This window comes from Pseudomonas sp. F01002 (assembly GCF_004402115.1).
In the GTDB taxonomy this organism is placed as follows: Bacteria; Pseudomonadota; Gammaproteobacteria; order Pseudomonadales; family Pseudomonadaceae; genus Aquipseudomonas; species Aquipseudomonas frigoris.
Genome location: NZ_SOPU01000003.1, coordinates 314986 through 370454 on the forward strand (window position 1 = coordinate 314986; position 55469 = coordinate 370454).

The window sequence follows — 55469 nt, forward strand, 5'->3', positions numbered from 1 at the left end:
GCTCCTCTAAAAGACGGGAACATTCAATAAGGTGCTTGCAGCTTGGGTGCATCGGTCGGTTGCAAGCACCTTTACAAGGCACGCCGGGGCTGCTGGCGCGACGCTAAAAAGGCGCGGCAGTATAACGCGCCTCGGTTCCGGGCACACCCGCCGGTAGTCAATCGTTGGTCGCATACGCAAGTCGGTCGTGTGAACCCGATCCCTGTAGGAGCTGTCGAGTGAAACGAGGCTGCGATCTTTTGACTTTGATTTTTAAAAACAAGATCAAAAGATCGCAGCCTCGTTTCACTCGACAGCTCCTACACAGCGTTTACAAGGGGAAGTCAGTCAGCGTTCTGACGCCAGTTTTCCGCCCTTAAAATTGAATGGTCATTTATCAGGCACGCTACTAAAGTGGCATTCGGTCTGTAGAGTAGGACACTCAAGCAGCCTCCCTTCGCACGGTGAGTCAACGATTGACCCATAACGCCATCCAGCGCTTGTTGCTCAAACGCTTTGCCCTCGCAGCCGGCACCTACGCCCTGGCTTTGTTGCTGTTGTGGCTGGCGTTTTTCACCGGTCATTACGATGAATCCCTGTACAACGTGGCCATCGGCAGTGCGCTGGTGGTCATCAGCCAGGCCGCGTTGTTTGCGGTGTTTTACAGCGGCTGCAACCTGCGTTTTTCCGACCCCAGCCTGACTGAAGCGCAAGTGTTGCTGGGGCTGGGTTGGCAAACCTGGTTGATCGCCCATCTGGACGAGGCACGCGGCGCGTTCCTGGTGTTCTATGTGCTGATTCTGCTGTTCGGGTTGTTTCATCTTTCGCGCTTTGCCTTCTTGCGGTGCGCGCTGTTGGTGTTCGTCAGTTTCAGCGCGATCACGCTGTGGGAGGGCTACCACTTCCAGTTACCCGACCCGGCACTGGCCGCATTGCAGGTGTGCGTGTTGCTCATCGTGTTGGTCTGGCTGGAACTTTATGCCCGTCACGTCCAGGCCTCCCGTCAACGCATGCGTCAGCGCCGATTTGCCTTGCAGGCGCATCAGGACACCCTGCGCGGGATGATGCGCCAGCTCGAAGACCTGGTGGCCACGGACGAACTGACCGGGCTGTTTAATCGCCGGCATTTCCTGCGCCTGGCCTCCCGTGAGCTGAAGGCCATGGACGCCGGTGTCATGCATGGCCTGGCGCTGATCGACCTCGACCATTTCAAACGGATCAACGATGTGCACGGCCATGCCGCCGGTGATCAGGTGCTGCAAGCCTTTGCCGCCGTGGCCACCGCCTGCTTGCGCGATGGCGATGTGCTGGCCCGTTACGGTGGCGAAGAATTCGTCGTGCTGTTGCCCGATTGCAACGCCGAGCGCTTGACCTCCTGTTGCGAGCGGCTGCGCATTGCGTTCACCGATGTAGAACTGATCGGACTCAACGTCGCCCATCTCAGCTTGTCGGCGGGCATGACGTTGCTCGAACTGGGCGACGATCTTGATGAAGCCTTGCAGCGCGCCGACCAGGCGCTTTATCGCGCCAAGCGTGACGGCCGCAATCGTTGCGCGGCCGCGTGGGAGAACGTCGATGCCTGAGTTACGGGTCGGCGAACGCCAATGGTCGGTGGCGGCGGGCAGCAACCTGCTCGATGCGTTGAATCAGAACGGCGTGTCTGTGCCCTACAGCTGTCGCGCCGGCAGTTGCCATGCCTGTCTGGTGCAATGTGTCCAAGGGCTGCCGAGTGACAGCCGCCCCGACGCCCTGAGCGCAGACCAGCGTCAGCAAGGCTGGCGCCTGGCGTGTCAGTGTCAGGTGGTCGAGGACTTGCAGGTGCACACCTTCGATCCTCAGCAAGACGGCCGCCCGGCCGAGGTGGCGGCTGTCGATTGGTTAAGCGCCAGCGTGTTGCGTTTGCGCCTGACCCCTCAAAGCCCTTTGCGCTACAGCGCCGGGCAGCATCTGGTGTTGTGGGCGGGCAACGTGGCGCGCCCGTATTCATTGGCCAGCCTGCCGGAAGAAGACCGTTTTCTGGAGTTCCACCTCGATTGTCGCCAGTCGGGGGAATTCAGCGACGCGGCCCGTCAGTTGAAAATCGGTGATTCGATCCGCCTCGGCGAGTTGCGCGGTGGGGCCTTGCATTACGACCTGGACTGGAACACCCGACCGCTTTGGCTGATGGCCGCCGGCACGGGTTTGGGGCCGTTGTTCGGTATCTTGCGTGAAGCGCTACGGCAAGATCACCAAGGTGCCATTCGTGTCATTCACCTGGCCCATGATGCCGAGGAACATTACCTGGCCAAACCCCTGCAAGCCATGGCAGCCAGCCACCCGAACCTGGGCATTGAGCTGTGGACAGCGGCCGAGTTGCCAGAGGCTTTGGCGCAACTGCGGCTTGTCTCCCGGCAAACCCTGGCCTTACTCTGCGGGGCCCCTGACAGCGTCGACGCCTTTGCCCGGCGCTTGTACCTGGCGGGATTGCCGCGCAATCAACTGCTGGCGGATGTCTTTGTCCTCCGTGGTTGAGCGCTGATTTTCAGACGCGAGACCGACCATGAGCGATGCCATCCAATTTGAACGTGAGCGCGGCCTGCTGATCCTGCGCCTCAACCGCCCCGACAAGAAAAACGCCCTGACCCGCGCCATGTACAGCCACTTGGCCGAAGCATTGAAACTGGCCGATACCGACCCTGAAATTAACGCCGTGCTGATCACTGGCAGCGCCGAGTGCTTCACCGCTGGTAACGACATCGCCGACTTCATCCAGCAACCACCTAGCAACCTCGACAGCCCGGTGTTTCAGTTCATGCTCACCCTGCTCGAATGCCGCAAACCGGTGATCGCCGCCGTGGCCGGTGCGGCGGTTGGCATTGGCACGACGATGCTGCTGCATTGCGATCTGGTGTACGTCAGCCGCGATGCGCGCCTTCGCATGCCGTTCGTGAATCTCGGTCTCTGCCCGGAGTTCGGTTCCAGCCTGATCCTGCCGCGACTGCTCGGGCAGGCCAAAGCGGCGGAATTGTTATTGCTGGGTGAAGGTTTCAGTGGTGAACAAGCCGCGCGGTGGGGCATTGCAACCGAAGCCTTGGACAGTGGCGAAGCGGCGTTGGCCAAGGCACGGGAGATGGCGTTGCGTTTCGAGTCGCTGCCACCGGAAGCGGTGCGTATCAGCAAGCAATTGATGAAAGCCCCGGACCGCGAACAACTGCGCAAGGCAATAGAAGAAGAGAGCGCACAGTTCACCCAACGGTTGCGCTCGCCGGAAGCGATTGCGGCGTTGACCGGGTTCATCAAACGCCACTGAATTCGCGTTGACCGGGCGGGCCTCATCGTCGGAACGCCGCCCGGAGCAAGCTCGCTCCCACATTGGATCTCTAGTGTTCGAAAATCCCCTGTGGGAGCGAGCTTGCTCGCGATGGCGTCAGCCCAGGCAACACATCTTCCGGACCGGAAAGCAAAAAAAGCCCCGCCATTCACATGGCGGGGCTTTTGTTTTTCAGCAACCGGTCAATCAGACCATCTTGTCGCCAACGTGCAGGATTTTCATCCCGTTGGTGCCGCCGATGGTGTGGTAGCTGTCGCCCTTGGTCAGGATGACCCAGTCGCCTTTTTCCACTACGCCGCGCTTGAGCAACTCGTCGATCGCGGCCTGGCTGACTTGCTCAGGCGGCAGCGATGCCGGGTCGAACGGTACGGTGTAGACACCGCGGAACATGGCCGCACGGGCCTGGGTTTCGCGGTGCGGGGAGAACGCGTAGATCGGTATCGAGGAACGGATGCGCGACATGATCAACGGCGTGTAGCCACTTTCGGTCAACGCGATGATCGCCTTCACGCCCGGGAAGTGGTTGGCGGTGTACATGGCCGCCAGGGCGATGCTCTGGTCGCAGCTTTCGAAGACCTTGCCGATGCGGTGGCTGGAGGTCTTGCTGGTCGGGTGCTTTTCAGCGCCGATGCAGATGCGCGCCATGGCTTGCACCGCTTCCAGCGGGTACAGGCCGGCAGCACTTTCAGCCGAGAGCATCACGGCGTCGGTGTAGTCGAGCACGGCGTTGGCCACGTCGGACACTTCGGCGCGGGTTGGCATCGGGTTCTGGATCATCGACTCCATCATCTGGGTCGCGACGATCACAGCCTTGTTGTGGCGGCGCGCGTGCAGAATGATTTTCTTCTGAATGCCCACCAGCTCGGCGTCGCCGATTTCCACACCCAGGTCACCACGAGCCACCATGACGGCGTCGGATGCATTGATCAGCGCGTCGAGGGTTTCGTCGTCGGCCACGGCTTCGGCGCGTTCGATCTTCGCCACCAGCCAGGCCGTACCGCCGGCTTCGTCGCGCAGTTGACGGGCGTATTCCATGTCGGCGGCGTCACGCGGGAAGGACACGGCGAGGTAATCGACTTGCATCTCTGCAGCAAGCTTGATGTCGGCCTTGTCTTTTTCAGTCAGGGCCGGTGCGGTCAGGCCGCCACCGCGACGGTTGATGCCTTTGTGGTCGGACAGCGGACCGCCGATCAGTACGGTGCAATTCAGCTCGGTGGCATTGGCGGTATCAACGCGCATGACCACGCGGCCGTCGTCGAGCAGCAGCTCGTCGCCCACGCCGCAGTCCTTGACCAGATCCGGGTAGTCGATGCCGACGATGGTCTGGGTGCCTTCGGTCAGAGGATGGCTGGTGGAGAAGGTGAATTGATCACCGATCTTCAGCTCGATCTTCTTGTTGGCGAATTTGGCGATACGGATTTTCGGGCCTTGCAGGTCACCCAGCAGGGCAACGAAGCGGCCGTGCTTGGCAGCGAGGTCACGCACCAGCTTCGCGCGAGCCTTGTGCTCGTCGGGGGTGCCGTGGGAGAAGTTCAGGCGGGCGACGTCCAGGCCAGCCAGAATCAGCTGTTCGAGAACTTCCGGCGAGTTACTGGCCGGGCCAAGGGTAGCGACGATTTTGGTGCGACGGACGGACATGCATAGACTCCTGAGTTCAAGCGCTGAGTGAGGCTACTATGGTCCGAAGTTGTAGTCATTGTTCGTTTGCACTACTTATTCGTTTATATCTTTAAACGAACAATCTTGAAGATTTCCGCCAACGGGTCGATACAGAGCTCAAGACAGGAGAACCCCCATGCGATTCGTGCTCATTGCCGCCCTTGCCATCAGTGCCCTCAGCGTCACGGGCTGCACCCGTTGGTCGATGAACCATCATCTGAATAACGCCTACAGCGCCTATGACCGTGGCAATTGCGAGCAGGTGACGCTCGAACTGTCCAAAGTCGAACGCGCCAGCAGAGCGCGGCCGTATGTGTGGCCGGAGGTGTCGATGTTGCGCGGCTTGTGCCTGGAACGGCAGAAACTGTTTGTCGATGCGGCGCAAACCTACCAGTTCATCATGGCCTCGTACCCGCAAAGTGAATACGCCTACCGCGCCCGCGCCCGTCTGGAAACCTTGCAGTCGCTGGGCCACTATCCGCTGCGCAGTACTGCTGCGGTCGTGCGCCCGACGCAGTTCTGATTGTCGTAGTTGTTCAAAGGCTGGCTCACCGGCGGTGGTGAGCTATAGTCGAATAGATCGGTTTAGAGCCTTGCCTCTGATCGACGCAACACCTGTGATCGGCAGGAGTAAGCGGCAGCAGCTTTATGGACTGTCGCACCGGGATCGGGGAGAGCGCGCCCATGCCTCTGCATAAAAGAAGCAGGCCCGTTCCGAAGCATTAGTGCGGCTCTGCTTAAGGGCCTTGCTGGGCCATTTGCGCATGTTTACTGACCGCCGGATCGAGCGGCATCAACTGCCGTATTTTCTAAGAGTGTTCAACAGCGTCACTGACAAACCCATCGGCTTTCTGGGCAACGTGTCCGAAGACGGGCTGATGCTGATCAGCCAGTTGCCGATGATGATCGGCGCCGATTTCGATTTGCGCCTGAAAATCCCCGCCAGCGATGGCTGCATGCAGGTCATTGATCTTCAGGCGTTTTGCCTGTGGTGCCATGAAGACACGACCCCTCACCACTATGACGCCGGGTTCAGCCTGCAACGGGCCCCGCCGGAATATGGGCAACTGATCAGCGCCTTGAAGCAGTACTTCAGTTTTCAGCCGTTGCCTGCCTCTGCCTGAAATCTACGCAATCTTGGCGATAGCCATCGCGAGCAAGCTCGCTCCCACAGGGGCTCGGTGTTGATCCACAAGATTTGTGCCCAGCAACGATCTCCTGTGGGAGCGAGCTTGCTCGCGATGACGTCAGCGCAAACAACAAAGAACCAACGGCTGAAATGCTACGTCGTCTTGATCGCCATCTCGTTCGCCAGCGACCTCTCCACCAGCATCAACCCCAACTCACTCATCCGATAAATCGCCATCGCCAGGTGACGCGGTCTGTCGTCCAGGCTTTCAGCCAGGTCGAGCAGCAGAATGCTGACCGTCGAAAAGGTCTCGTAGGTCTCGATGGTCAAGGCTTCGGGGTTGGCATCGGACACAACGGTGAACATTTTCATGGCGCGGTCCTTGGAAGAGCGAAGGGAGGTGATGTCGGATTTGAGGTAGTGGTCCAGCGCCTTGTCGGCGGCGGCGTGGAGCTTTTTAGGGTCAAGGGTGGCGTAGGGGAATTCGCATTTCTCGGGTGGAGGTTTGAACATCGGGTTAACTCCTTTGGATCGCTAATGGGTAGAGACAGGAGAACCTTAAGGTTGAATGGCCATCTTCAATAGTCAGCCAGGGCCGCTGCTAGTTGTAGGCAGAGGCGCTTGGTTTTGTAGTCGTTGTCGTTTGCTCGAATATTCGAGTAGGAAAAGAGCTGTCCAATGATGAACATTTGTCATGCCACCAAGCTATTCCTTCATCACCGAGCGCCCTACAATTTTGAGGAACTGTTGAGTGATATTTCGAGAGTTGAAAGTTTTTATCCCTCATCAGAGTGTGGTTTTTTCGGGGGCTGTACTTCTTTAAAGTCGGTGGATACAGAGATAAGCGCCAGAGAGATAAATTTTTGGTTTCGATCTAGCGTTTGGAGCGCCCCTCGGATGTTATTTGCGACTTCAGTAGCCCCTTGCTTCTCCACCCAATTGGTTAGTTCTTCTATTGCCGCACCCATTGCCAGCTGGTTCTGAGAGATCTGGGTTAGCACTGCAGTGAATAGATTTTTCTCATCCATGATTTATTCCTCGATGTAGAGCTAAACGCTTGTTGGTTATGACCGATGCTCAAAACTGTTATGGGAAAGAATTGACCACTGCATCGCGTCCTTAAGTAGTTCCAATATCACTTCCTATCGAGGTCGTGAAGCACTATTTTCTACGCTGGGTACCGTTACATCATTCCGGCTTTTTTCCAACCCAGATACCGCGTCACCAGCTCGGCCCCCAACTCTGAGGGTCGAGCATCCACCACTGGTACTCCATGTGCACTCAACCGCTCATGGAGCTCCGCCCGTTCATTCAAATAATCCACCGTCCCGCAATAGGCCAGCGCTTCCGAAAAGGTTTGCACCGGCGTGTGCCGCAGCGTGTCGAGCAAGTCTTCGCGCAGGCTCGCCACCAGCACCCGATGTTGTTTGTTCAGGCGTTTGACGGCGGTCAGCAGTTCTTCATCGTCTTCATCCCGCAAGTTAGTCACCACCACCACCAGCGCCCGACGTTTTTGCCGGGCGAGTAGTTGATTGGCGGCGGCTTGGTAGTCGGCAGGGCGTTGGGTGCTATTGAGGTCGTAGACGGTGTTGAGCAGAACCTTGAGTTGTTCAGTGCCTTTGACCGGGGCGAGGTAATGCGGTCGGTCGCTGGCGAAGGTGCTCAGGCCTACCGCATCGCCTTGGCGCAGGGCAACGTAACTGAGCAGCAGGCAGGCATTCAGTGCGTGATCGAAATGGGCGAGTTCGCCATCCTGGCTGCGCATGCGGCGGCCGCAGTCGAGCATGAAGATGATTTGCTGATCGCGTTCGTCCTGATACTCGCGGGCAATCGGCGTGCGCTGGCGGGCCGTAGCTTTCCAGTCGATTTGGCGCAGGCTGTCGCCTTCGCGGAATTCACGCAGTTGATGAAACTCCAGACCCAGACCGCGTCGCTGGCGTTGGCGCACGCCGAGTTGGCTGAGCCAGTTGTCGACTGCCAGCAGTTGGCCGCCGTATAGGCGGGCGAAGTCCGGGTAGACGCGGGTGTTGTCGACCACGTTGAGCAAGCGTTTGTCGGACCACAGCCCCAATGGGCTCGGCAGGCTGATTTCGCAGTGTTCGAAGGTGAAATGACCGCGCTTGAGCGGGCGCAGGCGATAGCCGACCTGGCTGTGCTGGCCGGGTTGCAATTCGACTGACAGGGGCAGGTTTTCGAAGCTCAGACCTTCCGGCACATGGTCGAAAATCTGTACGGTCAGTGGTTGTTCAAAATCATGCTCGATCTCCAGTCGCACTTCACCCCATCGACCGAGTGCAAGGCTACCGGGCATTTGTCGCTGGAGGCGGGGTGAGGGCAGGCGCTTGAGACGGACACCGTCGAGTACTGCCAAGGCCAGCAGCGCCAGCAGCAATCCCCAGTTGATCGCTTGCAGGCTGGATGGAATCGGGATGTCCAGCGCCCGCATTGCGCCCAGCACGATGCCGATGGCCAGCAGCAAGGCGAGCCAGATCAGCAGAAACCGGGACGGTTTCATGGCGTGACACCGTGTGGTCTGTTGAAAAGATCGCAGCCTTCGGCAGCTCCTACGTCGAACGCTGGCCCCCGTAGGAGCTGCCGAAGGCTGCGATCTTTTCTGGTGTCGACGCGAATATCGAGCACGGCGTTCACACTCTTGGCGCCGGCACTTGATCGAGCAGTTGCTTGAGCACTTGATCGACGTCCAGCCCTTCGATGTCCAGCTCCGGCGCAATCCGCACACGGTGACGCAACACCGCGAGGGCGCAGCCTTTGATGTCATCCGGAATCACAAACTCGCCGCCACGCAACAACGCTCGCGCCCGAGCGCAACGCACCAGGGCAATGGAGGCCCGTGGCCCGGCACCGAGGATCAGGCCCGGCCAGTTGCGGGTGGTGCGGGCCAGTCGCACGGCGTAATCGAGGACCTGATCGTCCAGCGGCAGATCGCTGGCGATGCGTTGCAAGGCCAGTACATCCTTGGCTTGCAACACCGTGCGCAGCGGTTGCACGTCGAGCATGTCGGCGCGGGTCGAGCGGCTGACCTGGCGGACCATGTTCAATTCTTGCTCGGCGTCGGGGTAGTCCATGCGCACCTTGAGCATGAAGCGATCAAGCTCGGCTTCCGGCAGTGGGTAAGTGCCTTCCTGTTCGATTGGGTTTTGCGTGGCGAGCACCATGAACGGTTGCACGATGGGCAGAGCGCGGCCTTCGAGGGTGACTTGTCGTTCCTGCATGGCTTCGAGCAGTGCGGCCTGGGTTTTCGCCGGGGCGCGGTTGATCTCGTCGGCCAGCAAAAGGTTGGTGAAGAGCGGGCCCTTGCGCAGTTTGAATTGCTCGGTCTGCATGTCGTACACCGCGTGCCCGGTGACGTCGCTGGGCATCAGGTCCGGGGTGAACTGGATACGTGCGAACTCGCCGCCGAAGCAGCGGGCGAGGGCGCGCACCAACAGTGTCTTGCCCAGACCCGGCACGCCTTCGAGCAGTACGTGGCCACCGGCGATCAGCGCGGTGAGGACGTCCTCGATCACGGTGTTTTGGCCGATCACGGCTTTTTGCAGTTCAGTTCTTACTGCTTGGGCCAACTGGCTGGCGCGCTGGCGTTGCTGCGTGGCGTGGCTCAGTGCGCCGGGCTCGATCTGTTCACTCATATGGCGTTCCTCAAGGTTTGCAGGTGGGCGACTTGGCGACTGAATTCAGCGCTGGACAGCCGCTGCTTCGGTCGCGGGCTCATGGCCTGGCTGATAGCGCGTGTGGGTTGGCCGGTCAGGCGTGCGAGCACCAGCCATTGTTCGGCAACGCCGAGTTGTTCAAAACCGGGATGACGGCGCCGCACACGACGCAAGATGTCGTGCTGCAAGGCTTGCAGCAGGTACTGCTGACCGTTGCGGCGCAACATGAAATCGGCGCTGGCGCGCAGGTGTTCCTGAAGTTGGCGGCGGGCCCTTGGGGACGGTTCCAGCAGCGGACCCTGGCGCACGCCGACGTGCCAGAAGCCAAGACCGATCAGGGCGATGAGGGCGACCAACGCCTGAGGGAAATTACGCAGGAGCAAGGTCAGCAGACTGTCGTGATCGGTGTTGAACAGCAGGGTCACGTTCGTGTCCGCGGTCAGGTACCAGAGCAGCCAGGCGTTGTCGTACTGGTCGATGGCCGGGGTTTTCCACAGGTCGGCGTCGGTGACCACGGTGATCGAACCGAGCCCGTGATTGAGCTGCATCATGTGCGTGGCCTTGCCGCTGTTGGCCCAGGCCTGGGCGAGGTTTTTCGGGTCTTCGAGATGGAATGCGGTATCAAAACCTGCGTAGGCCGGCGCGTTTTCGTCTTCCAGATACAGCTTGGTCAGCTTGGGGTAAGGATCGTCGTCGATAGCGGGCGGCGGGTCCTTGAGGTCTTTGCTCAGCGACTGGTGCAGCTGCACCCGGTCGAGCAACAGGTCATTGCTTTGGCCAGTCTTTTCATCCCGCAGCGACTGGGCAACAAACAAAAGACGCCCGCCGGCCCGGGTCCAGTTCAACAGCTGATCGATCTGGCGCGGGGTCATGTTGTAACGGTCCCCGAGCAATAACAGACTGTGCTGGTGCGGCTCCAGGGTGGGCAGAATGTCGAGGCTGTTGGCGTGGCTCACCGACAGGCCCTGTTTGCGCAGGAAATGCTCGGCGGCGAGATAGGGATTGGCCTGGGCTTCGGGCGAGGGGCCGTGATCGATGTCTGCTTGATAGGGCGTCGCCTTGACGTATAGATAAACACTCAGCGCGATCACTAGCACGGCAATGAACACGCCGACCGCCAGCCAGCGTTGCCGGTTCAACGCAACGCTCCCGGGCCGAACAGGGCTCGCCAGCCGTCACAGAGTTCCTGTTGCAAATGCGCGGGAGGCAGGCGATGCCCGTAGGCCATGTTCTGCCAGTGCCCGGTCAGGTTTTTACTGAAGGCCAGCAAGGCAGGTTGTTGCAGGTATTCGATGCGCTCCAGGATCTGGCCTTCGGTGTCGGCGGGTTTCAGCGCCATGTTGAAGTCGTGCAGCAAGTGGCTGAGCAGCCCGCGATAGAGCAATCCGAGGGCCTCGCGAGGGTGGGTTTGCCAGAGGCGTTCGGCGCTGGCGGCGATGTCGGCGGGCAGGGTTTCGCGGTTGAGGTCCAGGCCGAAAGCCTGTTGCGGTAACGGCCGCGTGACCTTGCTGTTCAAGGCCGGTCGACGGCTGACGAAGGCTTGCAACCCGTCACGGTAATGCCAGATCAATAAACCAATGGCACCGATCACGACACCCCACAACACAACTTCAATCAGCGTGGCCGCTGCGCCGAAGCGTTGGTTGTCCAGAAGCTTGAGCAGCGCCTCCAGCCATTCGGGGGCGTTGTCGTCGTCCGCCGTGTCGGCGGCTGGTTTGTCCTCGCCAAACCGATAGCGCGTGACCGATTCCTTGTTCTTGAACGGAGGCTGATCGAGGATCGCCTTGATGCTGTCCCGGGACGCCCGACTGGTCAGCGGCTGGTCCAGCAGGCGTGGGCTGTCGGGTGAAATGACTGGCTCGGCGGCCCACACGGTTTGCGCTGTCGGCATCAACAGGAACGCCGCCAGCAGCAGGGGGACGGCGGCGCTGGTCAAGCGTTGGCGCATGCGGCGGAACACCAGCTCGATATCCCAGGCCTCCAGCACCGTGCGCCGATTCAGATAAAGGCTGAAGCCGCAGGCGACATAAACCGGTTCCCAGACAATGAGCACCAGTGCGTAAAAGGCATTGGTCAGGTGTTCCAGCCAACGCCAGTCCTGTGTGGCGGCGGTGATCAAGGTCTGCCAGCTCCAGTCGAGTTCGACCTGTTGCGGCAAGAACATATAGAACAGCACCATCAGGCCGATCCATAACGCGCTTTCCAGGTGTACGCCGATGATGGTCAGCCACCGCGCAGCACCGGCGTTGCGCTGTAATAGCACCTGCAAGCGCTGTTGTCGCGCTTGCCCACTCAGCCCTTCGAGTTGCACCACCGGCATCAGGAAACTGCGACTCAGGCTCAGGCGCCGCCAGGTCAGACTCACCAGCAGTTGCGGTTGGAGCAGCCGCGGAAATTGGCGCAGCGCTTGCTTCAGCGTGGGCGTTTCGCCGAACATGGCTTTGGACAGTATGTACAGCGGCAGGCGGTCGAACGCCGGTTTCAGCCACCAGAAAATGAACACGGCGAGGGAGGGCGAATCCCACAGCACCCAACTGAGCAGGGCGAAAATCGGCAAGGTCACGATGGCCCAACTGGTCATCAGCAGACGCCGGTGTCGCTGGCTCAGCAGGACGCCCAGGTCCATGGCTTCCCAGGTGGTGCGCGGGCGGATGACAACCGTGGCGTCACTCAGGCGCATGGCGGGTCCGTCCGGCAAACAGCAGATAAACCGCCACCAACAACCAGAGGGCTGCACCGACCAGGTATTTGGTCATTGGCGCGACGCCGATCGTGGACGACCAGTAAGCTTCGATAAACGCCGCAATCAGCAGAAACAGCATGACCCCGCAAATCAGCAGCACGCTCTTTCGCGCCGCCAATCGCAGGGCTTCGGAGCGGGGCAGGCGCCCCGGCGCGATCAATGCCCAACCCAGTTGCAGGCCGGCGGCACCGGCCAGGGCGATAGCACTCAGTTCGAAGGCGCCGTGGCCAACCACGAATGACCAGAAGGTTTGCCCGTAGCCGATGTGTGTCAGGTGCCCGGCCACCGCGCCGATCATCAAACCGTTGAAGAACAGGAAAAACGCGCTGCCCAGGCCAAACAGCAAACCGCTGGCGAAGGTCTGAAAGGCGATGCCGATGTTGTGCATGATGTAGTAACCGAACATCACCCAGTCTTCACTGGCTGCCCGTTCGGCAGAGCGGCCCAAATGACCGGCGACGGGGTCGTACATGCCTTGCATCTCGCTGACCTGCTCGGCCGGGATCAGGTTGTAGACCAGGTCGGGGAACAGATACACCAGCAGTGCGATGCCGATCAGGCTGCCAAAAAACATCAGGCCGGCGGCGAGCACGAAGCGCCACTGTTCGCGCACCAGTCGCGGGAAGTCAGCCAGGATGAAGCTCAGCACGTTGGCACCCAATCGACTGCGGTGGCGATAAAGCTGTTGATGTCCGCGCAGGACCTGTTGCTGCAATGAGTCGATCAGAAAACTGCTGTAACCACGTTCCTGGGCCAGCGCCAGGTGTTGGCAGAGACGACGATAATCGCTTGGAAAACGGGCGACTCGTTCGGCTTCCTTGCCTTGCTCCAGCTGTTCAAGCACGAGGGTAAATTGCTCCCATTCGGCCTTGTGGCGAGTTTCGAAAAGGCTTTGCTTCATGTCGGGCCCAACAAGCCGCGGGCGATGCCATTGAGTTCGTCCACGGCCCCTGGCGCCGACACCTGCAACGGTTGCGCGAGTATGGCCGCCAGCTCTTTGACCCGTGCTTCAGATAGTTCACCCTGACGCTCGGCAAACCCGAGGATGGCGCGTTGTTCGGTCAGCGTCAGCGCAAAGGCCGGGCGCCGGGGCTGGATGTCAGGCAGTTGCGGTCGGGCAAGCGGTTGTTCGCGGTAGATCACCAGCGTGCCGGCAGCCAGATCGCCGAGGCGCTTGAAGGTAGGATGTTGCAGGCAACTGATGGCCCCGAGGAAATAGCCGAACGGCAGCATGTCGACAAATCGCAGCAGGTTGCGCAGCAGCGAAGCAGACCAGCCGATCGGCGTGCCATCGTCCTGTACCACTCGCAGGCCCATCCACTGCTTGCCGGGCGAACGCCCCTGATTGAGCACTTCGAACAGCACCATGTACCACCAGCTCACCACGAACAACAGAATCGAGCCGAGCCCTGCGCCGAGTTTTCCGAGGAACGCCAGGACAATGAACAGCAGGCCGACGATCAACCCGCGCAGCCCGAGATCGATGGAGAACGCCAGCGCACGAACCATCAACCCGGCCGGGCGCAGTGGCAGGTCGATGCCTTCCGGCGTTTCGACTTGATACCGCGTATCCAGTGGCGCGGACAGCGTCGCTTTCCCTGGCAGTGCTGTGGTCTCGAGCATGGGCAACCTTGATGTGGCCTGTTCGGGATTCGATGTCCGTCCGATGCTAGCAGCCTCTCGGGGGAAAACGACATAACTATGTATTGCACGGCACGTGGCCAGAGGTGATTGAATGACGAGATTACTGGCCGGGGCGGGATGTGAACGCCTAGACTTCGCCGATCTTCAGCTCAGGAATAGCCCGTGACCTCTATCTTCTGGTACGACTATGAAACCACTGGCATCAACCCCCGTTGCGACCGCCCGCTGCAAATGGCGGGGATTCGCACTGACTTCGATCTCAATGAAATAGACGAGCCGGTCAACCTTTACTGCCAGCCCAGTGAAGACATCCTGCCCCATCCGGCGGCTTGCGCGATCACGGGGATTACGCCCGGCCGACTGGCCGAGCAAGGCCTGAGCGAAGCCGACTTCATGACGCGGGTGCATGCTCAACTCGCTGCGCCCGGCACGTGTGGGGCGGGGTACAACACGCTGCGTTTCGACGACGAGATGACCCGTTACAGTCTTTACCGAAACTTTTTCGACCCTTATGCGCGCGAGTGGCAGGGCGGTAATAGCCGCTGGGACCTGATCGATGTGGTGCGTGCAGCCTATGCCTTGCGCCCTGACGGCATCGTTTGGCCGACGGACGACGAGGGACGGATAACGCTCAAGCTCGAACGCCTGACCGCCGCCAATGGCATCGATCACGGAAACGCTCACGAAGCGCTATCGGACGTTCGCGCCACCATCGCCCTGGCGCGTCTGATCCGGGAAAAACAGCCGAAGTTGTATGACTGGTTGTTTCAGTTGCGCGGTAAACAAAAGGTGATGGATCAGATTCGGCTGTTGCAGCCAATGGTGCACATCTCCGGGCGCTTTTCAGCGGCGCGCAATTATGTCGGTGTGGTGCTGCCCCTGGCCTGGCACCCGCGCAACAAGAACGCCTTGATTGTCTGTGACCTGCACCTGGACCCTCAGGGCTTGCTCGATCTTGATGCCGACACCTTGCGCCAACGGCTGTATACCCGCCGCGATGACTTGGCCGAGGGCGAGTTGCCGGTGCCGCTCAAACTTATCCACATCAATAAATGTCCGGTGGTGGCGCCGTTGTCGGTACTTCGCTCTGAAGATCAGCAACGTTTGGGGCTGGATATGTCGCTCTACCAAGAGCGTGCGCTGCGGCTAAGTGACGCACAAACAGTTTGGCGAGATAAAGTTCAGGCGATTTACGCCAGCGAAGATTTCGCCTCGAGCCAAGACCCTGAGCAACAGTTATACGATGGTTTTATCGGTGATCGGGATCGGCGTCTTTGTGAGCAAGTCAGGTCTGCCGACCCGGCTCAATTAGCGCAACAACAATGGCCTTTCGATGATGAACGATTGCCTGAATTATTGTTTCGATATCGCGCACGCAACTTCCCCGATACGTTGAGTTTCGAAGAGCAAGAACGCTGGAGAATATTCTGTCAGCAACGTTTGTCAGCACCCGAGTGGGGGGCGCCAAATACGCTGAAAACTTTTGTAGAGGCCGCCGCCCAATGGAGTATTACGGCTACATCGTTTCAGCGAGAGGTGCTGAATGAATGGCAGAATTATGTCGAAGGATTACGCAAACGTTTGAATCTTTGAAATCGAAAATGTTCGGGTGCTGAATCCCGGGCATAAAAAAACGCCAGCAGATGCTGGCGTTCTTTTTTGTCGCGGATGAGTCTGCGACAAGCGCTACGGCTTAGCCCAGCAGGGTAGCCCAGCCTTCAACCACGTCACCGCCCCACTTGGCTTTCCACTCTTTCAGAGTTTTGTGGTTGCCACCTTTGGTTTCGATGACTTCGCCGTTGTGCGGGTTTTTGTATTGTTTAACTTTGCGAGCACGCTTGGTGCCAGTAGTTTTTACTGCGCCGCCGCGTGGTGCTTTGGTTTTGGACTCTGGATCCAATAGCGCAATGATGTCACGCAGAGACTTGGAGTACTCGCCCATCAGGGTGCGCAGTTTGCCTTCGAATTCCAGCTCGGTTTGCAGTTTGTCGTCTTGGGACAGGTTCTTCAAACGGGCTTGCAGCTCTTTGATAGCTTCTTCGGTGGCGCGATATTCGTTGATCAAGGACATGAGGACTACCTTATGTTGGGGCGCTGGATGGCAGGTGACAGTGCGGCAATAATAGTCAGGGTGTTTCACCAAGTAAACATATAACCGGAGTTTTATTTAAATTAGTTACGGTGAATAGGGCATAAATTGCCGGTGTAGTTAAATAGTGTGATGCAGTCATCACGAATATTCACAATTGGGCACTTGAAGATTGGCAACAGGAACACCATCGCGCGGGTTGCAGGTGCTGCCAGAACCTGTGCCGCTTACCTTTGTGTCGGGCAAAACGTCATCAATACTGCAGTTTTGCTGCGCAATCGCTAGAATGGCCGCCTTTGCGAAGTTCTGGAGTTTGACCCTCATGCGCACTTTTCGGCTGGTGATTGCTTGCCCGGACCGCGTCGGCATCGTTGCTAAAGTCAGTAACTTTCTGGCGTCACATAACGGCTGGATCACTGAAGCGAGCCATCACTCGGACAATCTCAGTGGCTGGTTCTTCATGCGTCACGAAATTCGTGCCGATTCGCTGCCCTTCGGTATCGATGCCTTTCGCGAAGCGTTTGCACCGATTGCCGAAGAGTTCTCGATGAACTGGCGCATCACCGATACCGAGCAGAAAAAGCGCGTGGTACTGATGGCCAGTCGCGAGTCTCATTGCCTCGCCGACTTGTTGCACCGCTGGCACAGTGATGAGCTGGATTGCGAAATTTCCTGCGTGATCTCCAACCATGACGACTTGCGCAGCATGGTCGAGTGGCACGGGATTCCGTATTACCACGTACCGGTCAATCCGCAGGATAAAGAGCCGGCATTCGCCGAAGTCTCGCGCCTGGTCAAACAGCACGATGCCGAAGTGGTCGTACTTGCCCGCTACATGCAAATCCTGCCGCCCGAGTTGTGCCGCGAATATGCTCACAAGGTCATCAACATTCACCACAGCTTCCTGCCGTCGTTCGTCGGTGCCAAGCCGTATCACCAGGCATCGATGCGTGGCGTGAAGTTGATTGGCGCTACTTGCCACTACGTGACTGAAGAGCTGGATGCCGGTCCGATCATCGAACAGGACGTCGTTCGCGTCAGCCACAGTGACAGCATCGACGACATGGTGCGTTTCGGTCGGGACGTCGAGAAGATGGTGCTGGCCCGTGGTCTGCGTTATCACCTGGAAGATCGGGTGCTGGTGCACGGCAACAAAACCGTCGTGTTCTGACAGCCATACAACACAGTTGAAGTTCGAAGGGCCTGGGCGTTCAATCGCTTCAGGCCCTTCGCCGTTTCTGCACTGAGGACATGACATGGCCGATCCACTCGACAAAGCTACATCCAAGGCTCCCGCCACGTTGGGCGAAGGGTGTTTGAGTCGTTACGACCCGGATGACATGAGTCCAGAAGACGGGACGGAGTTTCCCGGTGCGGCCGAGTTGTGGGAGCAGTTGAATCCGGAGTCCGACGAAGAAATCGGGGAGGCCTAAAAAGATCGCAGCCTGCGGCAGCTCCTACAGGGGTACGCGATCCATGTAGGAGCTGCCGCAGGCTGCGATCTTTTAGGCCTGTTTGAATTTCATCAACTTCTTCAGCAGCGGCCGCCCAAGCATCAGTAAAAATACCGGCCCGCCGACTACCAGATAAAAGTAATAAGTCACCGCCCGCCAGATCAGAATCGCCGCCGCCGCGGTGGATTTCCCCACCATCGGCGCCAGCAGCGCCGCCGACGTCAACTCCGCCGCCCCGGCACCGCCCGGCAACAGGCTGAATTGCCCCGCGCTCAGCGAAAGCATCTGGATCAGAAAGCTCCAGGCCCACTGCAAATCCGCCCCAAGCCCACGCAATGCCAGATACAGCACGCTATAGCGCAAGATCCAATGCAGGCAAGTCAGGGCAAACACTGTAATGAGCGTCTGAAAGGGCAGCTTCAATGTGTCCGTGAACGCCGCCAGAAAGTGCAGGAGTTTTCGCGCCCAGCGCAGGCGCGTGGTGGTTTTGACATTCAGGCGAGCGAGCAACCGACCGCTCAGACGAATCAGCATTCGATGGTAGCGGGCGACCACCACGCAACTCAACAACCCGCCGAACATCGAAATGGCGCTGACGGTCAGCAGCCATTCCATGCGTTGGCTGAGGTGCTGGAACAACGCATAAATCAGGATTCCGCTCAGCGCACAAAGAAAAAACAGCAAATCGCTCAGCTGATCCATGGCAAACACGGCGCTGCCCCTGGCCGGACGCACGCCATTGCGCGCCAGCAGCGCCATGATCGTCAGCGGACCGCCGCTGCCACCCGGTGTGGCGCAATAAGCGAACTCGGCGGCCATCACCACACCGAGACTTTTTAGCGGGCCCACCTTGTCGCGCTGATCCCCTAGCAACAGGCGCAAGCGCATCGTGTTCAGCACCCAGCACAGCAGGATCATGCCGAACATGATCAGTAACCATGTCAGCGGAAAGCTTCGCAGTCGATACCAGGTTTCGTTACCGCCCAACAGCGACGGAATCAGCACCGCAGCGAGCAGCGCGACGAGCAGCAGAATCCCGCGACTCATGCGGCGCGACCTATACGGTCGCTTTGCAGCGCCAGCCAGCGTGCCTTGGTCATCGGCACACGTCCCTCGTCGAGCAAGCGCTTGAGGGTTTGCAGCCAGTAATTGCGCGAGTACTCGTGGCGCATATCGACCGGGTGCAAGCCCAGACGAATCACCGGTGCTTGCCGCCAGCGTTGTTCGCGTTGATCGCTGACGAGCTTCGACAACCCCCGGCGCCAGGCACTGCGCGCACTCCAGACCAGGCCTGGCGCATCAATTGCTGTGAAGTCCGGCAGACGATACAGATGCTGAGGATCGCTGGTGTAACTCAGAGGTAGCTGGCGCAAGGCCTGGCGTGTCCCTTTGCTCATCAACCAGGCCGGGGCGACGAAGCCCTCCAGCGGCCAGTGATAACGGTGGAATATTTCGATGCCGGCGCGCAGGCGGGCGAGGGCGGCTTCTTGAGACAGGCTGTAAAACTCGCCTTCGTGGGTGTAGATCCTGCGCATGAACCAGTCTTGTGGCGTAGTGGGAGTGGACGCTTCATCGCAATGAAAGTAACCGTGCAATGCCAGTTCGTCACCTCGGGCGAGACGACGGGTGAGCAAGCGTCGAAATCCCGGATGCTCTTCCAGATCGTTGTGCTTGTGGAAATTGGGCACCACCAGCCAGGTCATCGGCACCTCGCCCAGGGCGTCGACAGCTTCGACAAAGGGTTGGTAATCGGCCCAGGTTTGCGGTGCGACGTCGTGCAGGACGAGTATCAGGCTGGGCGGATTCATGGGCTCAACCATTGGCGGTCAGCGGCAAGTGGCTGCCAAGTACGGCGCGATAATGCCCCAGCAGGCTGTTGACCACCATGTCCCAAGAGTAATGCCGCTCGACATGGCTGCGGGCCTGTTTGCCCAACACCACGCTGCCCGAGCTGAACAGTTCGCGAACGGCGTCGGCCATCGCCAATGGATTATTCGGCGGGCAGAGCAGGCCGCATTGATCGGTGATGATTTCTTGAAAGGCCCCGGCCGCCACGGCCACCACCGGAATGCCACTGGCCATGGCTTCAAGAACCACCAGGCCGAATGTTTCCTGATCGCCTGCGTGCAGCAGCGCATCGGCGCTGGCCATCAATCGCGCCACGTGTGCCGCCGGACAGAACTCACCGATCACGGTCACGTTGTCCGGCACCACGGCCGGCATCGACGAACCTACCAGCAGCAGGTGATAGCGTCGGCCCAGGCGTTTCATGCAATCGAGCAGCACCGGCAGATTTTTTTCCTTGGCGCCGCGCCCGGCGAAGATCAGCAAATGAGTGTTTTCATCGATACCCAATTCGGCCCGCAGGCCCGGGTCCCGGGCATTGGGATGGAAGGTGTGCAAGTCGACGCCCAGCGGTTGCACGAAAACGTTCTTCACCCCCAACCCGATCAGTTTGTCGGCCATGACCTGGCTTGGCGCCAGAACCCGATCGAAGTTGCCATAGAGCTTGCTGACATAGGCTTCGACGTTGGTGGTGACCCAGTTGCCCATGCGATTGCTGACCAGCAGCGGCAGGTCCGAGTGATAAAAGCCGACCACCGGGACATCGAGTTGCCGCCGAGCGTCGAGTGCCGCCCATGCGGTGAGGTAGGGGTCGCCGACCTCGATCAGGTCGGGCTGTAAATCGTGCAGAACATTGCGCCAGGGCGCGAGACGGAGGGGGAAACGATAACCCTTGCCGAAGGGCAGGGCGGGGGCCGGAACCGTGTAAACGCCATCCTGTTCACTCAAGTAAGCCCCAGGGATCAGCAGACTGTGGCGAATGCCCGGCTTGATGCTCAGGCGACGGTGTTTTGCATCCAGATAAGTGCGCACGCCACCGCTGGCAGGGGCGTAGAACATGGTTATGTCAGCGATATGCACGATGAACATCCCTCCGGTCCGTTGGGCTCCCTTGGTTGACCTTTATGAAGGATAGATGTTCGGTTGGGGTTTTGCGGGGCAGTGAGGTTTGCGGTGTTTGGAGGGTCGCCTTCGCGAGCAAGCCCGCTCCCACAAGGTCTGGCGTTGAACCTGTGGGAGCGGGCTTGCTCGCGAAGGGGCCCGTCCGGACGCTAAATACGGAAACTGCCCACCAATTGTTTAAGCCGCGCCGCCTGCTGCTCAAGATCCGAGCACGCCCGCAACGTCGACTGCAGGTTTTCCACCCCTTCCTGATTCAGTGTGTTGATCTCGGTAATGTCGACGTTGATCGACTCCACCACCGCCGTCTGCTCCTCGGTCGCTGTCGCCACCGATTGGTTCATCCCGTCAATCTCGCCGATACGCAACGTCACGCTGTTCAAACGCTCGCCGGCCAGGTTGGCGATTTCGACGCTGTCCTGGCTGTGGCGCTGGCTGTCGCTCATGGTACTGACGGATTCGCGGGCGCCGACTTGCAGCTCCTCGATCATGGTCTGCACCTGTTGCGCCGATTCCTGAGTGCGGTGCGCCAGGTTGCGCACTTCATCGGCCACCACGGCAAAACCACGTCCGGCTTCACCGGCACGTGCTGCTTCGATGGCCGCGTTCAGCGCCAGCAAGTTGGTTTGCTGGGAGATGCTGGTGATCACTTCGAGAATCTGCCCGATGTTCACGGTTTTGCTGTTCAGCGATTCGATGTTGGTGCTCGAGGCGCTGAGCATGCTCGACAGTTGATTCATCGCGACAATGCTGCGATCCACCACTTGCTGGCCATCTTCGGCCAGGCTGCGGGCATCGCTGGCCTGACTCGATGCTTGTGCTGCGTTGCGGGCGATTTCCTGAGCGGCGGCGCCGAGCTGGTTGATCGCCGCGGCCACGCTGCTGGTGCGCGAAGCCTGTTGGTCGGAGTTGAACATCGACGAGTTCGAGGCGGCCACTACACGCAGAGCCACTTCGTTGACTTGCCCGGTGGCCGACGACACTTCGCGGATCGAACCGTGAATGCGTTCCACGAAGCGGTTGAACGCGGTACCGAGGACACCGAATTCATCGTTGTTCACGATGGTCAGGCGTTTGGTCAGGTCGCCTTCGCCGTCGGCGATGTCTGCCATGGCGCGGGTCATGACGTGCAGCGGCTGGATCAGCACGCGGATCAACATGCCCAACAAGGCAATGATGACCGCCACGGCAATCACCGTTGCAATCACTGCCGAGGTGCGGAATTCGCTGAGCATCGCGAAGGCTTTTTCTTTATCGACCGACAGACCGATGTACCAATTGACCGAGGGCAGGCCTTTGATCGGGGTGAAATTGAAGATGCGGGTCTTGCCGTTGACCTCCACTTCGCTGAAGTCCCTGCTGATGTGCGGCGTGTTTTGCGGGTACGCCTCATTCAGGGACTTCATCACCAGCGTTTTGTCCGGGTGAACCAGGATCTTGCCGTCGGCGCTGACCAGAAACGCATAACCCATGCCGCCAAAGTCGCGGCCACTCAGGTTGTCGATCAGGGTTTGCAGGCTAAGATCACCGCCCACTACGCCAATGCTCTGCCCGGCCTTTTTCGAGGCGGTGGCGATAGAGATGATGGTCTGGCCAGTAGCCGCATCGATGTAAGGTTCAGTCAGGGTCGCTGTGCTGCTGCTTTCGGCGCCTTTGTACCAAGGGCGCACGCGCGGATCGAAGCCGGCGGGCATTTTTGCATCCGGGCGAATAGTAAAGCTGCCGGTGGCATCGCCCAGGTAGGACGCCATGAAGGTCGACGTCAGAGCTTTCTGCTCAAGCAGGCTGGCGACGGTGGCAGGTTCCGGATTGATCGCGATGTTCTGGGCGAGGTTATCGATCAGCAGGACACGGCCGGTCAGCCAGGTCTGGATGTCGTTGGCGGTGACATCGCCCATCTCGTTGAAATAGCTGTTCAGGTCGTCGCGGATGGCAGTTCGCTGCAAATAATCGTTGTACAGCGTGAACGAGGCGAAAGCGGCAATAACGATGAGGGCGGCGGCAAGCAAAATTTTATGGCTGAAGCTCAGGTTTTTGTTCATGGCTCGGGGGTCCGCTAAGGTCTTATTGTTCGGGGCGCGTTGCTGTTAATGCGCGCAAAATGAGTGCGCAATGGAGCGAGTCGGTAATTCCTGCTCTCCATAGGGGAATGTCGGACCTTGCTTTCAATTGGGTCTCTCGCTTATTCCTATCGGCCGTGAAGGATCAAAGATTAACCATGGGTGACAAAATGCCTGACTCATTACAACTCGTTATCGGTGCCGATCTCGCCGGGCAGCCCATTGCCCAGGCCATGCGCCTGGCGAACCGTCATGGTTTGGTCGCGGGCGCTACCGGGACGGGCAAAACCGTCACCTTGCAACGGATGGCCGAAGCATTCAGCGATGCCGGCGTGGCGGTGTTTGCCGCGGATATCAAGGGTGACCTGTGTGGGCTGGGCGCCGCCGGCAACCCTCAAGGCAAAATCGCCGAGCGGATTGCCGGGATGCCTTGGCTGAACCACACGCCTCAAGCGTATCCGGTGACCCTGTGGGACATTCACGGTCAGTCCGGTCATCCGTTGCGCACAACCTTGAGCGAAATGGGGCCGTTATTGATTGGCAGCCTGCTGGAGCTGACCGACAGTCAACAGTCGGCGCTGTACGCCGCGTTCAAGGTGGCGGACCGTGAAGGGCTGTTGCTGCTGGACCTCAAGGACCTGAAGGCACTGCTCAATCACCTGCGTGACAACCCCGAATTGCTCGGTGACGACGCCGCGCTGATGACCACCGGTTCCAGTCAGGCGCTGTTGCGGCGTCTGGCGACCCTGGAACAGCAGGGCGCCGAAGCGCTGTTCGGTGAGCCGGCGCTGCAACTCGAAGACATTCTGCGGCCGACCGCCGAGGGCCGCGGGCGCATTCACTTGCTTGATGCCAGCCGTCTGGTGCACGAAGCGCCGAAGGTCTATGCAACGTTCCTGTTGTGGCTGCTGGCCGAACTGTTCGAGCAACTGCCAGAGCGCGGCGATTCGGACAAACCGCTGCTGGCGTTGTTTTTCGACGAAGCGCATTTATTGTTCGCCGGTACGCCCAAGGCTTTGCAGGATCGTCTTGAGCAAGTGGTGCGGTTGATTCGCTCGAAAGGCGTTGGGGTGTATTTCGTCACCCAATCGCCGGGCGACTTGCCGGATGACGTGCTGGCTCAGCTCGGTTTGCGCATTCAGCATGGCTTGCGCGCGTTCACCGCCAAGGAGCAGAAATCCCTGCGAGCGGTGGCCGAAGGCTTCCGGCCGAACCCGGCGTTCGATGCCTTGTCGGTGCTGACCGAGCTTGGGATTGGCGAGGCGCTGGTCGGTACGTTGCAGGACAAGGGCACCCCGGAGATGGTTCAGCGGGTTTTGGTGGCACCGCCGCAATCGCGGATCGGGCCGTTGAGCGAGAGTGAACGCACAGTGCTGATCTCGGGGTCGCCATTCAAGGGGCGGTATGACAAACCCGTTGATCGCGAATCGGCTTATGAAGTGTTGATGGGGCGCAAAGGGTTGGCGCCAGAGCCTGACGCTGTTCCGGGCAAACCGGCAGCCGAAGAGCCAAGCTTCACCGACAAGGCCGGGGAATTCCTCGGCACCGCGGCGGGGCAGGCACTGAAATCGGCGATGCGCCAGGCGGCTAATCAATTGGGCCGACAGTTGGTACGCGGCTTGATGGGGTCGTTGCTCGGAGGCAGCAAACGCCGCTAAAAGCAAAAGATCGCAGCCTTCGGCAGCTCCTTGGGTGTACACCATCCCAATGTAGGAGCTGCCGAAGGCTGCGATCTTTTGATCTTGCTTTTAATCCTTGGGTTTAGCGTGCGCCGCAAGGCGTTCCAGCGCTGCCCGCAGATTCGGATCGCTGATCCCGTCGGCTGTGGCCTGAATGGTCGCGCCTGCATCGGTCGACAAGCTGATGGTATGGCCAGCCGCCCCTTGCTGAACCGTGGGCGGCTGAACCTTGAACAGAATCCGCGTCAGGCTGGCGAATTCGTCGAACATCTGTAGTTGCCGTTGCAGACGCTTTTGCTGATAACGCAGGCGGGTTGCCCAATGACCGTCGGTCACTATCAGCAACAAACTGCCTTCGCGCCACGACGCCACATGGCAATGCTCGCGGGCGGCGGGCTGCAATTGGCTTTCCAGCAGACGTTGTAAATGACCCAGGCGTTGAGCGTGGCCGAAGATGGCTTTCAGCGGTTTGGCTTCGCGAAGCAGGACGGCGGGTGCTCTGGCCGTAAGAGGGCGAAATGCCATGATCAGACACCTGAAGTAACAGAGCCGCCATGTTAGCAGAAAGCACCGGATGCACCCGAGCCATTGCTTTGCGAGCGCTTTACCCATTAAATCAACAAGTAACTTCTGCCCTGAATGGCTTGAAGTTGAGCAAAAAGCCCTTATTTTAAGTGAGCCCCGTCAAAGCGCTGTGCCAGTATCGTGGAATAACGCCACTTTCCTCACCATCGTTTCCGGGTAGAATGCTCGTTCGCATGCGGCCATGAGGGCTGCTCGGGCGACTCACGGGGCCGCCCTCCATCCCTTTAGTGTGGAAGATCCTGCCGATATGTTTGCGCCTTTGTTAAAGAAACTTTTTGGAAGCAAGAACGAGCGTGAAGTCAAACGCATGCTCAAGACGGTGCAACTCGTCAATGCCTTCGAAGAGCAAATGGTGGCCCTTTCGGACGATCAATTGCGTGCCAAGACAGATGAGTTCAAGGCCCGCATCGCCAAAGGGGAAACCCTCGACAAGCTGCTGCCCGAAGCCTTTGCGGTCGCCCGCGAAGCCGGCAAGCGCGTCATGGGTATGCGCCACTTCGACGTCCAGCTGATCGGCGGCATGACCTTGCATGAAGGCCAGATCGCGGAAATGCGTACCGGTGAAGGCAAGACCCTGGTGGCAACACTGGGCGTTTACCTCAACGCGCTGTCCGGCAAGGGCGTGCACGTTGTGACGGTGAACGACTACCTGGCCCGTCGTGACGCCAACTGGATGCGTCCGCTCTACGAATTCCTCGGAATGTCGGTCGGTGTTGTCACGCCGTTCCAGCCGCCGGAAGAGAAACGTCTGGCTTACGCTGCCGACATTACCTACGGCACCAACAACGAATTCGGTTTCGACTACCTGCGCGACAACATGGCGTTCAGCATGGAAGAAAAATTCCAGCGCGAACTCAATTTTGCCGTGATCGACGAAGTCGACTCCATCCTCATCGACGAAGCCCGTACCCCGCTGATCATTTCCGGTCAGGCCGAGGACAGCTCCAAGCTGTACATCGAGATCAACAAACTGATCCCGCAGCTTGAGTTGCACATCGAAGAAGTGGAAGGCGAAGTCACCAAGGCCGGCCACTACACCGTCGACGAGAAGACCCGTCAGGTTGAGCTCAACGAAGCCGGTCACCAGTTCATCGAAGACATGCTGACCCGTGTTGGCCTGCTGGCTGAAGGCGAGAGCCTGTACTCGGCGCACAACCTTGGTCTGCTGACCCACGTTTATGCCGGTCTGCGCGCTCATAAACTGTTCAATCGCAACATCGAATACATCGTGCAGGATGGCCAGGTCGTTCTGGTCGACGAACACACCGGTCGCACCATGCCGGGTCGCCGTCTGTCCGAAGGCCTGCACCAGGCCATCGAAGCCAAGGAAAACCTGAACATTCAGGCCGAAAGCCAGACCCTGGCCTCGACCACGTTCCAGAACTACTTCCGTCTGTACAACAAGCTGTCCGGCATGACCGGTACCGCTGACACCGAAGCGTTCGAATTCCACCAGATCTACGGTCTGTCGGTGATGGTTATCCCGCCGAACAAACCGCTGGCGCGTAAAGACTACAACGACCTGGTGTTCCTGACTGCCGAAGAGAAATACGCGGCGATCATCAATGACATCAAGGAATGCATGACCCAGGGCCGTCCGGTGCTGGTGGGTACTGCAACCATCGAAACTTCCGAGCACATGTCTGCGCTGCTGCAGAAGGAAGGCATCGAACACAAGGTTCTGAACGCCAAGTTCCACGAAAAAGAAGCCGAGATCATTGCCCAGGCCGGTCGCCCAGGCGCACTGACCATCGCCACCAACATGGCCGGTCGTGGTACCGACATCCTGTTGGGCGGTAACTGGGAAGTGGAAGTGGCAACCCTGGAAGACCCGACCCCTGAGCAGATTGCCCAGATCAAGGCCGACTGGCAGAAACGTCACCAGCAAGTGCTCGAGTCGGGCGGTTTGCAGGTGATTGCTTCCGAGCGTCACGAATCGCGCCGTATCGACAACCAGCTGCGTGGTCGTGCCGGTCGTCAGGGTGACGCTGGTTCCAGCCGTTTCTACCTGTCGCTGGAAGACAGCCTGATGCGCATCTTCGCCTCTGATCGGGTGAAGAACTTCATGAAGGCCCTGGGCATGCAGCCTGGCGAGGCGATCGAGCACCGCATGGTGACCAACGCCATCGAGAAGGCTCAGCGCAAGGTTGAAGGCCGCAACTTCGACATTCGTAAGCAACTGCTCGAGTTCGACGACGTCAACAACGAACAACGTAAAGTGATCTATCACATGCGTAACAGTTTGTTGGCCGCCGACAACATCGGTGAAACCATCGCCGACTTCCGTCAGGACGTGCTCAACGCAACGGTCAGCGCACACATTCCACCGCAATCGCTGCCTGAGCAGTGGGACGTGGCCGGTCTGGAAGCGGCGTTGCAGAGCGACTTCGGTGTGGCGCTGCCGATCCAGAAATGGCTCGACGAAGACGACCACCTGTACGAAGAAACCCTGCGCGAGAAGCTCATGACCGAGCTGCTGGCCGCGTACAACGAGAAAGAAGAGCAGGCGAGCGCCGAGGCGCTGCGCACCTTCGAGAAGCAAATCGTCCTGCGTGTGCTCGACGACCTGTGGAAAGATCACCTGTCGACCATGGATCACCTGCGTCACGGCATCCACTTGCGTGGTTATGCGCAGAAGAACCCGAAGCAAGAGTACAAGCGCGAGTCCTACACGCTGTTCTCCGAGCTGCTGGATTCGATCAAGCGCGACTCGATCCGTGTGCTGTCCCACGTTCAGGTTCGCCGCGAAGATCCGATCGAAGAAGAACAACGCCTGCGTCAGGAAGCCGAAGCACTGGCTGCGCGCATGCAGTTCCAGCACGACGAAGCACCGGGGCTTGAGCAACCGGAACTGCTGGGTGAAGAGGTCGATGTCGCCCTTGCCATCGCTCCGGTACGCAACGAACAGAAGCTGGGCCGCAACGAACTTTGCTACTGCGGTTCGGGCAAGAAGTTCAAGCATTGCCACGGGCAGATCCAGTAAAACCCGTTTCATACGCTGAAATACCCGCGCCGCGACCGGCTTATGCCGTCGCGGCGTTTTGCCATTTAAACCACCGTTCTTCCTGAAAGCGGTGCTGACATCATTTATTAAGGAGCGCATTCATGGCTGTTGGTCTTGGTCCTTTGCCAACGTTGCACCCGGTTGCCGGTTTTGAACTCGGTATCGCCTCGGCTGGCATCAAGCGCCCGGGGCGCAAGGATGTTGTGGTCATGCGCTGTGCCGAAGGTTCCACGGTCGCTGGCGTGTTCACCCTGAACGCTTTTTGCGCGGCTCCCGTGATCCTGGCCAAGCAGCGCGTGCAAGGTCCGGTGCGTTACCTGTTGACCAATACCGGCAATGCCAACGCCGGCACTGGCGAACCAGGCCTTGCCGCCGCCGAGCGCACGTGCGCCAAACTGGCTGAGCTGACCGGCGTCGACGCCAGCCTGGTGCTGCCGTACTCCACCGGTGTGATCGGCGAGCCGCTGCCGGTCGAGAAAATCGAAGGAGCCCTGCAAGCCGCCCTCGACGACCTGTCGGTCAACAACTGGGAAGCTGCCGCCACCGGCATCATGACCACCGACACCCTGCCAAAAGGTGCCAGCCGCCAGTTCCAGCATGACGGCGTGACCATCACCGTCACCGGTATCAGCAAAGGCGCGGGCATGATCCGCCCGAACATGGCGACCATGCTCGGCTACATCGCCACCGACGCCAAAGTCTCCCGCGACGTGCTGCAAAACCTGCTGCTGGACGGTGCCAACAAATCGTTCAACCGCATCACCATCGACGGCGACACTTCGACCAACGACTGCTGCATGCTGATCGCCACCGGTCAGGCAGCACTGCCGGAAATCACTGAGGCCAGCGGTGATTTGTTCGCCAAGCTGAAACAGGCCGTGTTCGAAGTGTGCATGGACGTGGCCCAGGCTATCGTTCGTGACGGCGAGGGCGCGACCAAGTTTGTGACCGTTGAAGTGAACGGCGGCGGCAATCACCAGGAATGCCTGGACGTCGGTTACACCGTGGCTCACTCGCCGCTGATCAAGACCGCACTGTTCGCCTCCGATCCGAACTGGGGCCGCATTCTGGCCGCCGTCGGCCGTGCCGGCGTACCGAACCTGGACGTGAGCAAGATCGACGTGTTCCTCGGTGATGTCTGTATCGCCAGCCGTGGCGCTCGTGCATCGACCTACACCGAAGCCCAGGGCGCGGCCGTGATGCAGCAGGAAGAAATCACGATCCGTATCGAGCTGGGTCGCGGTGATTGCAGCGAAACCATCTGGACCACCGACCTGTCCCACGAATACGTGAAAATCAACGCCGAATACCGCACGTAACCAAAGTCAGGACCGAGTCGCTCCCTTCGCGAGCAAGCCCGCTCCCACATTGGTTTGAGGTGTACACAAATCTAATGTGGGAGCGGGCTTGCTCGCGAAAGCGGTCTCTCAGTCACTAAATAGACTGGCCTGTTTCCTCCATCAAAAGGTCCCGAACATGAGCCTGCACCTGATCATCGGCGACAAACTGATCTCCTCCTGGTCCCTGCGCGGCGCGTTGGCCCTCGACCTGGCTGGCGCCCCTTACACCGAAGAACTGATCAAGCTGAACCAGCCGGATACGCGTGAGCGTCTGCTCAAGCACTCGCCGACCGCGAAAGTCCCGCTGCTGAAAACCGAACACGGCACCATCGCCGATTCCCTGGCGATTGCCGAGTATCTGGCAGAGCAGTTCCCCGACGCCGGCCTCTGGCCCAATGACACCGCCGCCCGCGCCCAGGCCCGTTCGGCCTGCGCGCAGATGCACAGCGGTTTCTTCGCCATGCGCGGCAACATGCCATTCGACCTGAGCCACGACGCTGCGCTGTCGCCGACACCGGCTGACGTCCAGGTCGACATTGAGCGTATGTTGGCGTTGTGGGCCGAGTGCCGCGCCGCCGCCACCGAAACCGGTCCGTTCCTGTTCGGCGGCGCGACCCTGGCGGATGCCTTCTTCGCACCGATCGCCGTGCGCCTGCGCACCTATCAGGTGAGGCTGCCCGCAGCGGACGCGGCCTACGTCGAAACCATCTACCAATGGCCCGCCTTCAAGGCGTGGCAGAAGGCGGGTCTGGAGGAGGTCGGGCAGTGAAGCGAGTACACGTAGCCGCCGCTGTCATCCGCGATGGCAGTGGCAAGATCCTCATTGCCCGCCGTGCCGACACTCAGCATCAGGGTGGCCTGTGGGAATTCCCCGGTGGCAAGGTCGAGGCCGACGAATCCGTCGAAACCGCCCTGGCTCGCGAACTCCATGAAGAGTTGGGCATTGTGGTCAACGCGGCTCGCCCGCTGATCAAGGTCCGGCACGATTACCCGGACAAGCAAGTGTTGCTGGACGTTTGGGAAGTGTCGGCCTTTACCGGCGAACCGCACGGCGCCGAAGGCCAGCCGTTGGAATGGGTCGCGCCCCGCGATCTGCTGAACTACGAGTTCCCGGCGGCCAACCAGCCGATTGTCGCGGCTGCACGGTTACCCGCGCAGTATTTGATTACCCCGGAAGATCTGGAAACCCCGGCCTTGCTGCGCGGTATTCAGAAAGCCATTGCCGGCGGCATCAAGCTGATCCAGTTGCGGGCACCCAACGGCTACGATCCGAAGTACCGCGATCTGGCGGTGGACGCGGCGGGGCTGTGTGCCGGCAAGGCGCAGTTGATGATCAAGGGGCCGTTCGAGTGGCTGGGAGATTTCCCGTCCGCCGGTTGGCACATCACCTCCGCGCAACTGCGCAAATACGCAGCGGCTGGCCGCCCGTTACCGGCGTCGCGCTGGCTGGCGGCGTCCTGCCATAACGCTGAAGAGCTGGCGTTGGCCGAGCAGATGGGGGTGGATTTTGTGACCCTGTCACCGGTGCAACCGACCCTGACTCATCCGGGGGCTCAGCCGCTGGGCTGGGAACAGGCTTGCGCGTTGATCGAAGGTTTCAGCAAGCCGGTGTTCTTGCTCGGTGGTGTTGGCCCGGCGGATCTTCAGAAAGCCTGGGAGGCGGGCGCGCAGGGTGCGGCGGGTATTCGGGCGTTTTGGCCTGATTCTTCGGTGTAGCAACTGGCCTCTTCGCGAGCAAGCCCGCTCCCACATTCGATCGCGTTCCTTCTGGAAGAACTCGGTAAGCTGTGGGAGCGGGCTTGCTCGCGAAGGCGGCCTGACAGGCGCCGACTAAACTTCGGGTTTCGCCGCCGGCTGCCACAAAATCTCGGCAATCCCCTGTCGCTTGGCAATCAACCGTGCCACCACAAACAACAAATCCGACAACCGATTGATATACGCCAACCCAACCCCAGCCAACGGTTCGACAACATTCAAATGCTGACACCGCCGCTCGGCACTGCGCGCCAGGCTTCTGCACACATGGGCCTGAGCAATCAACGCCGAACCACCCGGCAGAATGAAATTCTGCAGCGGCCCCAGCTCTTCATTCCACACATCGATTGCAGTTTCCAGACGTTCCACTTCTGCCATGTTCAGTGCCTGATACACCGGCATCGCCAGTTCACCACCCAAGTCGAACAACCGGTGCTGGCAAGGCGCCAAAACATCGATCACTTCGTTCAAGCCCGGATACTCGCCACTTTCCGCCGCCAACCCGGCCAATAGCACACCCACCTGACTGTTCAGCGTATCGACTTCGCCAATGGCTTCGATCCGTGGATGATCCTTGGGCACGCGGCGGCCGTCGCCCAGCCCGGTTTCGCCTTTGTCGCCGGTGCGGGTGTAAATCTTCGACAAGCGAAAGCCCATGGTTACCTCGATAGCTGATTGAGTTCTTGAGAGACGAGCGGGGTGCCCGCCAAGGGCAGGCGCAAGGTGAAACACGTGCCTTGGCCCAGGGTCGATTGCACTTCCATCTGACCCTTGTGGTTGTTGGTAATGATGAAATACGAGACCGACAGGCCAAGGCCGGTGCCCTGACCGATTTCCTTGGTGGTGAAGAACGGCTCGAAGGTGCGTTTGCGCACGCTCTCGCTCATGCCGATGCCGTTGTCCTCCACCTGGATTTCCGCCCACGGTGGATTCAGTTTGGTGCGCAGAATGATCCGTCCCGGCTCGCGGTCGTCTTCACGTTGGTGAATCGCCTGAGCGGCGTTTTTCAGCAGATTGAGTAGCACTTGCTCCAGTTCGTTCGCGGTCCCGGGCACCGGGCCCAACGCTGGATCGAACTGGCGAATGATCGCCTGGCCCTTGAAGTCGAAACCGATCGCCAGGTCGAAGTCGTTGCCGGCGATTTCCACCGCCTGATCGATCAGCGCCGGCAGGTCGCACGGGGCCATTTGCCGGGTACTGCGGCGACTGAAGCTGAGCATGTGCGTGACAATCTTCGCCGCCCGGGCGCCAGCCTGTTGAATGCCATCGAGCAACTGCGGCACTTCGCGCGCTTGCAGGTATTTGTTGACCGTTTCCAGCGCGATCCCGGTTTGCTCGGCTTGTTCGAGATTCTTCGGCAGATCAGGCGAAAGGCGCCGGCGAATGTTCTGCACGTTGTGCAGGATCGCGCCTAACGGGTTGTTGATCTCGTGAGCCATGCCCGCGGCAAGGCCGCCGACCGAGAGCATTTTTTCCGACTGCACCATCATTTCTTCCAGCGACAGACGCTGAGTGATGTCGTCGATCCGGATCACCACACCACGCCCGGCACCGCCCATCAGCGGGTAGAACGTCAGCGCGTAGTGCTTGGGTTCTTCGTCCTTGAGCCACGTCACCCGTTCAATCTTGGCCACTGTGTGCTGCTCGACGGTTTGCTTGAGTTGCGGCAGAAACGGCTTGAGTGGTTCGAAGGCAAGGAAGATCGGCTGGTTCAAGGCTTCGTCGAGGCGCGTGCCGGAGAGGGCGCTGGCCTCCTGATTCCACTGCGTCACGTAGAGCTGTTCATCAAGGGCGATCAGCGCCGAGGGCATGGAATCGATGATGCTGTTGAGGTAGTTCTGGAAACCGGTGAGCTTCTTCTCGATCTTGCTGCGCACCTGGACTTCCAGTTCCAGTTTGCGATTGGTATGACGGGTTTCTTCGGCCAGGCCCTGGGCCTGGTCATAAGCGGCCTGGGAATCGTCCCGGGCCCGCTTGAGTTGCTGCTCACGGGCCTCGATCCGCGACAGCATGGTGTTGAATGCCTCGGCGAGGCTGCCGATTTCGTCATGGTTACCGCGGGAGGCGCGCAAGGCGTAGTTCTCTTCCCGGGTCACTTGCCGGGAAAGCTCTTCGAGCTGATGAATTGGCCGGGTGATCAGGCGTTTGATCTGTCGGGCGATCACCAGCCACAACAGCACACTGAAGATCAGAATCCCGAGGCTGGCGGTCAGGGTCCCGGTGTAGAACGCCATCGGCAGTTCGCTGCTGGCGACCAGTAACAGGTGGCCGGGCGCGGTGCCGGGGCGGGGCAGGGTGATGATTTGATTGCTGCGAAACTCGGTAGCTTGCCAGGATTCAATGTGCCGGTAACGCGTTGGCAGGCTCAGATTGTCGCCATGCTGCAACTGCGCCAGACGCTCGCCCTTGCCGTCATAAAGGGCCGCCGCGCGCAACGGTGAATAGCTGTTGAGTTCATTGAGCAGGCGTTCGGCGCTTTGCGGTGACTGCAAGGCTTCGGACACCAGGCTGGGGTTGGACACCAGGCGGCCGATGGTCTGCAAGGCTTGAGGTGCCATGCTTTCCTGGGAGATGTAGTACGCGGCGCTGATAAAGGTCAGGTTGGCGACCAGCAGGACGGTGGTCAACAGCACCAGCAGGGCGGCCAGCAATTTCTGGCCGACCGGAAGGTTTTCAAGGCGCTGGCGCAATAGCATCAGGTTCATCGCTGAAAAGGAACAAGTGGCCAGCGTAGCCGCTGCTCAGTCGCTGGGCAATCCAAGGCTGTGCAGATGGGTGATCAACCTTTGCTCAAGTTGATTGAGGTGCGGCAGGTTGAGTTGATGCCTCGCGGCGACTTTGCAGGCATGACCCAATAGATAGCTGATCTCGGTCCGGCGCTGGTTCGCGACGTCCTGGTACATCGAAGAGTAGTTGGCGGCGGTCGCGTGAATCACCCGTTCGACTTCCTGTTGAAGGTCCTCGGCCGCTGCCGGTTGACCGCAGCGCTCAAGCAACTCGGTCAATTCGCCGCAAAGGGTGGCGACTTCGCAGTGGTGTTCCTGTAAACCGCCATTACGGCAGTCGTGTAGCACGGTCAGCGGATTGATCGCGCAGTTGAGCGCCAGTTTTCGCCACAGCCGGGTCAGAATGTCGGTGCTCCACTCGTGGGGAATACCGGCGGCGCTCACGTCATCCAGCCAGATCGGCGCCACGGGATGCCCGGCATCCCCCAGCCAGGTGTAACCGTGGCCGGCGAATACCACGCGCCAATCGCCATCGCGAAAGGCACCTTCAGTGCTTGACGCGAAAATGCAGCGAGCCTGCGGCACCTGCTTGGCGACGGCGTCTTGGCTGCCAAGACCGTTCTGCAACAGGATCAGCTCGGCGTCGGGGGCCAGGCGCGGTGCCAGTTGGGCCACGGCTTTCTCGGCATCGTAGGCTTTGCAGGCCACCAGCAGGCGGTTGATCGGTTCACTGTTGTCGGGTGTTTCGGCGGGCACCGGATAGCACTTCGCTTTACCGTGTTCGACCAGCGTCAACCCACCCGCCGCCTCATACGCCTGCAAGCGTGCAGCGTCCCGCACGATCAGCTTGACCGGCACGCCGGCCCGTGCCAGTCGAGTGGCCCATAAGGTGCCAAGGCTGCCGGCGCCCAGAACATGCCAGGTGGTGGACATCAGCTTTTTGCTCTGTTTGTCGCGCGCATGGGAGGCTCGCAGTGAATGATGGGAAAGACCCGTTATAATCAGCGCGGATTTTAACCGCAAGCCAGGCGTGCTCCATCGTGATCGAGCATGCCCTTTTATTGGAGAGATTACATGCCGTCGTTCGACGTGGTATCCGAACTGGACAAACACGAAGTCACCAACGCGGTCGAGAACGCCGTCAAGGAACTCGATCGTCGTTATGACCTGAAAGGCAAAGGCACCTTCGAGTTCAAGGAAAAGGACCTGACCGTCAACCTGACTGCTGAAGCCGATTTCCAGCTCGAAGCGATGATTGAGATCCTCAAGCTGGCCCTGGTCAAGCGCAAAATCGACGTGCAGTGCCTTGAAGTCAAGGATGCCTATGCGTCGGGCAAACTGATGAAGCAGGAAGCGGTCCTCAAGGAAGGCATCGACAAAGAGCTGGCGAAGAAAATCGTCGCTCATGTCAAAGACGCCAAGCTCAAGGTTCAGGCTGCCATTCAGGGTGAGCAGGTGCGCATTACCGGCAAGAAGCGTGATGACTTGCAGGAAGCCATCGCGGCCCTGCGCGCCAAGACTTTCGATATGCCGCTGCAGTTCAACAACTTCCGCGACTGACCTTTCATGCGGGAACCTTGTGGGAGCGGCGGTGCGACGACTCGACTTGCTCGCGAAGAGGGCGTATCACCCGACATCACTGTTGAATGACACACCGCTTTCGCGAGCAAGTCGAATCGTCGCACCGTCGCTCCCACCCGGATTGTGCTTAACCCAGGAGAATGTAGATGGATTTGAATACTGAAGTGGACAACCTGGTCAAGGCGTCTCAAGCCTGGATTCCGATGATCATGGAATACGGCAGCCGCGTGCTGCTGGCGGTCATCACGCTGGCCATCGGCTGGTGGCTGATCAACAAGGTGGCGCTAAAACTTGGCGGGTTGCTGGCGCTGCGTAACGCCGACCTGGCGCTGCAAGGGTTTATCAGTAGCCTGGCGAACATTATTCTCAAGGTTCTGTTGATCGTGAGCGTGGCATCGATGATCGGGGTGGAAACCACTTCGTTCGTCGCGGCCATCGGTGCGGCAGGTCTGGCCATCGGTCTGGCCTTGCAGGGCAGCCTGGCGAACTTCGCGGGTGGTGTGCTGATTCTGTTGTTCCGCCCGTTCCGCATTGGTGACTGGATCGAAGCCCAAGGTGTTGCCGGCACGGTCGACAGCATTCAGATCTTCCACACGGTGCTGCGTACTGGCGATAACAAAACCATCATCGTGCCTAACGGTAATCTGTCGAACGGCATCATCACCAACACTAACCGTCAACCGACGCGCAAAGTTGTGTTTGATGTGGGCGTTGATTACGAAGCGGACCTGCAAAAGGCCCGTCATGTTTTGCTGGACCTGGCCAAAGATGAGCGTGTTTTGGTGGAGCCGGCACCTCAGGCAGTGATTTCGACACTGGGTGATAGTTCGATCACTGTTTCTCTGCGAGTGTGGGTGAAGACTGCAGATTATTGGGACGTGATGTTCATGTTCAACGAACAGTCCCGTGACCGTTTGAAAACGGCTGGTATCGATATTCCGTTTCCACAGCGGGTGATTCGAGTGGTTCAGGAAGCAACCGTGCAGTAACCGTACTTTTATTAGTTGGCTGTCAGTAATGGGCCCAAGAGATTAATAGTCTCTTGGGCTTTTTTCTGCCCTCCAGCCAGTTCATTGATAAAAGTTCTAATGTTATGACATGAAGTTGTTTGCTGATTTGCAAATTTTACGGCGTGCATAAAAAAACCGCCCACCTGAAGAGGTGGGCGGTTTTTGACTTTCAGTACTGCTGGTCTTACATCCGGATTACAGGATGTTCAGCGGGTACTCGATGATCAGACGGGTATCGTAGTTGTCACGCGAATAGTTGGCATACGCGCCGTTTGCACGGTAGTTGGCGAAACGAGCACGGAAAGACAGGTCTTTGGCCGGGCCTTCTTGCACAACGTACTTGGACTCGATGTTCCACTCGTTTTCCTTGCCTTCACCCAGACCGTTGGTCTTGATGTTGTCACCCATTACGTAACGGGTCATGAAACTTAGACCAGGTACGCCGTAGGTAGCCATGTTCAGGTCGTAGCGAGCTTGATAGGATTTCTCCTCGCGGCCCACGAAGTCGGAGATCTGAATGGAGTTGGAAACGAAGATGGTGCTGTTGCCGTCAACGCCATAGTAGTAAGCGTTGTCGCCGCTGGACTGCTGGTAACCGAGGGTGAACTTGTGAGCACCGAGGCTGTAGGCAGCTGCCAGGGACCACAGGTTGTTGTCCACACCCAGGGTGCCGTCGCCGATGGCGTCAACCAGGTCGCCGCGGGTATCGCCTTTGGTTTTATAACCGTTGAGGTCGAAGTTCAGGGACTGACCTTCGGTGATAGGCAGGGTGTAGTTCAGGTTGACGTAGTACTTTTTGAAGTACTCTTCGGCATCCGACGCAGCCAGTGCACCGGTGAAGTTGTCGGTGAAGGCGTAGCTGGCACCGAAGATGTTGATGCCTTTGCTCAGGCCTTTGGCGTGGTTGCCATCTTCATCCGGCAGACCAGCGATGCTGTCATGACCCATACCGGTTTGGGAGCTCAGCGCGGTGAAACGACCGGCGCTCAGTTCCAGGCCTTTGATTTCCTTGCTGGTCAGCAAGGTGCCTTCAGCAACTTCTGGCAGCATACGGCTGTCATCTGTAGCAAACACAGGGCTGGCAACGAATTGACGGCCGTATTTCAGAACGGTGTCGGAGAGACGCAGTTTGACTGCACCGCCGACCTTGCCCTGGGATTTCTCTTCGTTGTTGTCGCTATCGATAGCGAACAGGCCGTTACCACGGTGGCCCGAACCGCCATCAAGTTTGACCGCACCCATTGCCATGGCATCAAGACCGAAGCCAACAGTACCTTGAGTGAAGCCCGACTCGTAAGTGAGCAACTGGCTAAGGCCGGAGGACTGGCGATAGCCGGAGTCTGCGTTGTTGCGTGCACCGTTTTTGTAATCGCGGTTCATGTACTCAAAACGGGTTTTAAGTTTCAGGCTCTGGTCGCCGAAGAAACCCTTGGAATCGTCTTGGGAGGACGCCATTGCGAACTGCGAGGTGCCTGCTGCAACAGCCAGTGCGATCATGCTCCACTTCATCACGCGCATCGTGATTTGCTCCTTTGGTTTTTAGAAGAGTACTGCCGTCCCACCTGATTTATTATCTGGGCGGCTCTTTCTTTTTGTGTCGGCGCAAACTTATATCACGCCGACCATGTTGGCGATACTTGCGCATCTAACCTTTCAGCTTCTTTACGACCCTGTCGCAAACAGCTTGGTAGATGTCGCAAATTTACAGCCTCAATGCAAGCGGGCTGGCAACTTTAGCGTTGTTTTCCAGGGCTTGAGCATCGGTAAAAAGAGTCCCTGGTGAAACGCTTGAATCTCCATCGGGCAACCCTGCCACTGTTTTTATTTGCCTTGAAGCGTCCACTTCCAGCGGACGCTTCAGAGGCGATGTGGGTGTGAATGCAACAAGCGTGCACAAATCAGAATCCTGCTGGTTTTTTTTCTGAATGTTTGCCTGCCGCTGTAAAAACCTCATAAAACCGGGGTGTTCAAGCACGTATTGTTCGGGCTTGACGCCATGGTTTGCATCGTGTTGCACCCTTATGGCCGACTGCACGACAACCAAAAACGTTACCGGTTCACCCCACCAGTGAGTAGATGGCGGATGCCTGACCGACTCAGCGTAGACGCACTGTGCGGTTTTGGTGCAAAAAATTTTAATCGCTGTACTGAATTCATACAGCGCGGCCGTTTGCCAAATGCGAGCGCGTCGTTGTTTTTCAGTCACTTCGGCGTTTTTTGCGCGGTTATTGGTTCTGTAATGGTGCGCCCTGATCGAAAATGACTCATGTCGGGGCGCGCGACCAGTCGTTTGTAGTTTCTCGGGGCGGCTTTGACAATGGTTCGTCGTGAAGCCAGCCGCGTTCGCAGGTATGCTGCCGTCCTGTCGCTTGGTGCGCCGTCTCTCGGGATGGACGCTAAGCTGAAAAATGATGACTCGGCGGGAGTGCGCGCAGTGTTCGCTTTAGATCCACGACTTCAACAAGACACGTTACCGATCGGGGATTTCCCACTCTGCCGGTTGCTGCTGTCCAATGATTCGAACTACCCCTGGTTCATTCTGGTGCCACGTCGCGAGGATATCAGTGAGATATTTCAGTTGGGTGTCGCAGATCAACAGCAGCTGTGGCAGGAAACAACCGCACTGGCGGAAATGCTCAAGGACTCGTTCGACGCAGACAAGTTGAATGTCGCGGCCTTGGGTAACGTCGTCAGTCAGTTGCACATGCATGTGATTGTGCGCAAGCGTGAGGACGCCGCCTGGCCGGCGCCGGTCTGGGGTCAACACCCAGCCAAGCCTTATAACTCGGAGCAGATCGCGTTGATTCGCGAGCGGTTGCGCCTGGTATTGACCGATGATTTTACGTTTCTGGAGGGTTGAATCATGAGCCTGGAAGCACGCGTTACCGATCTGGAGAGCCAGCTGGCGTTTCAGGATGACACCATCCAGGCATTGAGTGATGTGCTGGCGACGCAGCAGCGTGCGGTTGAGCGCCTGCAACTGCAAATGGCCGCCTTGCTCAAGCGGCAAGAAGAAATGGCCGGTCAGTTCGAGACGTTTGAAGAAGAAGCGCCACCGCCGCATTACTGAGTGTGACCAACAGACGGGCAACAAAAAACCGCGAACAGCCAGGCTGTTCGCGGTTTTTTTTAGCCTTGAATCAGCGACGCGGCAGAGCGGCGATCACATCTTCGGCTTGCAGGCCCTTGTCACGGTTCATGACAGAGAACTCCACGCGCTGGCCTTCGACCAGAACACGATGACCTTCGCCACGAATGGCCCGGAAATGCACGAAAATATCGTCGCCGGAATCACGGGAAATAAAGCCGAAGCCTTTGGAGGTGTTGAACCACTTGACGGTGCCGGTATCACGGTTGCTCATGTCATAGCTTGGCGAGGTGGCGGCCGGTGAAGATTTGTAGAAGCTGATGGCCAGGTGCAGAAGAACCGCAATCAGTGCAGCAACCAGGCTGAACAGAACGGCAGGTTGACCGGCAATGACAGGCATCGGCGCGATCAGCGTCAGGGTTTGCAGGACGACGGTCAGAACCAGGAGGGCGCTGACCAGGTTTTGCAGTTGATGACGCGGGCCTTTGTTCCAGTAGGGGATAACAGGAGCGAGGGTGAGGTTGAGCAGGCCGAAAAAGGCCAGGTACAACGCATCGGGTTGTTGCAGGTAAGGTACGGCTTCGGATCGCAGGCTAGGGATGAAGGACAACAGCAAGGCTGCTGCGCCCATTAGCAGGTGGACAATTTTCAACATTTTGAGTAACTCACGTTAAGACGGATCACAAGGAAGAGCTGATTGAGCACGGTTCGCTTCAGAACAATAAGAGGCGTTGGACACGTACCCGGTATCAGCCTATGCGCAGCCCCCGGAAAATAGGCGGTAGCGACACACTGCCTATTTAACAGCAAAGCCTGCAGCTACTCAAATCAGGCAGTCCAGCGGTGCCCTGAGGGTCGATTTGTCGCAGGTAACCGGAGAACCCGGGGCTGCGGGGTGCCGGCAGGCTTGCTAGAGTGGTCCTGCACCTGCTGGATGAATTTCATCACCTTTAGGGGAAACGCATGGCAATCGATATCGGTATCAGTGAAGAGGATCGCAAGTCCATCGTCGACGGGCTTTCGCGTCTGCTGTCGGACACTTATGTACTTTATTTGAAAACCCATAACTTCCATTGGAACGTCACCGGTCCGATGTTTCGGACCCTGCACTTGATGTTCGAGGAGCAATATAACGAGTTGGCCCTGGCCGTCGATTCGATTGCCGAGCGAATTCGTGCCCTCGGATTTCCTGCTCCGGGTGCCTATTCTATTTATGCGCGCCTTTCTTCCATTAAGGAGGAGGTGGGTGTGCCCAGTGCTGAAGACATGATCAAGCAACTGGTCGAAGGCCAGGAGGCGGTCACGCGTACAGCACGCGGGATCTTTCCACTGCTCGACAAGGTCAGTGACGAGCCAACGGCTGACCTTCTGACCCAGCGTATGCAAGTCCACGAGAAAACCGCGTGGATGCTGCGCTCCCTGCTGGATCAGTAACAATGTCAGTGCGCGGATGACACCCATGAGGTGTTGTTCGCGCCCTGTCTTCTCGTAACGATTAGTGTCTTTCTGTTGAACGATATTGCGCCCAGGCGTGTAGGAAATTGTCTGGAGTAGGACGGTCTCCATGATCGCCCTTCAGTTGTTGGCTTATCCTACGTTGATGGTCATAAAGTCATCTGGATATAACTTTGCGCCTGCGCTTTTATAGAGAAACAGCTTGTTGCTCTTATAAAAACGCAAGGATGACAAAGGAGTGTCAACGATATGGTTTACGAAGACAGGCGAGGCGAGTGGAGGGGCGGTCCAGTCAAGGATGTAAGGATTGATCCATTTGTCAGCGAATTTGATATGGGCCTGGCCCAGCCTTTATCCCGGTCAGTACGGCTGAATGGCTTTGCAACCTGTTTGCGGCTTGAACAGGTCTACTGGGATATTTTGGGCGACATGGCCAAGGTCAACTGCTGTACGGTCAGTGCGCTGCTGTCCCATGTGGACCGCGAGGTGCATTTGCGTCACGGCGGGGTCAAGAACTTCACCGGGCTGGTGCGGGTTGTGTGCGTCGTGCACAGCCTGAAGGAAGGCGGCTGCGTCGCCATGCCTTAGCCACAGGGGTGGAATGGGTAGAGTGTCGGTCTGTGCAGTCTTACGGCTGCACAGGCTGCATTTAATGGATATAATCCCGCTCTTTGCCGCAAAACCCAGCGTGTGCGGTAGCAATCTGATCGCCGAGACAACCCCCATGCCGATGTACGACTATCAATGTGCTTCCTGTGGTCATCAGTTGGAAGCCATTCAAAAGATCAGCGCAGCACCGCTGGTCGACTGCCCTGCCTGCCAGGCGCCAGAGCTTAAGAAGATGCTGTCCATGCCGGGCTTCCGCCTTAGCGGTACCGGCTGGTACGAAACCGATTTCAAGACCGGTTCCAAGAAGAACCTGGCCGGCGGCGACAAAGCTGACTAGGGTCTTGAACCTGAGTTGAACGACACGTGCGAGCTCTTGCCTCATCTGGCGCCTTTTACAAGGGCAGGATATGAGCAAGGTCTCCAACCGAATTTCGAATTACGAGAAGCGAACCACTACCATGATGCGCAGCCATTATTGCGGCCAACTGAACGAAAGCCTGGAAGGCCAGGAAATTACCCTTTGCGGATGGGTTCACCGTCGCCGTGACCACGGTGGGGTGATTTTCCTCGATATCCGTGATCGTGACGGTCTGGCCCAGGTGGTGTTCGACCCGGACCGCGCTGAAACCTTCGCCGCCGCCGATCGCGTGCGCAGCGAATACGTGGTCAAGGTCACCGGCAAGGTCCGCCTGCGTCCGGCCGGTGCCGGCAACGCCAACATGGCGTCGGGCATGATCGAAGTGCTGGGCTACGAGCTGGAAGTATTGAATGAAGCGGAAACCCCGCCGTTCCCGCTCAACGAGTTCTCCGACGTCGGCGAAGAAACCCGCCTGCGTTATCGCTTCATCGACCTGCGTCGTCCGGAAATGCTCGAGAAGCTGCGTCTGCGTTCGCGCATGACCACCAGCATCCGCCGTTACCTGGACGAGAACGGCTTCCTCGATGTCGAGACGCCGATCCTGACCCGCGCCACCCCGGAAGGTGCTCGCGATTACCTGGTGCCGAGCCGTACTCACGCCGGTTCCTTCTTCGCCTTGCCGCAATCGCCGCAGCTGTTCAAGCAACTGCTGATGGTTGCCGGCTTCGATCGCTACTACCAGATCGCCAAGTGCTTCCGCGACGAAGACCTGCGTGCCGACCGTCAGCCTGAATTCACTCAGATCGACATCGAAACCAGCTTCCTCGATGAAAAAGACATCATCGGCATCACCGAAGGCATGATCCGCAACCTGTTCAAGGAAGTGCTGGATCTGGAGTTCGGTGAGTTCCCGCACATGACCTTCGAAGAGGCCATGCGTCGTTACGGTTCCGACAAGCCGGACCTGCGTAACCCGCTGGAACTGGTTGACGTTGCCGATCAACTGAAAGAAGTCGACTTCAAGGTGTTCAGCGGCCCGGCCAACGACCCGAAATGCCGCGTTGCCGCCTTGCGCGTTCCAGGCGCGGCGAGCATGCCGCGCAAGCAGATCGACGACTACACCAAGTTCGTCGGCATCTACGGTGCCAAGGGCCTGGCGTACATCAAGGTCAACGAGCGCGCCAAAGGCGTTGAAGGTCTGCAATCGCCGATCGTCAAGAACATCCCTGAAGCCAACCTCAATGTGATCCTTGATCGTGTTGGCGCGGTTGACGGCGACATCGTGTTCTTCGGTGCCGACAAAGCCAAGATCGTCAGCGAAGCCCTGGGCGCGCTGCGGATCAAGGTCGGTAACGATCTGAACCTGCTGACGTGCGAGTGGGCACCGATGTGGGTTGTCGACTTCCCGATGTTCGAAGAGAACGACGACGGTAGCTTCACTGCCTTGCACCACCCGTTCACCGCGCCGAAGTGCACCCCGGAAGAACTGGAAGCCAACCCGGCGACCGCTCTGTCCCGTGCCTACGACATGGTCCTGAACGGCACCGAGCTGGGTGGCGGTTCGATCCGTATCCACCGCAAGGAAATGCAACAGTCGGTGTTCCGTCTGCTGGGTATCAGTGAAGCGGAACAGGAAGAGAAATTCGGCTTCCTGCTCGACGCCCTGAAATACGGCGCGCCGCCGCACGGCGGTCTGGCCTTCGGTCTGGACCGTCTGGTGATGCTGATGACCGGCGCCCAGTCGATCCGTGAAGTGATCGCCTTCCCGAAAACCCAGAGCGCCGCTTGCGTCATGACTCAGGCCCCGGGTGTGGTAGATGCCAAGGCACTGCGCGAACTGCACATTCGTCTGCGCGAAACGCCTAAAGCTGAGTAAGGCTGACCAGAAGGGCGCATCTTCGGATGCGCCCTTTCTTTATAGAATGGTCGAGATTTTTATTTGCCGGCTGGCGCGTCATGGCGTGGCGGGCAATGTTTCAAAGAGAATTCGGAGCGAGATATGGCGGGTCATTCCAAGTGGGCGAACATCAAGCACCGCAAAGAACGTCAGGATGCCAAGAAGGGCAAGATTTTCACCAAGTGGATTCGTGAACTGACCGTTGCTGCCCGTCAGGGCGGTAGTGATCCGGGTTCCAACCCTCGTTTGCGTCTGGCACTGGACAAGGCCCTCGGCGCGAATATGAGCCGCGACATCATCGATCGCGCGGTCGCCCGCGGCGCCGGTGCTGCCGACACCGACGACATGGTCGAGCTGACCTACGAAGGCTACGGCCCGGGCGGCGTGGCGGTGATGGTCGAGTGCATGACCGACAACCGCAACCGCACCGCCGCCGCTGTTCGCCATGCGTTCAGCAAATGCGGCGGCAACCTCGGTACGGACGGTTCGGTGGCCTATCTGTTCGAGCGCAAGGGGCAGATTTCCTTCGCCCCAGGCGTCGATGAAGATGTGCTGATGGAAGCGGCGATGGAGGCCGATGCCGATGACGTGGTGACCCACGAAGACGGCTCCATCGACGTATTTACCTCGTTCGCCGGTTTCTACTCCGTGCGTAACGCGCTGGAAGCGGCCGGTTTCAAAGGTGATGATGCGGAAATCGTGATGCTGCCGACCACCAGTGCCGAACTGGACCTGGAAGGCGCCGAGAAGGTTCTCAAGCTGATCGACATGCTTGAAGACCTGGATGACGTGCAGAACGTTTATTCCAACGCGGACATTCCTGAGGCAGTCGCCGCACAGCTCGGTTGATGCATTTATTAAAGATCGCAGCCTTCACAAAGCCCTACGCTGTACAGGTAGGAGCTGGCGAAGCCTGCGATCTTTTGATTTTCAGCGTTTATTTGAAAAGATCGCAGCCTTCGGCAGCTCCTACAGTTACCCTCGAATACTCGCACTAGCTTTGCAGGCGTTATGACTTTAATTCTTGGTATCGACCCCGGTTCGCGCATTACCGGTTATGGCGTAGTGCGAGATACCGGGCGTGGTTGCGTTTACGTGGCGTCGGGCTGCATTCGCACAGGTTCCGGCGAGCTGCATGAACGCCTGCAAATCGTCTATCGCGGCGTGCGCGAAGTCATCCAGACGTACGGCCCGGTGACCATGGGCATTGAAAAGGTCTTCATGGCGCGCAACGCTGACTCTGCATTGAAACTTGGCCAGGCCCGCGGCGCAGCCATCGTTGCCGGGGCGGAAGAAAGCCTGGAAATCGCTGAATACACCGCGACCCAGGTCAAGCAGGCGGTGACCGGGACCGGCGCGGCGAATAAAGAGCAGGTGCAAATGATGGTCATGCACATGCTGAAACTGACCAGCAAACCGCAAATCGATGCCTCGGACGCCTTGGCCATCGCCATTTGCCATGCTCACACCCGTTCCAGCCTGTTGCCCCATGGCCTGGGCACGGCACGCAGTCGTGGCGGACGCCTGCGTCTCTGATAGCATCAGCAATCATTTTTTATGGAGCGAGGGTTTTGCGCCTGTGTCGTCGGCGCAAAACCCTTGCTCTGTCAGTCGCCAGCTGCTGAGCTGGCCAACGCTCAAGGATCTGAAACGTGATTGGACGCTTGCGCGGAACACTGGCTGAGAAACAGCCGCCGCACCTGATTCTGGATGTAAACGGTCTGGGGTATGAGCTGGAAGTGCCCATGACCACGCTTTATCGCTTGCCGTCGGTCGGTGAACCGCTGACCTTGCACACCCATTTGGTCGTACGCGAAGACGCGCAGTTACTCTATGGCTTCTTCGGCAAGCGCGAGCGAGATTTTTTTCGCGAGTTGATCCGTCTCAATGGTGTAGGGCCGAAATTGGCCCTGGCCCTGATGTCGAGCCTGGAAGTCGATGAGCTGGTCCGCTGCGTGCAATCCCAGGACACCTCGGCACTGACCAAGGTGCCGGGCGTGGGCAAGAAGACTGCCGAGCGTTTGCTGGTGGAACTCAAGGACCGCTTCAAGGCCTGGGAAACGGTGCCGGCGATGTTCGCGTTGGTGCCAAACCAGCCGGGTGCGCCAGATGCGCCAGCTCCGGTCGCTACCGCCGAAAATGACGCGGTCAGCGCGCTGATCTCCTTGGGCTACAAGCCGCAGGAAGCCAGCAAGGCGATTTCTGCGATCAAGGAGAAAGGTTTGAGCAGTGAAGACATGATTCGTCGTGCCCTGAAGGGAATGATCTAAGTGATTGAAGCTGATCGTCTGATTACCGCCACGCCCGGCCCTCGTGACCGCGAGGAAGTCCAGGACCGAGCGATTCGTCCTGTCAGCCTGGCCGAGTACATTGGCCAGCCGACCGTTCGCGAGCAGATGGAGTTGTTCATCCAGGCTGCCCGTGGGCGCAATGAATCCCTGGACCACACGCTGATTTTCGGCCCGCCGGGTCTGGGTAAAACCACCCTGGCCAACATCATCGCCCAGGAAATGGGCGTGTCGATCAAGAGCACTTCGGGCCCGGTGCTTGAGCGCCCGGGTGATCTGGCTGCGCTGCTGACCAATCTTGAGCCGCACGACGTGCTGTTTATCGACGAAATCCATCGGCTTTCACCGATCGTCGAAGAGGTGTTATACCCGGCCATGGAAGATTTCCAGCTCGACATCATGATCGGCGAAGGGCCGGCCGCGCGTTCGATCAAGCTGGATCTGCCGCCGTTCACCCTGGTCGGTGCGACGACGCGGGCGGGGATGCTGACGAATCCGCTGCGCGACCGTTTCGGTATCGTCCAGCGCCTGGAGTTCTACAACATCGCCGATCTGGCAACGATTGTCAGTCGTTCGGCGAATATCCTCGGCTTGCCGCTGGACCCGGAAGGCGCCTTCGAAATCGCCCGTCGTGCCCGTGGTACGCCGCGGATCGCCAACCGCTTGCTGCGCCGGGTTCGGGATTTCGCCGAAGTTCGCGCCAAGGGCCACATCACCAAACCAGTCGCCGACCTGGCCTTGAACCTGCTGGATGTCGACGAGCGTGGCTTCGATCACCAGGATCGACGTCTGTTGCTGACCATGATCGAAAAGTTCGACGGTGGGCCGGTCGGGGTCGATAGCCTCGCCGCAGCCATCAGTGAAGAGCGCCACACTATTGAAGACGTGCTGGAGCCGTACCTGATCCAGCAGGGCTATATCATGCGTACGCCGCGGGGGCGAGTGGTGACCCGGCATGCGTACCTGCACTTCGGTTTAAACATCCCGTCACGATTGGGCGAGATGCCCGTGGTAGACGAGTTCCTCGATGCCGTGGACGATTAATAACCTTTGCGCGCTGATTTATTCGGGGTTTGTGCGGTCCCAGGACCGTACTTTCGCCAGAAAGCCGTGAATCAATGAAAAACAGTTGCCTGGCCGGATTGGCAACCTGAGGAGTAAGCACTAGAGTATGCGCGCGCAAAACGGGCTTGAGCCTTTCGCACTTCGTTGTCGCGTTTATTACGAGGACACCGATGCGGGCGGCATCGTGTATTACGTTAATTACCTCAAGTTTATGGAACGGGCTCGAACCGAGCGGCTCCGGGAGCTGGGCTTTGCCCAATCCCAGCTTGCAGGTGAGGACCTGTTGTTCGTCGTGCATTCCAGCGAAGCGCGTTACCACGCGCCGGCGCGACTGGACGACGAGCTGCTGGTAAGCGCTGAAGTAATCGAATTGAACCGTGTCAGCCTGCGCTTCAAACAGCAGGTCAGGCGAGCCACAGATAATGCGCTGCTCTGCGAAGGGCAGTTTTTGGTGGCCTGTGTGCGCACTAACAGTTTGAAACCCCGGGCCATTCCCGAAGCTCTACGTGCGGCCTTTGCCGACGTGAGCGGCGCGGGTACACACTCAAAGCAGGAGATAAAGCGTGGAAGCTAACGTCGTCGACCATTCCTCCATGTGGAGCCTGGTCAGCAATGCCAGTATCGTGGTGCAACTGGTAATGCTGATCCTGGTAGCCGCATCGGTGACCTCATGGATCATGATCTTTCAGCGCAGCAATCTGCTGCGCGCCGGTCGACGTGCCCTGGAGAGCTTTGAAGAGCGCTTCTGGTCGGGTATCGACCTGTCCAAACTCTACCGTCAGGCCGGCAGCAATCCTGATCCGGATTCGGGCGTAGAGCAGATCTTCCGTGCCGGTTTCAAGGAATTCTCCCGTCTGCGCCAGCAGCCAGGCGTTGACCCGGAAGCGGTCATGGAAGGCGTGGCCCGTGCCATGCGCGTCGCCATTTCCCGCGAAGAAGAAAAGCTCGAGCAGAGCCTGCCGTTCCTCGCGACCGTAGGTTCCGTCAGCCCGTACATCGGTCTGTTCGGTACCGTCTGGGGGATCATGAACTCCTTCCGTGGTCTGGCAACTGCCCAGCAAGCGACCCTGGCCACTGTGGCTCCAGGTATCGCCGAGGCACTGATCGCAACCGCGATCGGTCTGTTCGCCGCCATCCCGGCCGTTATCGCTTACAACCGTTTTGCTGCTCGCAGCGAAACCCTGCTGAGCCGTTACTACACCTTCGCCGACGAATTCCAGGCGATCCTGCACCGCAAAGTGCACACCAGCGAAGAATAAGCAGGTAATTTCCAATGGCTTTAATCGCTCGAGCTCGCAAAAAGCGCAAGCCGGTTGCCGAGATGAACGTGGTGCCTTACATCGACGTGATGCTGGTACTGCTGGTCATCTTCATGGTGACCGCTCCGATGCTCAATCAGGGCGTGAAAGTTGATCTGCCCAAGGTTTCCAGCGAAGCCTTGCCGCAGGACAACAACACTCAGGTCCTGACCATTTCGATCAAGGCTGACAAGACCTACTACTGGAACCTTGGCAGCGAAGTCGACACCGAAAAGCAGCAGGACAAGGCCATGACCTTGCCGCAGATGACTGACGCCGTGACCAAGATCATTCGCGCCGGTACTGAAGGTGGCAAGCGTACTCAGGTGTTCATCCGCGGCGACAAGACCGTCGATTACGGTTCCGTTATGGGCGCCATGGGCGGGTTGCAGAAAGCCGGGGTCGGTAATGTTGGCTTGATTACCGAGGCACCCTGATGCAGCAAATGCGAGAGCCGTCCGCCTCGGAAAGCTACTTCTGGCCTAGTGTCTGGGCGCTTGTCTTGCACGTGCTGGTTTTCGGCATGCTGTTTGTCAGTTTCGCCTTCACGCCCGAACTGCCGCCGGCCAAGCCGATTGTCCAGGCGACCCTGTACCAACTGAAATCGAAAAGTCAGGCGACCACCCAGACCAATCAGAAGATTGCGGGTGAGGCGAAGAAATCCGCCGCGCGCCAGACCGAAGTCGAACAGATGGAACAGAAAAAGATCGAGCAGGAAGCGATCAAAGCCGCGGAACAAAAGAAGGAAGATGCGGCTCAAAAAGCCGAAGAATCCAAAAAGGCCGACGAGACGAAGAAAGCGGAAGAGGCTAAAAAGGCTGATGAAGCCAAGAAAGCCGATGAAGCGAAGAAGACCGCCGAAGCTAAAAAGGCCGAAGAGAAACAATTGGCTGATATAGCCAAGAAGAAGTCTGAAGAAGAAGCCAAGAAAGCAGCTGAAGAAGAGGCCAAGAAAGCGGCCGCTGAAGAAGCGAAGAAAAAGATCGTCGAAGACGCGAAGAAGAAAGCCGCGGACGACGCCAAGAAGAAATCTGAAGCTGAAGACGCGAAGAAGAAAGTCGCGGAAGACGCGAAGAAGAAAGCTGCTGCCGATGCTGCGAAGAAAAAATCGCAGGAAGCGGCACGTAAATCCGCCGAAGACAAAAAGGCTCAGGCCCTGGCAGATTTGCTTTCCGACACGCCGCAGCGTCAGCAGGCCTTGGCGGATGAGCAGGGTGACGAAGTCGCCGGTAGTTTCGATGATCTGATCCGTGCTCGTGCAGCGGAAGGCTGGGCTCGTCCACCTTCGGCCCGCAAAGGCATGACAGTCGTGTTGCAGATCGGCATGTTGCCGGACGGTACGTTGACTTCGGTCAGCGTGGCCAAATCCAGTGGCGATGGTCCGTTTGACGCTTCGGCTGTAGCAGCGGTGAAGAATATTGGACGTTTGACAGAAATGCAGGGAATGAAGCCGAGCGATTTCGCTCCGTATCGTTCATTCAAGATGACATTCACACCTGAGGATCTAGCCTTGTGAGAAACCTTCTTCGAGGAATGCTTGTCGTTATCTGCTGCCTGGCAGGGATAGCGGCAGCTGATGAAAAAAACATTCTGGTCACCAGCGGCAGTGATCGGGCCACCCCGATCGCAGTCGTTCCGTTTGGCAACCAGGGCGGCAGCGTTCTGCCGGACGACATGGCCGAAATCATCGGTAACGACCTGCGCAACTCGGGTTACTACTCGCCGATTCCTAAACAGAACATGATCAGCCAGCCAAGCCAGGCCAGCGAAATCATCTTCCGTGACTTCAAGGCGCTGGGTGCCCAGTACGTCATGGTCGGCAGCATTGCTCCTGCGGGCGGTCGCCTGCAGGTCCAATACGCACTGTTCAACGTCGCCACCGAGCAGCAAGTGCTGACCGGCAGCGTGTCGGGCAGCGTCGATCAACTGCGTGACATGTCGCACTACATTGCGGACCAGTCGTTCGAAAAACTCACCGGTATCAAAGGTGCGTTCTCGACTCGTCTGCTGTACGTGACAGCCGAGCGTTTCTCCGAGAAGAACACTCGCTACACGCTGCAACGTTCGGACTATGACGGTGCCCGTGCTGTGACCCTGCTGCAATCGCGCGAGCCGATCCTGTCGCCGCGTTTCGCACCGGACGGCAAACGCATCGCTTATGTGTCGTTCGAGCAGAAGCGTCCGCGTATCTTCATGCAGAACATCGACACCGGTCGCCGTGAGCAGATCACCAACTTCGAAGGCCTGAATGGCGCGCCAGCATGGTCGCCGGATGGTAATCGTCTGGCATTCGTACTGTCGAAAGATGGCAACCCGGACATCTACGTGATGAACCTGGGTTCGCGTCAGATCACTCGTGTCACTAACGGTCCTGGCATCAACACCGAACCGTTCTGGGGTAAAGATGGTTCGACCATCTACTTCACCTCGGACCGTGGCGGCAAGCCGCAGATCTACAAAACCAGCGCAGGCGGTGGTGGTGCGGAACGTGTGACCTTTATCGGTAACTACAACGCCAACCCTAAGCTTTCGGCTGATGAAAAGACCCTGGTGATGATCCATCGTCAGGAAGGTTTCACTAATTTCAAGGTGGCGGCCCAGGATTTGCAGCGCGGAAGCGTAAAAATCCTCACTGATAGCACTCTGGACGAGTCGCCTACTGTTGCGCCCAACGGCACCATGGTAATCTACGCCACCCGCCAGCAGGGCCGGGGAGTCTTGATGCTCGTGTCCATTAATGGACGCGTAAGGCTCCCGCTTCCTACCGCACAAGGCGAAGTCAGAGAACCTTCCTGGTCCCCTTACCTGAACTGACGCGGCGCTACACGTTGTACTTAACACACTGGGGTTCATTAGGAGTTTCACGATGGAAATGCTGAAGTTTGGTAAATTTGCTGCGCTGGCTCTGGCCATGGCTGTAGCTGTAGGTTGCTCGTCCAAAGGCGGCGACAATGCCGGTGAAGGCGCTGTAGATCCAAACGCTGGTTACGGCGCAAACACTGGTGCAGTTGACGGCTCCCTGAGCGAAGAAGCTGCTCTGCGCGCAATCACCACTTTCTACTTCGAATACGACAGCTCGGACCTGAAGCCAGAAGCCATGCGCGCTCTGGACGTTCACGCCAAAGACCTGAAAGCAAACGGCGCTCGCGTTGTTCTGGAAGGCAACACCGACGAACGTGGTACTCGTGAGTACAACATGGCACTGGGCGAGCGTCGTGCGAAAGCCGTTCAGCGTTACCTGGTACTGCAAGGTGTTTCCCCAGCTCAGCTGGAACTGGTTTCCTACGGCGAAGAGCGTCCAGTTGCTACCGGCAACGACGAGCAGTCCTGGGCTCAAAACCGTCGCGTCGAACTGCGTAAGTAATTCGTCATGCGAACGTGCCGTCGTGCTGTAACTGTTTTGGCTCTCAGCCTCGCACCGCTTGCGGTGTGGGCTGCGGTTCCTGTAGTCGATAATGACTCCGGCTATACCAATAGCGGGACTAGTAATCCGCCTGCAGGTTACGGTACGAACGGCGCCTATGCCGGGGGAGGGGTTTCGGCCCCTGTCTCGGCACAGGGCGAGCTGTTCAACCAACTGCAATCAATGCAGGAGCAGATCTCGCGCCAACAAGGCATCATTGAAGTTCTGCAAAATGATGTAGCGCGCATGAAGCAAGAGAACCTGGAGCGATATCAGGATCTTGATCGGCGCATAGGAACCGGCGTTGCACCAGCCGCGACTCCTGATAATTCTTCCGCCGGTGGCAGTTTGAATGCCTCCGGTGCAGCAGCGGGCGCAGCCGCAGGAGCGGCAGCCGCTGCCACTTCCACACAAGCGCCTGCCGCGGGTAGCGAGCCGGCTGATCCGGCGAAGGAAAAACTGTATTACGATGCAGCCTTCGACCTGATCAAAGCCAAGGATTTCGACAAAGCCAGCCAGGCGTTTGCCGCATTCCTGCGCAAGTACCCGAACAGTCAGTACGCGGGTAATGCCCAGTACTGGTTGGGCGAAGTGAACCTGGCCAAAGGCGATCTGCAAGGTGCAGGTCAGGCTTTTGCCAAGGTTTCACAGCTGTACCCCAAGCATCCAAAAGTGCCTGATTCGCTGTACAAGCTGGCTGATGTAGAGCGCCGCCTTGGTCATCCCGACAAGGTCAAAGGCATTCTGCAACAGGTAGTGTCCCAATATCCGGGCACCTCCGCTGCTCAGCTGGCTCAGCGTGATCTGCAGAAAATGTAAGGCTGCTTGACCTGTTTCGAAGAAACCCGCGCTTGTCGCGGGTTTTTTCGTTAGAATTCACGCCCTTTTTATGAAACACGCTTTTTGGGATCTGCGCGGTGGCGGGGTTCCTTGAAGTGCCTGACGGAGGCGGACAGCCTGTTTAGCTGTTATGCCCGTGGCGACTATGCAAGACACATTGAGAATCACCGAAGTTTTCTACTCGTTGCAGGGTGAAACGCGGACTGCCGGGCTGCCCACTGTTTTTGTGCGCCTGACCGGTTGCCCATTGCGTTGCCAATACTGCGACAGCGCCTACGCGTTCACGGGCGGCACCATTCGCACGCTCGACGACATCCTCGAGCAAGTGGCCGGTTTTCGTCCGCGTTACGTCTGTGTCACCGGCGGCGAGCCGCTGGCACAACCCAACGCCATCCCATTGCTCAAGCAGTTGTGTGACGCCGGTTACGAGGTCTCGCTGGAAACCAGCGGTGCCCTGGATATCTCGGCGGTCGATCCACGGGTCAGTCGCGTCGTCGACCTGAAAACCCCGGGTTCGAAAGAAGCCCATCGCAACCGCTACGAGAACATCGAACTGCTCACGCGCAACGATCAGGTGAAGTTCGTCATCTGCTCGCGGGAAGACTATGACTGGGCCGTGTCCAAGCTGATCCAGTACGGTCTGGATCAGCGCGCCGGTGAAGTCCTTTTCTCGCCAAGTCACCATGATCTCAATGCACGGGACCTGGCTGACTGGGTGGTGGCGGACAACCTGCCAGTGCGCCTGCAGTTGCAGTTGCATAAATATCTTTGGAATGACGAGCCGGGGCGCTGAAATGACTGAACAACTGAACACTACCGAAAAACGTGCAGTCATCTTGCTGTCCGGCGGCCTGGACTCGGCGACCGTCGTGGCGATGGCTCGTGCTGAAGGTTACAGCTGCTACACCGTGAGCTTCGACTACGGTCAGCGGTCTCACGCCGAATTGCACGCTGCCGAACGTGTCGCCCGAGACTTGGGTGTTATCGAACACAAGGTCATCGGTCTGAACCTGAACGGTATCGGCGGTTCGGCACTGACCGACAGCAGCATCGACGTGCCGGAAGTGCCGGGTGAAGGTATTCCGGTGACTTACGTGCCGGCGCGCAACACGGTGTTCCTGTCCCTGGCTCTGGGCTGGGCTGAAGTGCTGGGCGCGCGTGACATCTTTATTGGTGTGAACGCCGTGGATTACTCCGGATACCCAGACTGCCGTCCCGAATTTATCGAGTCTTTCGAGCGCATGGCCAATCTGGCGACGAAGGCCGGTGTAGAGGGGAATGGTTTTCGCATTCAGGCGCCATTGCAGAACCTGAGCAAGGCGCAAATTGTCCAGGCAGGCGTGAAGCTGGGTGTCGATTATGGGCTGACTGTTTCCTGCTATCAGGCCGATGATAAGGGTCGCGCTTGCGGCAAATGCGACAGCTGCCGCCTGCGTGCAGAAGGCTTTGCGGCAGCCGGAATCAGCGACCCGACACCTTATTTTTGATTTATTTCAAATTAGGTGTTGAATAGTCCTTAAAAATCAGTATTATACGCGCCACCACACAGCGGGTCGTTAGCTCAGTTGGTAGAGCAGTTGGCTTTTAACCAATTGGTCGTAGGTTCGAATCCCACACGACCCACCATTTTTGTAGCAGTTTTAAAAGTCTGGAAGGCCCACGCAAGTGAGGATTTCCGGATTTTTTTTTGCCCGCGATTTGAGCTCGCATCAAAGCGTGGCTACACCGTGACGCAGGTCAGAATCATCTTTTGCATCCACGGGATATTCTGTAGCCTTGCGCAGCTTCAATGTTGTCCGTGCCTGATGATACTCACTCTCCCGGCGGTACCCTGAAGGGTCCGGAGCCGGGTGTATACTCGACTTTCGCGCGAAAGCGCCTGCAGGTCTTGCGAACATGACGCAGATTTCCGAACGCCTTCTGGTTCAAGCCCACCTCGACGCCAAGCAGCCCAAGCCGCTGACCGCCGAGGAGGAGGCCTATTACCGTGCCGCCATCGCTGCCGAGCTCAAGGCTCAGGACGCGGTGCTGGTTGCTCACTTCTATTGCGATCCGGTCATTCAGGCCCTGGCCGAAGAAACCGGAGGCTGTGTCTCCGACTCGCTGGAGATGGCCCGCTTCGGCAATGCTCACCCGGCCAAGACCGTGGTGGTCGCCGGTGTGAAGTTCATGGGCGAGACCGCCAAAATCCTCAACCCTGAAAAACGCATCCTGATGCCAACCCTGGAAGCGACCTGCTCGCTGGACCTGGGTTGCCCGGTGGACGAGTTCTCGGCGTTCTGCGATCAGCACCCGGAACGTACCGTGGTGGTGTATGCCAACACGTCGGCGGCGGTCAAAGCCCGTGCGGACTGGGTGGTGACTTCAAGCTGCGCGCTGGAGATCGTCGAAAGCCTGATGGATAACGGCGAAACCATCATTTGGGGGCCGGACAAACACCTGGGCACCTACATCCAGCGCCAGACCGGCGCGGACATGCTGCTGTGGGACGGTGCCTGCATCGTTCACGAAGAGTTCAAGTCCAAACAGCTCGAAGACATGAAGGCGCTGTACCCGGATGCAGCTATTCTGGTGCATCCGGAGTCGCCGACGGCGGTGATCGAGTTGGCGGATGCCGTCGGCTCCACCAGTCAGTTGATTGCGGCAGCCCAGAGCCTGCCAAACAAGACCCTGATCGTCGCTACTGATCGCGGCATCTTCTACAAGATGCAGCAGCTGTGCCCGGACAAGGTCTTCATCGAAGCGCCAACGGCCGGTAACGGCGCAGCATGCCGCAGTTGCGCACATTG

General features: G+C 58.6%; 56 protein-coding genes and 1 tRNA gene (1 of these 57 running past the window's edge). 36 read left to right on the forward strand and 21 right to left on the reverse strand.

From position 1 onward, the window contains the following. The first annotated feature begins 455 nt into the window (after positions 1 to 455). From E3W21_RS01975 to E3W21_RS01985, 3 genes are read left to right on the forward strand one after another with little or no spacing between them, the layout of a single operon-like run. Positions 456 to 1562, forward strand: coding sequence for a GGDEF domain-containing protein (locus tag E3W21_RS01975; protein ID WP_134417497.1), 1107 nt, complete (start codon positions 456 to 458; stop codon positions 1560 to 1562). Then, positions 1555 to 2490, forward strand: a complete 936-nt coding sequence (locus tag E3W21_RS01980) for an iron-sulfur-binding ferredoxin reductase (RefSeq protein WP_134417499.1) — start codon at positions 1555 to 1557, stop codon at positions 2488 to 2490. Before E3W21_RS01975 ends, E3W21_RS01980 begins: the two co-directional genes overlap by 8 nt. A gap of 28 nt (positions 2491 to 2518) precedes the next feature. Then, positions 2519 to 3268, forward strand: a complete 750-nt coding sequence (locus E3W21_RS01985; protein WP_134417501.1) for an enoyl-CoA hydratase-related protein — start codon at positions 2519 to 2521, stop codon at positions 3266 to 3268. Positions 3269 to 3475: 207 nt separating this feature from the next. On the opposite strand, the gene pyk is transcribed toward E3W21_RS01985, so the two are convergent. Then, entirely contained in the window at positions 3476 to 4927 is a 1452-nt protein-coding gene (pyk, locus tag E3W21_RS01990) for a pyruvate kinase (RefSeq protein ID WP_046049690.1), read from the reverse strand. A 157-nt stretch (positions 4928 to 5084) separates the two neighbouring features. On the opposite strand from pyk, the gene E3W21_RS01995 reads away from it, so the two are divergent. Both E3W21_RS01995 and E3W21_RS02000 read left to right on the forward strand, forming a co-directional pair. Beyond that, positions 5085 to 5471, forward strand: a complete 387-nt coding sequence (locus tag E3W21_RS01995; RefSeq protein WP_134417503.1) for a tol-pal system YbgF family protein — start codon at positions 5085 to 5087, stop codon at positions 5469 to 5471. Positions 5472 to 5712: 241 nt separating this feature from the next. Next, positions 5713 to 6072, forward strand: coding sequence for a PilZ domain-containing protein (locus E3W21_RS02000; RefSeq protein ID WP_134417505.1), 360 nt, complete (start codon positions 5713 to 5715; stop codon positions 6070 to 6072). Between the two features lie 158 nt (positions 6073 to 6230). Here the strand turns inward: E3W21_RS02000 and E3W21_RS02005 are convergent, their stop codons facing one another. The 8 genes from E3W21_RS02005 to E3W21_RS02040 form a co-directional block, all read right to left on the reverse strand. Continuing rightward, positions 6231 to 6590 carry a DUF6124 family protein gene (locus tag E3W21_RS02005; protein ID WP_134417507.1) on the reverse strand — a complete coding sequence of 120 codons (360 nt, stop codon included), beginning with the start codon at positions 6588 to 6590 and terminating at the stop codon, positions 6231 to 6233. Between the two features lie 263 nt (positions 6591 to 6853). After that, on the reverse strand, positions 6854 to 7105 hold the full coding sequence (locus E3W21_RS02010) for a hypothetical protein (protein WP_134417509.1): 252 nt from the start codon (positions 7103 to 7105) through the stop codon (positions 6854 to 6856). 155 nt (positions 7106 to 7260) lie between these two features. Further along, positions 7261 to 8592 (reverse strand): DUF58 domain-containing protein, encoded by a 1332-nt coding sequence (locus E3W21_RS02015; protein ID WP_134417511.1) that lies wholly within the window; start codon positions 8590 to 8592, stop codon positions 7261 to 7263. 130 nt (positions 8593 to 8722) lie between these two features. Further along, positions 8723 to 9724, reverse strand: a complete 1002-nt coding sequence (locus E3W21_RS02020) for a MoxR family ATPase (protein WP_134417513.1) — start codon at positions 9722 to 9724, stop codon at positions 8723 to 8725. After that, the gene (locus tag E3W21_RS02025; RefSeq protein WP_134417515.1) at positions 9721 to 10884 is read right to left on the reverse strand and encodes a DUF4350 domain-containing protein; all 1164 of its coding nucleotides are present in this window, start codon (positions 10882 to 10884) and stop codon (positions 9721 to 9723) included. Before E3W21_RS02025 ends, E3W21_RS02020 begins: the two co-directional genes overlap by 4 nt. Then, on the reverse strand, positions 10881 to 12425 hold the full coding sequence (locus E3W21_RS02030; RefSeq protein ID WP_134417516.1) for a DUF4129 domain-containing protein: 1545 nt from the start codon (positions 12423 to 12425) through the stop codon (positions 10881 to 10883). The genes E3W21_RS02025 and E3W21_RS02030 overlap by 4 nt, the downstream gene beginning before the upstream one ends. Continuing rightward, the gene (locus E3W21_RS02035; protein WP_129437887.1) at positions 12412 to 13389 is read right to left on the reverse strand and encodes a stage II sporulation protein M; all 978 of its coding nucleotides are present in this window, start codon (positions 13387 to 13389) and stop codon (positions 12412 to 12414) included. Before E3W21_RS02035 ends, E3W21_RS02030 begins: the two co-directional genes overlap by 14 nt. Next, a complete protein-coding gene (locus E3W21_RS02040) occupies positions 13386 to 14111 on the reverse strand; it encodes an RDD family protein (protein ID WP_134417518.1) in 726 nt (241 codons plus the stop codon). Before E3W21_RS02040 ends, E3W21_RS02035 begins: the two co-directional genes overlap by 4 nt. A 183-nt stretch (positions 14112 to 14294) precedes the next feature. Here E3W21_RS02040 and sbcB point away from each other — a divergent pair, with 183 nt between their 5' ends. Next, entirely contained in the window at positions 14295 to 15725 is a 1431-nt protein-coding gene (gene sbcB, locus E3W21_RS02045; protein WP_134417520.1) for an exodeoxyribonuclease I, read from the forward strand. Positions 15726 to 15825: 100 nt separating this feature from the next. Here sbcB and mvaT read toward each other — a convergent pair whose 3' ends face one another. Then, on the reverse strand, positions 15826 to 16203 hold the full coding sequence (gene mvaT / locus E3W21_RS02050) for a histone-like nucleoid-structuring protein MvaT (protein WP_007933316.1): 378 nt from the start codon (positions 16201 to 16203) through the stop codon (positions 15826 to 15828). Between the two features lie 340 nt (positions 16204 to 16543). On the opposite strand from mvaT, the gene purU reads away from it, so the two are divergent. Both purU and E3W21_RS31070 read left to right on the forward strand, forming a co-directional pair. Beyond that, positions 16544 to 17392, forward strand: a complete 849-nt coding sequence (purU, locus tag E3W21_RS02060; protein ID WP_008147434.1) for a formyltetrahydrofolate deformylase — start codon at positions 16544 to 16546, stop codon at positions 17390 to 17392. Between the two features lie 85 nt (positions 17393 to 17477). Continuing rightward, on the forward strand, positions 17478 to 17654 hold the full coding sequence (locus E3W21_RS31070; RefSeq protein ID WP_165353233.1) for a hypothetical protein: 177 nt from the start codon (positions 17478 to 17480) through the stop codon (positions 17652 to 17654). Between the two features lie 72 nt (positions 17655 to 17726). Here the strand turns inward: E3W21_RS31070 and E3W21_RS02065 are convergent, their stop codons facing one another. From E3W21_RS02065 to E3W21_RS02080, 4 genes are all read right to left on the reverse strand, one after another. Next, the gene (locus E3W21_RS02065) at positions 17727 to 18722 is read right to left on the reverse strand and encodes a lysylphosphatidylglycerol synthase transmembrane domain-containing protein (protein WP_134417522.1); all 996 of its coding nucleotides are present in this window, start codon (positions 18720 to 18722) and stop codon (positions 17727 to 17729) included. Then, positions 18719 to 19495, reverse strand: coding sequence for a DUF2334 domain-containing protein (locus tag E3W21_RS02070; RefSeq protein WP_134417524.1), 777 nt, complete (start codon positions 19493 to 19495; stop codon positions 18719 to 18721). Before E3W21_RS02070 ends, E3W21_RS02065 begins: the two co-directional genes overlap by 4 nt. Next, positions 19488 to 20609 (reverse strand): glycosyltransferase family 1 protein, encoded by a 1122-nt coding sequence (locus E3W21_RS02075; protein ID WP_134417526.1) that lies wholly within the window; start codon positions 20607 to 20609, stop codon positions 19488 to 19490. The genes E3W21_RS02070 and E3W21_RS02075 overlap by 8 nt, the downstream gene beginning before the upstream one ends. Positions 20610 to 20791: 182 nt before the next feature. Beyond that, complete coding sequence (locus tag E3W21_RS02080) at positions 20792 to 22681, reverse strand: methyl-accepting chemotaxis protein (protein ID WP_134417528.1); 1890 nt, start codon at positions 22679 to 22681, stop codon at positions 20792 to 20794. Between the two features lie 188 nt (positions 22682 to 22869). Between E3W21_RS02080 and E3W21_RS02085 the strand changes: the two genes are divergently transcribed. Continuing rightward, positions 22870 to 24357, forward strand: coding sequence for a helicase HerA-like domain-containing protein (locus E3W21_RS02085; RefSeq protein ID WP_134417530.1), 1488 nt, complete (start codon positions 22870 to 22872; stop codon positions 24355 to 24357). 90 nt (positions 24358 to 24447) lie between these two features. On the opposite strand, the gene E3W21_RS02090 is transcribed toward E3W21_RS02085, so the two are convergent. After that, complete coding sequence (locus tag E3W21_RS02090; RefSeq protein ID WP_090187471.1) at positions 24448 to 24903, reverse strand: DUF721 domain-containing protein; 456 nt, start codon at positions 24901 to 24903, stop codon at positions 24448 to 24450. Between the two features lie 307 nt (positions 24904 to 25210). On the opposite strand from E3W21_RS02090, the gene secA reads away from it, so the two are divergent. The 4 genes from secA to E3W21_RS02110 all read left to right on the forward strand — a co-directional run bounded on the left by secA (position 25211) and on the right by E3W21_RS02110 (position 31023). Continuing rightward, positions 25211 to 27946, forward strand: a complete 2736-nt coding sequence (gene secA, locus E3W21_RS02095) for a preprotein translocase subunit SecA (RefSeq protein WP_134417532.1) — start codon at positions 25211 to 25213, stop codon at positions 27944 to 27946. A 122-nt stretch (positions 27947 to 28068) separates the two neighbouring features. Then, the gene (gene argJ / locus E3W21_RS02100) at positions 28069 to 29286 is read left to right on the forward strand and encodes a bifunctional glutamate N-acetyltransferase/amino-acid acetyltransferase ArgJ (RefSeq protein ID WP_123367875.1); all 1218 of its coding nucleotides are present in this window, start codon (positions 28069 to 28071) and stop codon (positions 29284 to 29286) included. A 157-nt stretch (positions 29287 to 29443) separates the two neighbouring features. Beyond that, positions 29444 to 30076 carry a glutathione S-transferase family protein gene (locus E3W21_RS02105; protein WP_134417534.1) on the forward strand — a complete coding sequence of 211 codons (633 nt, stop codon included), beginning with the start codon at positions 29444 to 29446 and terminating at the stop codon, positions 30074 to 30076. Next, positions 30073 to 31023 (forward strand): Nudix family hydrolase, encoded by a 951-nt coding sequence (locus tag E3W21_RS02110; RefSeq protein WP_134417536.1) that lies wholly within the window; start codon positions 30073 to 30075, stop codon positions 31021 to 31023. Before E3W21_RS02105 ends, E3W21_RS02110 begins: the two co-directional genes overlap by 4 nt. A 114-nt stretch (positions 31024 to 31137) precedes the next feature. Here E3W21_RS02110 and E3W21_RS02115 read toward each other — a convergent pair whose 3' ends face one another. From E3W21_RS02115 to E3W21_RS02125, 3 genes are read right to left on the reverse strand one after another with little or no spacing between them, the layout of a single operon-like run. After that, entirely contained in the window at positions 31138 to 31719 is a 582-nt protein-coding gene (locus E3W21_RS02115) for a cob(I)yrinic acid a,c-diamide adenosyltransferase (protein ID WP_134417538.1), read from the reverse strand. Positions 31720 to 31721: 2 nt separating this feature from the next. Then, positions 31722 to 33758 carry a PAS domain-containing sensor histidine kinase gene (locus E3W21_RS02120; RefSeq protein WP_134417540.1) on the reverse strand — a complete coding sequence of 679 codons (2037 nt, stop codon included), beginning with the start codon at positions 33756 to 33758 and terminating at the stop codon, positions 31722 to 31724. Between the two features lie 45 nt (positions 33759 to 33803). Then, on the reverse strand, positions 33804 to 34721 hold the full coding sequence (locus E3W21_RS02125; RefSeq protein WP_134417542.1) for a putative 2-dehydropantoate 2-reductase: 918 nt from the start codon (positions 34719 to 34721) through the stop codon (positions 33804 to 33806). A gap of 141 nt (positions 34722 to 34862) precedes the next feature. Here E3W21_RS02125 and E3W21_RS02130 point away from each other — a divergent pair, with 141 nt between their 5' ends. Continuing rightward, positions 34863 to 35348: a YajQ family cyclic di-GMP-binding protein gene (locus E3W21_RS02130; protein WP_007906601.1), complete on the forward strand. Its 486-nt coding sequence runs from the start codon at positions 34863 to 34865 to the stop codon at positions 35346 to 35348. 167 nt (positions 35349 to 35515) lie between these two features. Continuing rightward, positions 35516 to 36358: a mechanosensitive ion channel family protein gene (locus E3W21_RS02140; RefSeq protein ID WP_134417544.1), complete on the forward strand. Its 843-nt coding sequence runs from the start codon at positions 35516 to 35518 to the stop codon at positions 36356 to 36358. Between the two features lie 216 nt (positions 36359 to 36574). Here E3W21_RS02140 and E3W21_RS02145 read toward each other — a convergent pair whose 3' ends face one another. After that, positions 36575 to 37897, reverse strand: a complete 1323-nt coding sequence (locus tag E3W21_RS02145; protein ID WP_134417546.1) for an OprD family porin — start codon at positions 37895 to 37897, stop codon at positions 36575 to 36577. Positions 37898 to 38081: 184 nt separating this feature from the next. After that, positions 38082 to 38585: a hypothetical protein gene (locus E3W21_RS31075; protein ID WP_166793801.1), complete on the reverse strand. Its 504-nt coding sequence runs from the start codon at positions 38583 to 38585 to the stop codon at positions 38082 to 38084. 228 nt (positions 38586 to 38813) lie between these two features. On the opposite strand from E3W21_RS31075, the gene E3W21_RS02150 reads away from it, so the two are divergent. Further along, the gene (locus E3W21_RS02150) at positions 38814 to 39239 is read left to right on the forward strand and encodes an HIT domain-containing protein (RefSeq protein ID WP_134417548.1); all 426 of its coding nucleotides are present in this window, start codon (positions 38814 to 38816) and stop codon (positions 39237 to 39239) included. Positions 39240 to 39242: 3 nt separating this feature from the next. Beyond that, positions 39243 to 39449 carry a SlyX family protein gene (locus E3W21_RS02155; protein WP_008147392.1) on the forward strand — a complete coding sequence of 69 codons (207 nt, stop codon included), beginning with the start codon at positions 39243 to 39245 and terminating at the stop codon, positions 39447 to 39449. Between the two features lie 70 nt (positions 39450 to 39519). Here the strand turns inward: E3W21_RS02155 and E3W21_RS32110 are convergent, their stop codons facing one another. Then, entirely contained in the window at positions 39520 to 40122 is a 603-nt protein-coding gene (locus tag E3W21_RS32110) for a cold-shock protein (RefSeq protein ID WP_134417550.1), read from the reverse strand. A 308-nt stretch (positions 40123 to 40430) separates the two neighbouring features. On the opposite strand from E3W21_RS32110, the gene E3W21_RS02165 reads away from it, so the two are divergent. From E3W21_RS02165 to nadA, 19 genes are all read left to right on the forward strand, one after another. Next, the gene (locus E3W21_RS02165; RefSeq protein WP_129437851.1) at positions 40431 to 40901 is read left to right on the forward strand and encodes a Dps family protein; all 471 of its coding nucleotides are present in this window, start codon (positions 40431 to 40433) and stop codon (positions 40899 to 40901) included. Between the two features lie 270 nt (positions 40902 to 41171). Next, a complete protein-coding gene (locus tag E3W21_RS02170) occupies positions 41172 to 41510 on the forward strand; it encodes a ribbon-helix-helix domain-containing protein (RefSeq protein ID WP_134417552.1) in 339 nt (112 codons plus the stop codon). 136 nt (positions 41511 to 41646) lie between these two features. After that, positions 41647 to 41868 carry an FmdB family zinc ribbon protein gene (locus E3W21_RS02175; RefSeq protein WP_010457489.1) on the forward strand — a complete coding sequence of 74 codons (222 nt, stop codon included), beginning with the start codon at positions 41647 to 41649 and terminating at the stop codon, positions 41866 to 41868. Positions 41869 to 41989: 121 nt separating this feature from the next. Beyond that, on the forward strand, positions 41990 to 43765 hold the full coding sequence (gene aspS / locus E3W21_RS02180; RefSeq protein WP_129437847.1) for an aspartate--tRNA ligase: 1776 nt from the start codon (positions 41990 to 41992) through the stop codon (positions 43763 to 43765). 123 nt (positions 43766 to 43888) lie between these two features. After that, positions 43889 to 44635: a YebC/PmpR family DNA-binding transcriptional regulator gene (locus E3W21_RS02185; protein ID WP_134417555.1), complete on the forward strand. Its 747-nt coding sequence runs from the start codon at positions 43889 to 43891 to the stop codon at positions 44633 to 44635. Positions 44636 to 44797: 162 nt separating this feature from the next. After that, positions 44798 to 45322 (forward strand): crossover junction endodeoxyribonuclease RuvC, encoded by a 525-nt coding sequence (gene ruvC / locus E3W21_RS02190; RefSeq protein WP_008147379.1) that lies wholly within the window; start codon positions 44798 to 44800, stop codon positions 45320 to 45322. Between the two features lie 116 nt (positions 45323 to 45438). Beyond that, a complete protein-coding gene (ruvA, locus tag E3W21_RS02195) occupies positions 45439 to 46056 on the forward strand; it encodes a Holliday junction branch migration protein RuvA (RefSeq protein WP_129437843.1) in 618 nt (205 codons plus the stop codon). Then, positions 46057 to 47118: a Holliday junction branch migration DNA helicase RuvB gene (ruvB, locus tag E3W21_RS02200; RefSeq protein ID WP_134417557.1), complete on the forward strand. Its 1062-nt coding sequence runs from the start codon at positions 46057 to 46059 to the stop codon at positions 47116 to 47118. Between the two features lie 127 nt (positions 47119 to 47245). Next, the gene (ybgC, locus tag E3W21_RS02205; RefSeq protein WP_008147372.1) at positions 47246 to 47713 is read left to right on the forward strand and encodes a tol-pal system-associated acyl-CoA thioesterase; all 468 of its coding nucleotides are present in this window, start codon (positions 47246 to 47248) and stop codon (positions 47711 to 47713) included. Further along, positions 47703 to 48398, forward strand: coding sequence for a protein TolQ (tolQ, locus tag E3W21_RS02210; protein ID WP_046049659.1), 696 nt, complete (start codon positions 47703 to 47705; stop codon positions 48396 to 48398). Before ybgC ends, tolQ begins: the two co-directional genes overlap by 11 nt. A 23-nt stretch (positions 48399 to 48421) precedes the next feature. Continuing rightward, complete coding sequence (gene tolR / locus E3W21_RS02215) at positions 48422 to 48874, forward strand: protein TolR (RefSeq protein WP_161807482.1); 453 nt, start codon at positions 48422 to 48424, stop codon at positions 48872 to 48874. Beyond that, on the forward strand, positions 48874 to 49953 hold the full coding sequence (gene tolA, locus E3W21_RS02220; protein WP_134417559.1) for a cell envelope integrity protein TolA: 1080 nt from the start codon (positions 48874 to 48876) through the stop codon (positions 49951 to 49953). Before tolR ends, tolA begins: the two co-directional genes overlap by 1 nt. Next, positions 49950 to 51251, forward strand: coding sequence for a Tol-Pal system beta propeller repeat protein TolB (tolB, locus tag E3W21_RS02225; RefSeq protein ID WP_074879460.1), 1302 nt, complete (start codon positions 49950 to 49952; stop codon positions 51249 to 51251). Before tolA ends, tolB begins: the two co-directional genes overlap by 4 nt. 52 nt (positions 51252 to 51303) lie before the next feature. Next, the gene (gene pal, locus E3W21_RS02230; RefSeq protein WP_003178634.1) at positions 51304 to 51801 is read left to right on the forward strand and encodes a peptidoglycan-associated lipoprotein Pal; all 498 of its coding nucleotides are present in this window, start codon (positions 51304 to 51306) and stop codon (positions 51799 to 51801) included. 6 nt (positions 51802 to 51807) lie between these two features. Beyond that, complete coding sequence (gene ybgF, locus E3W21_RS02235; protein ID WP_134417561.1) at positions 51808 to 52659, forward strand: tol-pal system protein YbgF; 852 nt, start codon at positions 51808 to 51810, stop codon at positions 52657 to 52659. 166 nt (positions 52660 to 52825) lie between these two features. Further along, positions 52826 to 53473, forward strand: coding sequence for a 7-carboxy-7-deazaguanine synthase QueE (queE, locus tag E3W21_RS02240; protein ID WP_129437837.1), 648 nt, complete (start codon positions 52826 to 52828; stop codon positions 53471 to 53473). 1 nt (position 53474) lies between these two features. Beyond that, positions 53475 to 54167, forward strand: coding sequence for a 7-cyano-7-deazaguanine synthase QueC (gene queC / locus E3W21_RS02245; RefSeq protein ID WP_134417563.1), 693 nt, complete (start codon positions 53475 to 53477; stop codon positions 54165 to 54167). A 63-nt stretch (positions 54168 to 54230) separates the two neighbouring features. Next, positions 54231 to 54306: transfer RNA gene (locus tag E3W21_RS02250), tRNA-Lys, on the forward strand. A gap of 270 nt (positions 54307 to 54576) precedes the next feature. After that, positions 54577 to 55469, forward strand: partial view of a quinolinate synthase NadA gene (gene nadA, locus E3W21_RS02255; protein WP_129437833.1) — the 5' portion only. Its footprint extends 166 nt past the window's final position; the window shows 893 of its 1059 coding nt (coding positions 1-893); the start codon lies at positions 54577 to 54579; the stop codon falls past the right edge of the window.

What these genes read in the sequence shown, in the direction of transcription:
- secA (WP_134417532.1), top strand. Translation starts at nt 25,211, where the DNA reads ATGTTTGCGCCTTTGTTAAAGAAACTTTTTGGAAGCAAGAACGAGCGT.
- ruvC (WP_008147379.1), top strand. Translation starts at nt 44,798, where the DNA reads ATGACTTTAATTCTTGGTATCGACCCCGGTTCGCGCATTACCGGTTAT.
- E3W21_RS02080 (WP_134417528.1), bottom strand. Translation starts at nt 22,681, where the DNA reads ATGAACAAAAACCTGAGCTTCAGCCATAAAATTTTGCTTGCCGCCGCC.
- E3W21_RS02085 (WP_134417530.1), top strand. Translation starts at nt 22,870, where the DNA reads ATGCCTGACTCATTACAACTCGTTATCGGTGCCGATCTCGCCGGGCAG.
- E3W21_RS02165 (WP_129437851.1), top strand. Translation starts at nt 40,431, where the DNA reads ATGGCAATCGATATCGGTATCAGTGAAGAGGATCGCAAGTCCATCGTC.
- ybgF (WP_134417561.1), top strand. Translation starts at nt 51,808, where the DNA reads ATGCGAACGTGCCGTCGTGCTGTAACTGTTTTGGCTCTCAGCCTCGCA.
- E3W21_RS02010 (WP_134417509.1), bottom strand. Translation starts at nt 7,105, where the DNA reads ATGGATGAGAAAAATCTATTCACTGCAGTGCTAACCCAGATCTCTCAG.
- E3W21_RS02155 (WP_008147392.1), top strand. Translation starts at nt 39,243, where the DNA reads ATGAGCCTGGAAGCACGCGTTACCGATCTGGAGAGCCAGCTGGCGTTT.
- E3W21_RS01995 (WP_134417503.1), top strand. Translation starts at nt 5,085, where the DNA reads ATGCGATTCGTGCTCATTGCCGCCCTTGCCATCAGTGCCCTCAGCGTC.
- ybgC (WP_008147372.1), top strand. Translation starts at nt 47,246, where the DNA reads ATGCGCGCGCAAAACGGGCTTGAGCCTTTCGCACTTCGTTGTCGCGTT.
- E3W21_RS02005 (WP_134417507.1), bottom strand. Translation starts at nt 6,590, where the DNA reads ATGTTCAAACCTCCACCCGAGAAATGCGAATTCCCCTACGCCACCCTT.
- E3W21_RS02115 (WP_134417538.1), bottom strand. Translation starts at nt 31,719, where the DNA reads ATGGGCTTTCGCTTGTCGAAGATTTACACCCGCACCGGCGACAAAGGC.
- E3W21_RS02040 (WP_134417518.1), bottom strand. Translation starts at nt 14,111, where the DNA reads ATGCTCGAGACCACAGCACTGCCAGGGAAAGCGACGCTGTCCGCGCCA.
- E3W21_RS31070 (WP_165353233.1), top strand. Translation starts at nt 17,478, where the DNA reads ATGGCCGATCCACTCGACAAAGCTACATCCAAGGCTCCCGCCACGTTG.
- E3W21_RS02035 (WP_129437887.1), bottom strand. Translation starts at nt 13,389, where the DNA reads ATGAAGCAAAGCCTTTTCGAAACTCGCCACAAGGCCGAATGGGAGCAA.
- purU (WP_008147434.1), top strand. Translation starts at nt 16,544, where the DNA reads ATGCGCACTTTTCGGCTGGTGATTGCTTGCCCGGACCGCGTCGGCATC.
- E3W21_RS01980 (WP_134417499.1), top strand. Translation starts at nt 1,555, where the DNA reads ATGCCTGAGTTACGGGTCGGCGAACGCCAATGGTCGGTGGCGGCGGGC.
- argJ (WP_123367875.1), top strand. Translation starts at nt 28,069, where the DNA reads ATGGCTGTTGGTCTTGGTCCTTTGCCAACGTTGCACCCGGTTGCCGGT.
- E3W21_RS02070 (WP_134417524.1), bottom strand. Translation starts at nt 19,495, where the DNA reads ATGGTTGAGCCCATGAATCCGCCCAGCCTGATACTCGTCCTGCACGAC.
- E3W21_RS02065 (WP_134417522.1), bottom strand. Translation starts at nt 18,722, where the DNA reads ATGAGTCGCGGGATTCTGCTGCTCGTCGCGCTGCTCGCTGCGGTGCTG.
- queC (WP_134417563.1), top strand. Translation starts at nt 53,475, where the DNA reads ATGACTGAACAACTGAACACTACCGAAAAACGTGCAGTCATCTTGCTG.
- E3W21_RS02020 (WP_134417513.1), bottom strand. Translation starts at nt 9,724, where the DNA reads ATGAGTGAACAGATCGAGCCCGGCGCACTGAGCCACGCCACGCAGCAA.
- mvaT (WP_007933316.1), bottom strand. Translation starts at nt 16,203, where the DNA reads ATGTCCTTGATCAACGAATATCGCGCCACCGAAGAAGCTATCAAAGAG.
- E3W21_RS32110 (WP_134417550.1), bottom strand. Translation starts at nt 40,122, where the DNA reads ATGTTGAAAATTGTCCACCTGCTAATGGGCGCAGCAGCCTTGCTGTTG.
- E3W21_RS02185 (WP_134417555.1), top strand. Translation starts at nt 43,889, where the DNA reads ATGGCGGGTCATTCCAAGTGGGCGAACATCAAGCACCGCAAAGAACGT.
- E3W21_RS02000 (WP_134417505.1), top strand. Translation starts at nt 5,713, where the DNA reads ATGTTTACTGACCGCCGGATCGAGCGGCATCAACTGCCGTATTTTCTA.
- aspS (WP_129437847.1), top strand. Translation starts at nt 41,990, where the DNA reads ATGATGCGCAGCCATTATTGCGGCCAACTGAACGAAAGCCTGGAAGGC.
- E3W21_RS02130 (WP_007906601.1), top strand. Translation starts at nt 34,863, where the DNA reads ATGCCGTCGTTCGACGTGGTATCCGAACTGGACAAACACGAAGTCACC.
- E3W21_RS02105 (WP_134417534.1), top strand. Translation starts at nt 29,444, where the DNA reads ATGAGCCTGCACCTGATCATCGGCGACAAACTGATCTCCTCCTGGTCC.
- E3W21_RS02120 (WP_134417540.1), bottom strand. Translation starts at nt 33,758, where the DNA reads ATGCTATTGCGCCAGCGCCTTGAAAACCTTCCGGTCGGCCAGAAATTG.
- E3W21_RS02125 (WP_134417542.1), bottom strand. Translation starts at nt 34,721, where the DNA reads ATGTCCACCACCTGGCATGTTCTGGGCGCCGGCAGCCTTGGCACCTTA.
- queE (WP_129437837.1), top strand. Translation starts at nt 52,826, where the DNA reads ATGCAAGACACATTGAGAATCACCGAAGTTTTCTACTCGTTGCAGGGT.
- E3W21_RS02145 (WP_134417546.1), bottom strand. Translation starts at nt 37,897, where the DNA reads ATGCGCGTGATGAAGTGGAGCATGATCGCACTGGCTGTTGCAGCAGGC.
- tolA (WP_134417559.1), top strand. Translation starts at nt 48,874, where the DNA reads ATGCAGCAAATGCGAGAGCCGTCCGCCTCGGAAAGCTACTTCTGGCCT.
- pyk (WP_046049690.1), bottom strand. Translation starts at nt 4,927, where the DNA reads ATGTCCGTCCGTCGCACCAAAATCGTCGCTACCCTTGGCCCGGCCAGT.
- pal (WP_003178634.1), top strand. Translation starts at nt 51,304, where the DNA reads ATGGAAATGCTGAAGTTTGGTAAATTTGCTGCGCTGGCTCTGGCCATG.
- E3W21_RS02030 (WP_134417516.1), bottom strand. Translation starts at nt 12,425, where the DNA reads ATGCGCCTGAGTGACGCCACGGTTGTCATCCGCCCGCGCACCACCTGG.
- E3W21_RS02075 (WP_134417526.1), bottom strand. Translation starts at nt 20,609, where the DNA reads ATGTTCATCGTGCATATCGCTGACATAACCATGTTCTACGCCCCTGCC.
- E3W21_RS02170 (WP_134417552.1), top strand. Translation starts at nt 41,172, where the DNA reads ATGGTTTACGAAGACAGGCGAGGCGAGTGGAGGGGCGGTCCAGTCAAG.
- E3W21_RS02175 (WP_010457489.1), top strand. Translation starts at nt 41,647, where the DNA reads ATGCCGATGTACGACTATCAATGTGCTTCCTGTGGTCATCAGTTGGAA.
- E3W21_RS02015 (WP_134417511.1), bottom strand. Translation starts at nt 8,592, where the DNA reads ATGAAACCGTCCCGGTTTCTGCTGATCTGGCTCGCCTTGCTGCTGGCC.
- E3W21_RS01985 (WP_134417501.1), top strand. Translation starts at nt 2,519, where the DNA reads ATGAGCGATGCCATCCAATTTGAACGTGAGCGCGGCCTGCTGATCCTG.
- E3W21_RS02090 (WP_090187471.1), bottom strand. Translation starts at nt 24,903, where the DNA reads ATGGCATTTCGCCCTCTTACGGCCAGAGCACCCGCCGTCCTGCTTCGC.
- E3W21_RS02140 (WP_134417544.1), top strand. Translation starts at nt 35,516, where the DNA reads ATGGATTTGAATACTGAAGTGGACAACCTGGTCAAGGCGTCTCAAGCC.